The 54,457-nt window shown below is 65.0% G+C and carries 45 protein-coding genes and 1 pseudogene; 21 read left to right on the top strand and 25 right to left on the bottom strand.

Going from position 1 to position 54,457, the window contains the following annotated elements; translation table 11 throughout:
• Positions 1-6: 6 nt before the first annotated feature.
• Positions 7-927 (top strand): polyphosphate kinase 2, encoded by a 921-nt coding sequence (ppk2, locus tag XI09_RS35880; RefSeq protein WP_271571093.1) that lies wholly within the window; start codon positions 7-9, stop codon positions 925-927.
• Between the two features lie 159 nt (positions 928-1,086).
• On the opposite strand, the gene XI09_RS35885 is transcribed toward ppk2, so the two are convergent.
• From XI09_RS35885 to XI09_RS35935, 11 genes are all read right to left on the bottom strand, one after another.
• The gene (locus XI09_RS35885; protein WP_271571094.1) at positions 1,087-2,166 is read right to left on the bottom strand and encodes a zinc-binding dehydrogenase; all 1,080 of its coding nucleotides are present in this window, start codon (positions 2,164-2,166) and stop codon (positions 1,087-1,089) included.
• Between the two features lie 53 nt (positions 2,167-2,219).
• A complete protein-coding gene (locus XI09_RS35890; RefSeq protein ID WP_271571133.1) occupies positions 2,220-3,161 on the bottom strand; it encodes a DMT family transporter in 942 nt (313 codons plus the stop codon).
• A gap of 189 nt (positions 3,162-3,350) precedes the next feature.
• Complete coding sequence (locus XI09_RS35895; RefSeq protein WP_271571095.1) at positions 3,351-4,190, bottom strand: aldo/keto reductase; 840 nt, start codon at positions 4,188-4,190, stop codon at positions 3,351-3,353.
• Between the two features lie 45 nt (positions 4,191-4,235).
• A complete protein-coding gene (locus XI09_RS35900; RefSeq protein ID WP_271571134.1) occupies positions 4,236-5,138 on the bottom strand; it encodes an SMP-30/gluconolactonase/LRE family protein in 903 nt (300 codons plus the stop codon).
• 233 nt (positions 5,139-5,371) lie between these two features.
• Complete coding sequence (locus tag XI09_RS35905; protein WP_271571096.1) at positions 5,372-8,077, bottom strand: nitrate reductase; 2,706 nt, start codon at positions 8,075-8,077, stop codon at positions 5,372-5,374.
• Positions 8,078-8,105: 28 nt separating this feature from the next.
• The gene (locus XI09_RS35910; protein WP_271571097.1) at positions 8,106-9,323 is read right to left on the bottom strand and encodes an NAD(P)/FAD-dependent oxidoreductase; all 1,218 of its coding nucleotides are present in this window, start codon (positions 9,321-9,323) and stop codon (positions 8,106-8,108) included.
• A gap of 10 nt (positions 9,324-9,333) precedes the next feature.
• Complete coding sequence (locus tag XI09_RS35915) at positions 9,334-9,762, bottom strand: globin family protein (RefSeq protein WP_271571098.1); 429 nt, start codon at positions 9,760-9,762, stop codon at positions 9,334-9,336.
• Positions 9,763-9,882: 120 nt separating this feature from the next.
• On the bottom strand, positions 9,883-11,262 hold the full coding sequence (locus tag XI09_RS35920; protein WP_271571099.1) for an MFS transporter: 1,380 nt from the start codon (positions 11,260-11,262) through the stop codon (positions 9,883-9,885).
• A 339-nt stretch (positions 11,263-11,601) separates the two neighbouring features.
• The gene (locus tag XI09_RS35925; protein WP_271571100.1) at positions 11,602-12,396 is read right to left on the bottom strand and encodes an ABC transporter ATP-binding protein; all 795 of its coding nucleotides are present in this window, start codon (positions 12,394-12,396) and stop codon (positions 11,602-11,604) included.
• 12 nt (positions 12,397-12,408) lie between these two features.
• On the bottom strand, positions 12,409-13,305 hold the full coding sequence (gene ntrB, locus XI09_RS35930; protein WP_271571101.1) for a nitrate ABC transporter permease: 897 nt from the start codon (positions 13,303-13,305) through the stop codon (positions 12,409-12,411).
• 59 nt (positions 13,306-13,364) lie between these two features.
• The gene (locus XI09_RS35935; protein ID WP_271571102.1) at positions 13,365-14,684 is read right to left on the bottom strand and encodes a CmpA/NrtA family ABC transporter substrate-binding protein; all 1,320 of its coding nucleotides are present in this window, start codon (positions 14,682-14,684) and stop codon (positions 13,365-13,367) included.
• A gap of 689 nt (positions 14,685-15,373) precedes the next feature.
• Between XI09_RS35935 and XI09_RS35940 the strand changes: the two genes are divergently transcribed.
• Both XI09_RS35940 and XI09_RS35945 read left to right on the top strand, forming a co-directional pair.
• Positions 15,374-16,213, top strand: coding sequence for a formate/nitrite transporter family protein (locus tag XI09_RS35940; RefSeq protein ID WP_271571103.1), 840 nt, complete (start codon positions 15,374-15,376; stop codon positions 16,211-16,213).
• A gap of 61 nt (positions 16,214-16,274) precedes the next feature.
• Positions 16,275-18,011: a bifunctional protein-serine/threonine kinase/phosphatase gene (locus tag XI09_RS35945; RefSeq protein WP_271571135.1), complete on the top strand. Its 1,737-nt coding sequence runs from the start codon at positions 16,275-16,277 to the stop codon at positions 18,009-18,011.
• A gap of 154 nt (positions 18,012-18,165) precedes the next feature.
• On the opposite strand, the gene XI09_RS35950 is transcribed toward XI09_RS35945, so the two are convergent.
• A complete protein-coding gene (locus tag XI09_RS35950) occupies positions 18,166-21,567 on the bottom strand; it encodes an AAA family ATPase (protein ID WP_271571104.1) in 3,402 nt (1,133 codons plus the stop codon).
• Between the two features lie 128 nt (positions 21,568-21,695).
• Here XI09_RS35950 and XI09_RS35955 point away from each other — a divergent pair.
• Positions 21,696-22,142, top strand: a pseudogene (locus XI09_RS35955) (bifunctional protein-serine/threonine kinase/phosphatase); the annotation flags it as partial.
• Between the two features lie 230 nt (positions 22,143-22,372).
• Here XI09_RS35955 and XI09_RS35960 read toward each other — a convergent pair.
• Entirely contained in the window at positions 22,373-23,242 is an 870-nt protein-coding gene (locus tag XI09_RS35960) for an SDR family oxidoreductase (RefSeq protein ID WP_271571105.1), read from the bottom strand.
• A gap of 105 nt (positions 23,243-23,347) precedes the next feature.
• Here XI09_RS35960 and XI09_RS35965 point away from each other — a divergent pair, with 105 nt between their 5' ends.
• Positions 23,348-24,241, top strand: a complete 894-nt coding sequence (locus XI09_RS35965; protein ID WP_271571106.1) for a LysR family transcriptional regulator — start codon at positions 23,348-23,350, stop codon at positions 24,239-24,241.
• A 22-nt stretch (positions 24,242-24,263) separates the two neighbouring features.
• Here XI09_RS35965 and XI09_RS35970 read toward each other — a convergent pair whose 3' ends face one another.
• Positions 24,264-25,181 carry an intradiol ring-cleavage dioxygenase gene (locus XI09_RS35970; protein ID WP_271571107.1) on the bottom strand — a complete coding sequence of 306 codons (918 nt, stop codon included), beginning with the start codon at positions 25,179-25,181 and terminating at the stop codon, positions 24,264-24,266.
• Between the two features lie 173 nt (positions 25,182-25,354).
• On the opposite strand from XI09_RS35970, the gene XI09_RS35975 reads away from it, so the two are divergent.
• Positions 25,355-26,629, top strand: a complete 1,275-nt coding sequence (locus tag XI09_RS35975) for a serine hydrolase domain-containing protein (RefSeq protein WP_271571108.1) — start codon at positions 25,355-25,357, stop codon at positions 26,627-26,629.
• A gap of 52 nt (positions 26,630-26,681) precedes the next feature.
• Here XI09_RS35975 and XI09_RS35980 read toward each other — a convergent pair whose 3' ends face one another.
• The 3 genes from XI09_RS35980 to XI09_RS35990 all read right to left on the bottom strand — a co-directional run bounded on the left by XI09_RS35980 (position 26,682) and on the right by XI09_RS35990 (position 29,595).
• On the bottom strand, positions 26,682-28,001 hold the full coding sequence (locus XI09_RS35980) for a TRAP transporter large permease (RefSeq protein ID WP_271571109.1): 1,320 nt from the start codon (positions 27,999-28,001) through the stop codon (positions 26,682-26,684).
• A complete protein-coding gene (locus XI09_RS35985; protein ID WP_271571136.1) occupies positions 27,998-28,513 on the bottom strand; it encodes a TRAP transporter small permease in 516 nt (171 codons plus the stop codon). The genes XI09_RS35980 and XI09_RS35985 overlap by 4 nt, the downstream gene beginning before the upstream one ends.
• 83 nt (positions 28,514-28,596) lie before the next feature.
• On the bottom strand, positions 28,597-29,595 hold the full coding sequence (locus XI09_RS35990; RefSeq protein ID WP_271571110.1) for a TRAP transporter substrate-binding protein: 999 nt from the start codon (positions 29,593-29,595) through the stop codon (positions 28,597-28,599).
• A 382-nt stretch (positions 29,596-29,977) separates the two neighbouring features.
• Here XI09_RS35990 and XI09_RS35995 point away from each other — a divergent pair, with 382 nt between their 5' ends.
• The 6 genes from XI09_RS35995 (at position 29,978) to XI09_RS36020 (ending at position 36,234) form a co-directional block, all read left to right on the top strand.
• Positions 29,978-31,435, top strand: coding sequence for a sensor histidine kinase (locus tag XI09_RS35995; protein ID WP_271571137.1), 1,458 nt, complete (start codon positions 29,978-29,980; stop codon positions 31,433-31,435).
• Between the two features lie 295 nt (positions 31,436-31,730).
• On the top strand, positions 31,731-32,690 hold the full coding sequence (locus XI09_RS36000) for a helix-turn-helix transcriptional regulator (protein WP_442869644.1): 960 nt from the start codon (positions 31,731-31,733) through the stop codon (positions 32,688-32,690).
• A 100-nt stretch (positions 32,691-32,790) separates the two neighbouring features.
• Complete coding sequence (locus XI09_RS36005) at positions 32,791-33,081, top strand: hypothetical protein (protein WP_271571111.1); 291 nt, start codon at positions 32,791-32,793, stop codon at positions 33,079-33,081.
• Positions 33,082-33,203: 122 nt separating this feature from the next.
• Positions 33,204-34,409 carry an NAD(P)/FAD-dependent oxidoreductase gene (locus XI09_RS36010; protein WP_271571112.1) on the top strand — a complete coding sequence of 402 codons (1,206 nt, stop codon included), beginning with the start codon at positions 33,204-33,206 and terminating at the stop codon, positions 34,407-34,409.
• A 104-nt stretch (positions 34,410-34,513) separates the two neighbouring features.
• Positions 34,514-35,431, top strand: a complete 918-nt coding sequence (locus tag XI09_RS36015) for an MBL fold metallo-hydrolase (protein ID WP_271571113.1) — start codon at positions 34,514-34,516, stop codon at positions 35,429-35,431.
• Between the two features lie 146 nt (positions 35,432-35,577).
• Positions 35,578-36,234, top strand: coding sequence for an HAD family hydrolase (locus XI09_RS36020; RefSeq protein ID WP_271571114.1), 657 nt, complete (start codon positions 35,578-35,580; stop codon positions 36,232-36,234).
• A 25-nt stretch (positions 36,235-36,259) separates the two neighbouring features.
• On the opposite strand, the gene XI09_RS36025 is transcribed toward XI09_RS36020, so the two are convergent.
• Positions 36,260-36,991: a cytochrome c biogenesis CcdA family protein gene (locus XI09_RS36025; protein WP_271571115.1), complete on the bottom strand. Its 732-nt coding sequence runs from the start codon at positions 36,989-36,991 to the stop codon at positions 36,260-36,262.
• Between the two features lie 203 nt (positions 36,992-37,194).
• Positions 37,195-37,461 carry a hypothetical protein gene (locus tag XI09_RS36030; protein WP_011085572.1) on the bottom strand — a complete coding sequence of 89 codons (267 nt, stop codon included), beginning with the start codon at positions 37,459-37,461 and terminating at the stop codon, positions 37,195-37,197.
• 481 nt (positions 37,462-37,942) lie between these two features.
• Between XI09_RS36030 and XI09_RS36035 the strand changes: the two genes are divergently transcribed.
• The 5 genes from XI09_RS36035 to XI09_RS36055 all read left to right on the top strand — a co-directional run bounded on the left by XI09_RS36035 (position 37,943) and on the right by XI09_RS36055 (position 42,499).
• Positions 37,943-38,989 (top strand): LysR family transcriptional regulator, encoded by a 1,047-nt coding sequence (locus XI09_RS36035; protein WP_271571116.1) that lies wholly within the window; start codon positions 37,943-37,945, stop codon positions 38,987-38,989.
• A 29-nt stretch (positions 38,990-39,018) separates the two neighbouring features.
• Positions 39,019-39,390: a helix-turn-helix domain-containing protein gene (locus XI09_RS36040; protein ID WP_014497036.1), complete on the top strand. Its 372-nt coding sequence runs from the start codon at positions 39,019-39,021 to the stop codon at positions 39,388-39,390.
• 423 nt (positions 39,391-39,813) lie between these two features.
• On the top strand, positions 39,814-41,163 hold the full coding sequence (locus XI09_RS36045) for a L,D-transpeptidase family protein (protein WP_271571117.1): 1,350 nt from the start codon (positions 39,814-39,816) through the stop codon (positions 41,161-41,163).
• Between the two features lie 127 nt (positions 41,164-41,290).
• Positions 41,291-42,106, top strand: a complete 816-nt coding sequence (locus tag XI09_RS36050) for an enoyl-CoA hydratase (RefSeq protein ID WP_271571118.1) — start codon at positions 41,291-41,293, stop codon at positions 42,104-42,106.
• Positions 42,107-42,211: 105 nt separating this feature from the next.
• Positions 42,212-42,499 carry a hypothetical protein gene (locus tag XI09_RS36055; protein ID WP_271571119.1) on the top strand — a complete coding sequence of 96 codons (288 nt, stop codon included), beginning with the start codon at positions 42,212-42,214 and terminating at the stop codon, positions 42,497-42,499.
• Between the two features lie 120 nt (positions 42,500-42,619).
• Here the strand turns inward: XI09_RS36055 and XI09_RS36060 are convergent, their stop codons facing one another.
• The 3 genes from XI09_RS36060 to XI09_RS36070 form a co-directional block, all read right to left on the bottom strand.
• Positions 42,620-43,699 carry an isocitrate/isopropylmalate dehydrogenase family protein gene (locus tag XI09_RS36060; protein ID WP_271571120.1) on the bottom strand — a complete coding sequence of 360 codons (1,080 nt, stop codon included), beginning with the start codon at positions 43,697-43,699 and terminating at the stop codon, positions 42,620-42,622.
• A gap of 126 nt (positions 43,700-43,825) precedes the next feature.
• Positions 43,826-44,893 (bottom strand): alcohol dehydrogenase, encoded by a 1,068-nt coding sequence (locus XI09_RS36065; RefSeq protein WP_271571121.1) that lies wholly within the window; start codon positions 44,891-44,893, stop codon positions 43,826-43,828.
• Between the two features lie 148 nt (positions 44,894-45,041).
• Positions 45,042-46,238: a CaiB/BaiF CoA transferase family protein gene (locus tag XI09_RS36070; RefSeq protein ID WP_271571122.1), complete on the bottom strand. Its 1,197-nt coding sequence runs from the start codon at positions 46,236-46,238 to the stop codon at positions 45,042-45,044.
• 196 nt (positions 46,239-46,434) lie between these two features.
• On the opposite strand from XI09_RS36070, the gene glgA reads away from it, so the two are divergent.
• Entirely contained in the window at positions 46,435-47,850 is a 1,416-nt protein-coding gene (gene glgA / locus XI09_RS36075) for a glycogen synthase GlgA (RefSeq protein WP_271571123.1), read from the top strand.
• Between the two features lie 490 nt (positions 47,851-48,340).
• On the opposite strand, the gene XI09_RS36080 is transcribed toward glgA, so the two are convergent.
• Together XI09_RS36080 and XI09_RS36085 are read right to left on the bottom strand one after the other, a co-directional pair.
• A complete protein-coding gene (locus tag XI09_RS36080; RefSeq protein ID WP_271571124.1) occupies positions 48,341-49,285 on the bottom strand; it encodes an oxygenase MpaB family protein in 945 nt (314 codons plus the stop codon).
• 91 nt (positions 49,286-49,376) lie between these two features.
• Positions 49,377-50,525 (bottom strand): patatin-like phospholipase family protein, encoded by a 1,149-nt coding sequence (locus XI09_RS36085; protein WP_271571125.1) that lies wholly within the window; start codon positions 50,523-50,525, stop codon positions 49,377-49,379.
• A 198-nt stretch (positions 50,526-50,723) separates the two neighbouring features.
• Between XI09_RS36085 and XI09_RS36090 the strand changes: the two genes are divergently transcribed.
• A complete protein-coding gene (locus tag XI09_RS36090) occupies positions 50,724-51,611 on the top strand; it encodes a LysR family transcriptional regulator (protein WP_271571126.1) in 888 nt (295 codons plus the stop codon).
• A gap of 16 nt (positions 51,612-51,627) precedes the next feature.
• Here XI09_RS36090 and XI09_RS36095 read toward each other — a convergent pair whose 3' ends face one another.
• Positions 51,628-52,344, bottom strand: coding sequence for a peroxiredoxin-like family protein (locus XI09_RS36095; protein WP_271571127.1), 717 nt, complete (start codon positions 52,342-52,344; stop codon positions 51,628-51,630).
• Between the two features lie 275 nt (positions 52,345-52,619).
• Between XI09_RS36095 and XI09_RS36100 the strand changes: the two genes are divergently transcribed.
• On the top strand, positions 52,620-53,102 hold the full coding sequence (locus XI09_RS36100; protein ID WP_271571128.1) for a cupin domain-containing protein: 483 nt from the start codon (positions 52,620-52,622) through the stop codon (positions 53,100-53,102).
• 159 nt (positions 53,103-53,261) lie between these two features.
• Positions 53,262-54,457, top strand: a 1,196-nt coding sequence (locus tag XI09_RS36105; RefSeq protein WP_271571129.1) for an MFS transporter, incomplete at its 3' end; no start/stop codon positions are given.

A 54,457-nucleotide genomic window follows, 5' to 3' on the forward strand; every position in this document is an offset into this window, starting at 1 on the left:
GGACCCATGACCGCATCCGACCGCACCCCTGAAATGGCCAAACGCGAGCGCATCATCCGGGAAATGACCGACGATCTCGACGAAGAGCTGGAGATGGAGCTCGATGACAGCAGGCTCGACGAGCTGCTGGACGAGACCGATGCGCTCCGCCCGACGGTGGATCGCAGGCTCTATTTCCGGGAATTGCTCCGCCTCCAGGGCGAGCTGGTCAAGCTCCAGGACTGGGTGCAGAGCGAAAAGAAGAAGGTCGTGGTGCTGTTCGAAGGCCGCGACTCCGCCGGCAAGGGCGGCGTGATCAAGCGCATCACCCAGCGGCTCAATCCCCGCATCTGCCGCGTCGCCGCCCTTCCGGCGCCGAGCGAGCGCGAGCGCTCGCAATGGTATTTCCAGCGCTACGTGGCGCATCTTCCTGCCGGCGGCGAGATGGTGCTGTTCGATCGCAGCTGGTACAACCGCGCCGGCGTCGAGCGCGTGATGGGCTTCTGCTCAGAGCACGAGTACCAGGAGTTCTTCAAGACGGTGCCGGAGTTCGAGCGGATGCTGATCCGCTCCGGCATCATCCTGGTCAAATACTGGTTTTCGATCACCGATGACGAGCAGCAGTTCCGCTTCAGCATGCGCATCAGGGATCCGCTCAAGCAGTGGAAGCTGAGCCCGATGGACGTCGAGGCTCGCAGCCGCTGGGAGCAGTACACCAAGGCGAAGGAGACGATGCTGGAGCACACCCACCTTCCGGATTCGCCGTGGTGGATCGTCGATGCCGTGGACAAGAAGCGCGCGCGGCTCAACTGCATCGCGCATTTGCTCAGCCAGATCCCGTACCAGGAGGTCGCACGCGTGCCGGTGGTGCTGCCGCCGCGCGTGCGCAACCCGGACTATCACCGCGGGCCGGTTCCGCCGGAGATGTATGTGCCTGCGAAATACTGACGGAGGTCTTGTAGGGTGGGTTAGTCGAGCAGATGCGCGAAGCGCGTCTGATCGGCGTAACCCACCTCTTCTGTCACCGCGGCAAGAGAAGTGGCGGGTCACGCCGTGCGGACTGCGCTTCGCGCAGCCGCAGTGCTAACCCACCCTACGACGCGAAAACTACCGCCACGGCTGCACGATGATCTTGGTGTGCGCCTCGGGATTGGCGAGGTCCGCGAAGGCCTTTGCGACGCCGTCGAGGCCGACTTCGGCCGTCACCATTGCTGCGGCGTCCACCTGCCCTTCGGCGATCAGGCGCAAGGAAGCTGCGAACTCGTCCGGCGTGTAGCCGAGCACGTACTGGACGTTGAGTTCCTTCATGATGCCGAGCATGGGCTCGTTTCTGTCGCTCTCCATGCAGACGCCGACCACGACGATCCTGGCATCGCGCGGCGCGCCCTCGAACACCTGCTGCAACAGGCCGGGCACGCCGACGCATTCGAAGATCAGCGCGGGCTTCAGCGCAGGCCACATGGCCTGGAACGGCGGCCGCGCCGCCTTTTCCGCCTCCGACATCTGGGCGTGCTCGGCCCAGTTGGCGTAGGGCTGCGACACCTTGGGATCGACGACGATATCGGCACCGAGCCTGGCCGCGAGCGCGCGCCGCGCCGGCGAATAGTCGGCGGCGACGATCGGATGCAGACCCCTGAACTTCAGCGCGGCAATCACCGCGAGCCCGACCGGGCCGCAGCCGATCACGAGCGGCACCTCGCCGCCGCTTATGTTGGCTTTTGCCACGGCGTGGACGCCGACGGCGAGCGGCTCGGTCAGCGCGGCATGTTCGGGGGCCAGACCGTTTGGCACCTCGAGCAGCAGCGCTTCGCTGAGCAGCATCGCTTCGGCATAGCCGCCGATATTGTCGTTGGAATAGCCGATGCCCTCGATGCCCTGCGGCGTCACCAGGGCCGGCAGCGAGCAGACATGGGTGCCGGGCTTGAGCTTGCGCGCGGTGCCGGGACCGTAGTCGACGATCTCGCAGCAGAATTCATGACCGAACACGACGTCGCGGGCGAGGTCCATCGGCTTGCGCCCGACCTTCCGCGCCATCTCCACCATGCGGTGGGCGTGCTGGCGCGCATGCAGGTCGGAGCCGCAGATGCCGCAGGCGAGCGTCTTGACCAGCACCTGGCCGGGGCCCGGCTTCGGCTCGGCCATCTGACCAACGACAATCTCACCGTTCCTGAAGATCGCGGCGCGCATCCGGCTCCTCCCGTGTTGTTGGAGCCATTGTTAGCACGACGCGCGAACTTGCGTTAGGCGTTCGGAGAACGCTCTTCCAGCACCAGGAGCTGGGCGCGGCGGACGCGCTCGCGATGCGCGATGTAGAGACCGCTGGCGACGATAAAGGCCGCGCCGACGACGGTCCAGGCATCAGGCACTTCGCCGAAGATGAAGAAGCCGAGAATGCTGACCCAGAGCAGCTGCGTATAGGAGAACGGCGCCAGCACCGAGGCATCGCCGTAGCGATAGGCGAGCACGACGATCCACTGGCCCGCCGTGGAGGCGACGCCGATGAAGATGCCGAGCGCAATCGCGGTCCAGGACGGCGTGACCCAGACGAACGGCACCATCGCGGTCAGGATCGCAAGGCCGGTCAGCGAGGAATAGGCCATGGTGGTGATGACCGCCTCGCGGCCGCTCATCATGCGCGTCAGGATCAGCGTGCCGGCCCAGCAGGCCGCCGAGACCACGGGGAAGAACGCGGCCAGATGAAACGCGCTGGTGCCCGGGCGCAGGATGATGAGCACGCCGATGAGACCGAGCGCGGTCGCGAACCAGCGGCGCATGCCGACCTTCTCGCCGAGGAAGACGATCGAGAGCGCGGTGACGAACAGCGGCGCGACGAAGCCGGTGGCGGAAGCTTCCGCGATCGGCAGGAAGCGCAGGCCGGTGATGAAGAACAGCGAGGAGCCGAGCAGCGCCGCACCGCGCATCACGTGCAGGCCGAGGCGCTGGGTGCGCATCGCGTAGAGCGGCGAAGCCGGCAGCATCACCGGCGTGAACAGCAGCGCGAAGGTGAGGAAACGGATCCATGTGATCTGGATCGACGGCAGGCTGGTCGAAAGATATTTCGCGGTGATGTCGGAGCAGCCGAGAAAGACCGTCGACAGCAGGATCAGCGCGATGCCTTTGAAGGGATGATCGACGCGCGCAGGCGCGCGGCGGCCGACGTTCTTCTTCTCCGGCATAGGCATGGAAATACTGTCGAGCCTTGCGGCTGCGGCGGGCGGCGGAGTCACGGCAGAAACTCTGGAAATATGCGAATCGGGGACGGCTGTAAAAAACGACAAATGCGCCGCGTTCACAACTTCCGAAAACAGGATGCCGATATGCGCTGTGGGCCGCGCGCGTCAATACTCCATTAAGAATGCGCGCTTGCTGCACTACAGCATGGGCAGACCTCGCGGCTTCGGACCGCGCGGAAACGCCGCATCCAGCGCGGCAATCTCCTCTTTCGTCAACACGAGATCGCCGGCGGCCGCATTCTCGCCGGCGTGTTCCGCCGACGACGCCTTCGGGATCGCGAACACCGTAATTGCACGGGTGAGGAAGCTCAGCGCGACCTGACGCGGTGTCACGCGCCGCGCCTCTGCGATGCGCGCCAGCACGGCGCCGCCCTTGCTGTTGCTTGCCGGAAAATCGTCATGGCCGAACGGCGAATAGGCGACGACCGCGACGCCGTGCCGCTCGCACCACGGGATCACGGCATGCTCGATCGCACGTTCCTTGAGATGATAGAGCACCTGATTGCAGGCGATGCGGCCCTCACCCGCGACATCGAGCATCTCATCGAGATCATCGGCATCGAAATTGGAGACGCCCCAGGATTTGATCTTGCCGGCCTTCACCAGCTCCTCGAATGCCGCGACAGTGTCTTCGAGCGGATAGGAGCCGCGCCAATGCAACAGATAGCAATCGAGGCGATCGGTCTTGAGCCGCTTCAGCGAGCGCTCGCAGGCGGTAATCGTGCCGCGGCGCGACGCATTGCTCGGCAGCACTTTCGAGACGAGGAACACGTCCTCGCGCCGGCCCGCGATTGCGTCCGCAATGACGAGCTCGGCATCGCCATACATCTCGGCGGTATCGATATGGGTCATGCCGAGATCGAGCCCGCGCTGAAGCGCCGCGATCGCGCGCTTGCGATCGCCGTGGTCGAGATACCATGTGCCCTGCCCGATGACGGAGACGTTGGCGCCGGTCTTGCCGAAGGGGTTTGTGTTCATGTTCGCTCCGATACCACACTTTCGCCCAGGCAACCGCCATCAAGCTCAAGAGTTCAATCCGCCGATGTCCGCGACCAGCACGCTGCCGGTCGCGGACTCCGTGATATAGAGACGATCCTTGCTTTCGCCACCGATCGCGACATTGGTGCAATTCGGCCCCGCACAGGACTTGATCCGCGCGATCAATTCGCCGTTCGGCGCGAACACGAAGACATGGCCGAGCGAGGCGTGGCCGACGAACAGACGGCCACGCGCGTCCATCGTCATGCCGTCGGGACCGCTGGTGCCGAACAGCGAGCAGAAGCGACCGACCTTCGACACGCTGCCGTCCTTCATGAACGGCAGCCGCCACACCGCGTTGTCGCGTGTCATCGCGACGAACAGCACGGTCTCGGTTGGATCCAGCACCAGGCCGTTCGGGCTGATACCGGTGTCGATGAGGCAGTCGAGCCTGCCGCTCGGCGTCAGCCGGTACACGCGGCCGCTCGGATCGTGCAGGCCGGTCTGGCCCTGATCGGTGAAATAGATGTCGCCGTTGGAGGCCAGATGCAGGTCGTTGCAGCCGCGGAAGGATTCCGAATTGCGCGCGGTCAGGAGGGGCTTGATGCGGCCGGCCGTCGCATCGAGCTCCATGATGCCGTGCATGTAGTCGGCGACGAGGATGCGGCCGTCGGCCGCGATCTTCAGTCCGTTCGGCCAGCCTTCATATTCGGCGATTTGCGACCATTCGCCGTCAGGCGCGATGCGGAAGATGCGGCCGAAGGGAATGTCGACGATGTAGAGATTGCCGTCCTTGTCGAATGACGGCCCCTCGATGAAGCTATCGGTCGCAACACCCGGTCGGTTGGCATCGGCCCAATCCGTCCGCACGCCCTTGCGGCGGAACTTGTCGGGCATGGCGGAGAAGAGTGTCGTCTCGATGAGACGCGGCGGCGTTTCCAGGTACATCATGGTTGTTATGGGGGCTGAGGGGAAGAGCGCGGCAACATAGGGCACAATCGACGGCGCGTCGATTGGGGCGGAGGCATGGCGCCACGCCCTCACCCTCATTCCCCGCGAAAGCGGGGAATCCAGTACGCCGCGGCCTCACCGCATAATCACAGGTGTCTCGGCGTACTGGATCGCCCGGTCAAGCCGGGCGATGACAGCGGAGTGTACGGCAACGACCGAGAACGTCGCCCCTACCCCGCTGCGCCCGCGACCTTCGCCTGCTTCACTGGCGCCACCTCCGTCGTCGCGATCAGGCGCTTCAGCTCGGGGATGCAGGAGCCGCAATTGGTGCCGGCCTTGAGCCTGGCGCCGATCTCGGCCGTCGTGCGCGCCCCAGTCGCGATGGTGTCGCAGATGGTGCCGCGGCCGACGCCGAAGCAGGCGCAGACGATGGGGCCGGTCGATGCGGCGCCCTCGCTGGACTTGCCGGACAGCAGCATGCGGCGCTGGTCGTCGGTGACCTGATCGGCCACGAACAGGCTCTTCACCACCTCCCAGTCGCCGGCATCATGGGCGGGTCCGACGAACAGGCAGGTCTCGATGCGGTCGCCCGCGAACGAGGCCGCGCGATAGACGCCGCCGCCGAAATCGCGGTACTCGGCGACATCCTCGCCGGCGACACTCTCGAGCCAGGCGGGCCAGCGCGACAGATCGGCGTTGTCGGCGAAGAGATAGCCGAAGCCGCCGCTGACCGTGACGCGCGTCCACAGCAGATTGGGCGGCAGATCGAGCTGTTTGCGCGACAGCGCGAAGCCGCGGAAAACGTATTCATAGGGCGCGATCGCTGCCGGCGTCGCCTTCGATTCCGGCTGCCCCGAGAACGGGTCGGTGAAGGACTGCACCAGCGCGCCGACGCGGCCGTGCGAGGCGTTCATCGCGCTCCAGTGGATCGGCACGAACAGCGTGCCGCGCTGCTGCCGATCGCTGACGACCACCTTCAGGATGCACTGCCCGTAGTCGGTGGTGATGCGGGCATAGCCGTCGTGGGCGATGCCGAACTTGCCGGCGTCATCGGGATGGACCTCGACGAACGGCTCGGGCAGATGCGCGCCCAGCCGCTGGCTGAGGCCCGTGCGCGTCATGGTGTGCCACTGGTCGCGGATGCGCCCGGTGTTGAGCCGCAGCGGACGCGACGCGCCGGTCTCGCCGCGCAGCGACGGCATCTCCGGCGCGACGAAACGGCCTTTGCCGTCATTGGTGAAGAAGCCGCCCGTCGCAAAGAAGCGCTCGCCGGACGCCCCGCCTTCGCGCACCGGCCACTGCACGGGCTTCAAGGCGTCGAAGGCCTCGTTCGAGAGCGAGGTCAACGCGCCGATGTCGAAATCGCGGCTACCATCGTTCTCGAACGCCGAAAGCGCCGCGTGCTCGCGGAAAATATCGGCGGCGGATTTGTAGTCAAAACTGTCGCCGAAGCCGAGACGTTTTGCGGTCTCGCTGAGAATCCACCAGTCCGGCCGCGCCTCGCCCGGCGCCGGCAGGAACGAGCGCTGGCGCGAGATGCGCCGTTCGGAGTTGGTCACCGTGCCCGACTTCTCGCCCCAGGCGAGCGCCGGCAACAGCACATGCGGGCCGGCCTCGACCGTGTCGTTGGAGAGCACGTTCTCGGAGACCACGAACAGCTCGAGCTTCTTCACTGCCTCGCGCACGAAGTCCGCATCGGGCAGCGACACCGCAGGGTTGGTGCCCATCACCCACAGCGCCTTGACCTCGCCGCGGTTGATCGCCTCGAACAGCTGCACCGCCTTCAGCCCTTCATGGGTGGCGATGCGCGGCGCCTTCCAGAACCGCCTGACACGGTCGATGTCCGGCGGCGTGAAGTTCATGTGCGCGGCGAGCTGATTGGCGAGACCGCCGACCTCGCGGCCGCCCATCGCGTTGGGCTGGCCGGTGAGCGAGAACGGCGAGGCGCCCGGCTTGCCGATGCGGCCCGTGGCGAGATGACAATTGAGGATCGCGTTGACCTTGTCGGTGCCCTGCGCCGACTGGTTGACCCCTTGCGAATAGAGCGTGACGACGCGCTCGACGTCACGGAACATCTTGAAGAAGGTCGCGACGTCCTGCTCGGAGAGGCCTGTGGCCAGCGCGGTCGCGGTGACGCTGCCGGCGATGTTGCGCGCACGCGCCAGCGCGTCGTCGAAGCCCGACGTGTTGCCCGCGATGTAGTCCTGGTCCAGCGCGCCGCTGTCGGCGAGATGAACGAACAGGCCCGAGAACAAGGCGGTGTCGGTGCCGGGCTTCAGCCCCAGGAATAGATCGACATCGCTCGCGGTGTCGGTGCGGCGCGGATCGATCACGATCATGCGGGCGCCGCGCTCCTGCCTGTTCTTCAGCATGCGCTGGAACAGGACCGGGTGGCACCAGGCCGCGTTCGAGCCGACGAAGACCAGCAGGTCGGCCTGGTCGAGATCCTCGTAGCAGCCGGGCACGGTGTCGGCGCCGAAGGCGCGGCGATGGCCGGCGACCGAGGACGACATGCAGAGCCGCGAATTGGTGTCGACATTGGCGGTGCCGACAAAGCCCTTCATCAGCTTGTTGGCGACGTAGTAATCCTCGGTCAGGAGCTGGCCCGAGAGATAGAACGCGACCGCGTCGGCACCGTCGCGCGCCACGATGTGCTGCATGCGGTGGGCGACGTGGTCGAGCGCATCGCTCCAGGCGACGCGCTCCAGCACGCCCTTGCAGCGGATCATCGGGTAGAGCAGCCGGCCCTCCAGCCCGACGGTCTCGCCGAGCGCCGAGCCCTTGGAGCACAGCCGGCCGAAATTGGCGGGATGGTCCGGGTCGCCGGCGATCGCCGCTCCGCCCTTGCCGTCGGGCGTTGCCAGCACGCCGCAGCCGACGCCGCAATAGGGGCAGGTGGTCTTGGTGGTCCGGAGCTTCGGGTCGATCGCCGTCATATCGAGCTGCCTTATCAAGCCGCCTCTATCAAGCCGCTTTGGAAGGACGCGCGAGCGCGCGGCCGAACATCATGTCGGTGCGGATCGTCGCCACCTTGTCGCGGTTGCGGATCAGTTCGAGATACCAGAGCGCGTCGACGGTATCGCCGATCAGCACCGCGCCGGTGAGCCGGCCGTCGGCGATGACGAGCTTCTTGTAGGTCCCGCGCCTGCGGTCGGTCAGCACGAGGCTCTCGCTGCCCTCCCCGCCCATGAAGTCGCCGGCGGAGAACACGCTGACGCCCGAGACCTTGAGATTGGTCGAAACCACGCTGCCCTGATAGGCGGCGGGCCGGCCGGCGAGATGCCGGGCCAGCACGCGCGCCTGCTCATAGGCGGGCTCGACCAGGCCATAGCAGGTGCCGCGATGCTCGGCGCATTCACCGAGCGCGAAGATGTCGGGTGACGCCGTCTGCATGACGTCGTTGACCACGATACCGCGGTAGACCGCGATGCCGGCGTCCTTGGCCAGCGCGACGTTGGGCCTGATGCCGGCGGCAAAGATCACCGCATCGGCCTCGATACGGCTGCCGTCGGCGAGCTCGACGGCTTCGACGTGGCTGTCGCCATGGATGCACTTCGTGCTGGCATTGAGCAGGATGCGGATGCCCTTGCGCTCGACCAGCGTCTTGAGCAGGTCGGCGGCCGGCCCATCGAGCTGGCGCTCCATCAGCCGGTCCATCAGATGCAGCAGCGTCACCGGGGCGCCGGCCTTGGCAAGCCCATAGGCCGCCTCCAACCCGAGCAGACCGCCGCCGACCACGACGACGCGCTTCTTCGCCGCCGCAAGCGTCAGCAGCAGGTCGACGTCGCGCGTGTCGCGGAAGGTGTGCACACCGGCGAGATCGGCGCCCGGCACGTTGAGCCGCAGCGGCGTCGATCCCGTGGCGAGCACGAGCTTGGAATATTCCACGCTCTCCTCGCCCTCGATCTTGAGCTCGCGGCGGCCGGTGTCGATCTCGGTGACGCGGTAGCCGTAGCGCACCGTGACGCCGCGATGGCGCCACCAGTCGGCCGGCCGGAGCTCGATCTCGTGCGAGCCGGTCTCCCCGGCCAGCACGGAGGAGAGCAGCACGCGGTTGTAAGCGAGCCTGGGTTCATCGCCGATAACGGCAACCGCGTAGCGGCCAAGCGCAGTCTTGGCGAGCTCGTCGACCAGACGCGCGGCCGCCATACCGTTACCGACGATGACCAGCGGTTCACTCACAAGGCATCTCCTATTCGGCGGCCTGCGCCTGTGCGCCGTAGGCCTCGGAAATCATGTAGCCGGACAGCACGCCGTAGGCGTCGGTCCAGGCCGTGGCGAGTTCGGGCGTCCAGGCTTCGCCGAGACCCTTCTCCAGGGTCCACAGCAAGGTCGCGCCGACCACGGGATAGTGCTCGGCCTTGGCGCCGTACGCGACGTGGCGCTTGGCGAGCGCGGAGGCCGCGGGAAGAATCGAGTCCAGGTTCGACAGGCCGCCGACGACGGCGGCGAGCATGCCCATCAGCTTCTTGCGCTGCTCGGTCATGTCCTCGGGAAACATCGCGCGCACGGACGGCGCCACCTCGAACAGGCGATCGTAGAACAGCACCGCGGCGGTTTCCGAAATCGGCGCGACCTTGGCGAAGCTCTGCTGGATGAGGGCGATCTGTTCTGAAGTCATAATGTTCTCCTGCCTGTTGGGTTTGCCTTGGTGCGCGCCATTGCGAACCAGGTTCATGGTCAAACTGTCGGGCAATGCTTCTCCCCGCGTACGGGGAGAAGCGAGATTCATACCAAGCGGTCACACCCTTGCTTCGGCGAGGCTTGGCGCGCCTTCACGCTGCGGGCTGCGACGCAGGTAGAACCACCAGGTCAGGCCGAGGCAGGACGCGTAGAAGGCCAGATAGATCGCGAGCGCGAGCTGCGGACCGCCGGTCATGGCGATCGACTTGCCGAAACCGCTCGGGATCAGATAGCCGCCGACCGCGCCGATCGCGCCGATGAAGCCAACTGCCGCACCGCTCTCGATGCTCGCCGTCTTGAGCGCGAGTGCACGCGCCGCATCGCCCTTGCCGCGCACCTTGAACAGGTTCTGCTCGCGGAAGATCGAGGGGATCATGCGGTAGGTCGAGCCGTTGCCGATGCCCGTCGTCACGAACAGGATCAGGAACATCGACAGGAAGCCGATGAAGTCCTTCTGCCCGACGAAATAGAGCACGCCGACCGTGGCGCCCGCCATCAAGATGAAATTCCAGAAGGTGATGACCGAGCCGCCGATCTTGTCGGCAAGCCAGCCGCCGAACGGGCGCGACAGCGAACCGACGAGAGGCCCGAGGAACGCGATCGCGATCGTCACCGACGGGAACTGCGTCTTGATCAGCAGCGGAAACGCCGCGGAATAGCCGATGAAGGATCCGAACGTGCCGATATAGAGGTACGCCATGATCCAGGTGTGCTTGCGCTTGACCACCGCCAGCTGATTCCCGATCGACGACTTGGCCGTGGTCAGGTTGTTCATGAAGAACACCGCGCCGAACACCGCGATCGCGATCGGCAGCACCCACATCAGGCCGGCGTTCTGAAGGAACACGCCGTCGACGGGGGTTGCCTGGAACAGGTTGATGACGGCGAGCGTCATCAGGATCGGGGTCAGGAGCTGCACGCTGGAGACGCCGATATTGCCGCCGGCTGCGTTGAGGCCCAGCGCCCATCCCTTCATCCTGTCCGGGAAGAAGAAGGAGATGTTGGTCATGCTGGAGGCGAAGTTGCCGCCGCCGAGACCCGCGGTCGAGGCGATCAGCAGCATCAGCCAGAACGGCGTGTCGGGCAGGCTCACGAAATAGGCGAGCGACAGCGTCGGAATGAACAGGATCGCCGCGCTGAAGATGGTCCAGTTGCGACCGCCGAACGTCGTCACCGCGAATGTGTAGGGAAAGCGCATCAGGGCGCCGATCAGGCCCGGCACGGCAACGAGCTGGAACAGCTGGTCGGTGGTGTAATGGAAGCCTGCCTGCGGGAGCTTGGTGGTGACGATGCTCCAGATCAGCCAGACCGAGAAGCCGATATGCTCGGCCACGATCGACCAGATCAGGTTGCGTCGCGCGATAGTCTTGCCAGTCGCGTTCCAGAACGCCTCATCTTCGGGGCGCCAGTCTGAAATCCAAGTTGGATTCTTCGTCATTGAGTATCCCTTCTAGGCTCACCGCTGCGTCGTTGCAGGCTCTGCCTCCGGCCACGGAGGCGCGCTCCGAGGCTTCACCCCGGTGGCGAGTTCACGATGCTGATTGATGATGTTGAGGGACGTCGTCGTTGGCGTCGCGCAAATGCATTTCAATTTCCGTGCCAATTGCGCGCGTTCGGGAAATACAGGGAATTCAGGGGCTTGTTCGAATTGACCGAAATTTTTGCAGGGCTATTTCGCACGCAAATCTTGCGATTCGCTCAATCCTTGTGCGGCGCACAAGGATTGAGCGAGGTGTCGATTATTTAGGCGCGCATATCTTCCGCGTTAAACCTCCGTTTACGCGGCTTCTACGAAGCGATGACGCTCGTAGAGGAATTCGAGCACGCGCTGCCGGCACTTCAGGTAGGTGGTGTTGGTGGCGAGCTCGAGCCGCTTGCGGGGACGCGCCAGCGGCACCTCCAGCACCTCTCCGATGCGCGCGCTCGGCCCATTCGTCATCATCACGATACGGTCGGACAGGAGCACGGCCTCATCGACGTCGTGGGTGATCATCAGAATGGTGTTGCCGAGCTTCTGGTGCAGCGCCATCACCGAGTCCTGCAGATGCGCCCGGGTGAGCGCGTCGAGTGCGCCGAACGGCTCGTCGAGCAGCAGCACTTTCGGCTCCATCGCCAGCGCCCGCGCGATGCCGACGCGCTGCTTCATGCCGCCGGAGATTTCGGAAGGACGCTTGTCCCTGGCATGGGCCATCTGCACCAGGTTGAGATTGTGCATGACCCAGGCGTCGCGCTCGGCCCGCGTCTTGGTCTTGGCGAAGACCTTGTCGACGCCGAGCTTGACGTTCTCGTAGACCGTGAGCCACGGCAGCAGGCTGTGGTTCTGGAACACCACGGCGCGATCGGGCCCTGGCGAATTGACCTCGCGGTTCTCCAGCAGCACGCCGCCGGTCGAGGCGTTGGTCAGCCCTGCGATGATGTTGAGCAGGGTCGACTTGCCGCAGCCGGAATGGCCGATGATCGAGACGTATTGCCCCTTCTCGATGGTCAGGTTGATGTCCTTCAGGACTTCCGTGGTGACGGTGCCGCGGGAAAAGATCTTGTCGATGTGGTCAAGCTTCAGATAGGCGGTCATGTGTCCCTCCCCTCAGTTCGTCGCGGTGCCGCGGGTGACGATCTTGCCGAGGCCCGCGATCAGGCGATCGAGCACGAAGCCGACGATACCGACATAGATCAGCGCCAGGATGATCTCGCTGATGTGCGAGGAGTTCCAGGCGTCCCAGATGAAGAAGCCGATGCCGACGCCGCCGATCAGCATTTCGGCGGCGACGATGGCGAGCCACGACAGACCGATGCCGATGCGCAGGCCGGTGAAGATGTAGGGCGCGGCCGCCGGGATCATGACCTTGCCGAAGAACTCCAGCGGATTGAGCTGCACGACGGCCGCGACGTTGCGGTAGTCCTGCGGGATGTTGCGGATGCCGACCGCAGTGTTGATGATGATCGGCCAGATCGAGGTGATGAAGATGACGAAGATCGCCGAGGGCTGGCCGTCGCGGAACGCTGCGAGCGAGAGCGGCAGCCAGGCGAGCGGCGGGATGGTGCGCAAGACCTGGAACAACGGATCGAGCCCGCGCATCGCCCAGACCGACTGGCCGACCAGCACGCCGAGCGCGATGCCGGCGATCGCGGAGAGCGAATAGCCGAAGGCGACGCGCTGAAGGCTGGCGGAGAGATGCCAGAACAGGCCCTTGTCGATGCCGCCATGGTCGAAGAACGGATCGAGGATCAGCTCCTTGGTGTCCTTGAATACCCGCGACGGTGGCGGCAGCGCCGAGCCGGCGCGGCGGCAGACCAGCTCCCACACGAGCGTCAGCAGCGCGATCACGACGAGCGGCGGGATCACGCGCACGGCGAGCTCCCTTGCCATTCGCGCATAGGTCTCGCTCCGCGGCGGCCGCTTCGGCGTCATCGCGACGACGGGCGCGGCGCTTCCCGCGGGCGTCGCGGTCTCAACCTCAATCTTCGTGGCAGGCATGTTCATCGCTATCTCTCTCCGGCTCCGGGACGATGCGGCCGCCTCGCGGCGGCCGCAGGGCTCCATCAGACTTCGACGCGCTTGATCGCGAGCGACTTCAGATAGGCCGCCGGATTTTCGGGATCGAACACCTTGCCGTCGAAGAAGGTCTCCTTGCCGCGCGAGGTCGAGGCCGGAATGTCGGAGCTGGCGACGCCGAGCGTCTTGGCCGCGTCCTTCCAAAGGTCCTCGCGGTTGACCTTGGCGATGAGCGCCTTGCTGTCGAAGCCGGCTTCGTACTTGCCCCAGCGGATGTCCTCGGTCATGAACCAGAGATCGTGGCTCTGGAACGGATAGGAGGCATGATCACGCCAGTACTTCATGATGTGCGGCGAGTTCTCGACCACCTTGCCGGCGTTGCCGTAGTCGAACTTGCCCTTGGCGCGATCGGCGATGTCCTCGACCGGGCAGTTGATCCACTGCCGCTTGCCCATGATGGTGGCGAGCTCTTCCTTGTTCTCCATCTTGTCGGCCCATTGCTGGGCTTCCATCACCGCCATCAGGATCGCCTTGGCGGCCTTCGGGTTCTTGTCGACCCAGGCCGCGCGCATGCCGAGCGACTTCTCCGGATGCTTGCTCCAGATCTCGCCGGTGTTGACGGCGGTGTAGCCGATGCCCTGGTGGACCAGCTGCCCGGGCCAGGGCTCGCCGACGCAGAAGGCGTCCATGGTGCCGACCTTCATGTTGGCCACCATCTGCGGCGGCGGCACCGTGATGGTCTCGACGTCCTTGTCGGGGTCGATGCCGCCGGCGGCGAGCCAGTAGCGGACCCAGAGATCGTGCGTGCCGCCCGGGAAGGTCATCGCGACCTTGGCCGACTTGCCTTCGGCCTTCTTCTTCTCGAACGCGGCCTTCAGCACCGACGCATCGGCGCCGACCTTGAGGTCGGCATATTCCTTGGCAACCGAGATGCACTGCGCATCGAGATTGAGCCGCGCCAGGATGTACATCGGCGTCGGCTGGTTGTTCTGCGTCACCTTGCCGGCCGAGATCAGATACGGCATCGGGGTGAGGATGTGCGCGCCGTCAATGCCGTTGCCTTCCGAGCCGAGCACGAGATTGTCGCGCGTGGTGCCCCAGGAGGCCTGCTTCTGCACGTCGACATCGGGCATGCCGTGTTTGGCGAACAGGCCCTTGTCCTTGGCGACGAAAAGCGGACCGGCGTCGCTGAGTGCAATGAAGCCGAGCTTGGCGCCCTTGACCTCGGGGCCTGCGTCCTGCGCGAACGCGCCGGCGGGGAAATTGAGCTTGGCGGCGGCAAGAAGGGCAGCGGTGCTGCCGGTGGCCTTCAACAATTGACGGCGGCTGAGGCCAGTCTCGGAGGGCCGGCGGATGCGCTTGGTCATCGGTGGTGTCGTCCTTTTGCGTCGTTGCGGAATGATTGCGTCAGTGCGCACGAGCAGCCCGTCCGTCCGTGACGCCCGAAAAAGGCGCATGCGAACGCGCGACGGGGGGACCCCCGTCTGGTGGCGTCAGCAAAATCGGATGAGAAGTCTCGCGGGACGGCTTCAATGGCGTCGACTAGGAACTATTCAAGCTTCATGCCAAGCGCCACATCTCAGAAATAACTGAGTATTCAATGCGTTAGACACGCCGCGCCAGTCTGTCGCAGGCTTTCTGCGCACGCGAAATCTGCGGACTGCTCATTTCTTGTGCGTCGCACAAATCTTATGCAGCCGCCTAAGCAAAAGGCCGCAGAACCGGCAAAAGCCCGATCAAGGCATGTCCTATCTAGTTGAAATCGCTCACTTTTTCCATCGCGTTCAAGCGGCACGCGACTTGCATTTCCACTGGCGTCAACGAAGACTGCGGCTTGCCGCATTGTTGCAGCCTCTGGCGGCTGCAAACCGGAAGCTCAACTGCTTCGCGGCCCTTTTCGGCTCAGTCGTCGCGACGCGATTCCCAAGGCTTCCAGACCTCCATAGCCCCTCGTGCGCGGCAGAGCTGTCCGCACGGCCCAAGACGCTCAGCCACGTTCAGCCGCGCTCTCTTTGGGGGCGTGTCGATCTCATTTATGAAGCAAAAGGAACCATTGATGTCGTATCTCGCGCCTTCGGAATTCGTCACCAAGATGGTGGATGCGGGCGAGTCCAAGATCTTCATGTCCACCCGGGATACCATCATCCGGGCCTATATGGCCGGCGCCATCCTCGCGCTGGCGGCCTGGTTCGCCGTCACCATCAACGTGAACACCGGCCAGCCGCTGGTTGGCGCGCTGCTGTTCCCGGTCGGCTTCGTCATGCTGTACCTGCTCGGCTTCGACCTGCTGACCGGCGTGTTCGTGCTCTCGCCGCTCGCCCTCATCGACAAGCGCCCGGGCGTCACCTTTGGCGGCGTGCTGCGCAACTGGGGCCTCGTCTTCGTCGGCAACTTCGCCGGCGCCTTCACCGTCGCCTTCATGATGGCCTTCGTCACGACCTTCGGCTTCACCCAAGACCCTGACAAGGTCGGCGCGGCGATCGGCAATATCGGTGAGGGCCGAACGCTCGGCTATGCCGCGCATGGTGCCGCCGGCATGGCGACGCTGTTCATGCGCGGCATGCTCTGCAACTGGATGGTCTCGACCGGCGTCGTCGGCGCCATGATCTCGACCTCGGTCTCCGGCAAGGTCATCGCGATGTGGATGCCGATCCTGGTGTTCTTCTACATGGTGTTCGAGCACTCCGTGGTGAACATGTTCCTGTTCCCGTCGGGCCTGATGCTGCACGCGAAGTTCTCGATCATGGACTATCTGATCTGGAACGAGATCCCGACCGTGCTCGGCAACCTCGTGGGCGGCCTCGCCTTCACCGGCATGACCCTCTACGCCACGCACGTCATGACCCTGCCGAAGCGCCAGGCCGGCAAGACCACGCGGCCCCGCGTCGCGGCCTGATCAAACAACGTCTCGACAGGGGAGCCTCGCCCGAGCAGGGTGAGGCTCCCCTTTGCCGGTGATGACGATGACCCGCGGACTCCTGATTTCGATCGGCCAGCACTCCGACAGGGGTCGCAAGCCCGTCAACCAGGATTTTCACGGCGTCCTGATTCCGGAGGAGCCGCTGCTCAGCCTGAAGGGCATCGCGGCGGTTCTCGCCGACGGCATCTCCAGCAGCACGGTGAGCCAGATCGCAAGCGAGTCGGCGGTCAAGAGCTTCCTGATGGACTATTACTGCACGTCGGAATCCTGGACGGTGAAGACCTCCGCCCGCCGCGTGCTCGACGCGACCAATTCCTGGCTGCACGCGCAGACGCGCAAGAGCCAATATGCCTGTGACCGCGACAAGGGCTATGTCTGCACCCTCAGCGCCATGGTCATCAAGGCGACCACCGCGCACATCTTCCACGTCGGCGACTGCCGCATCTACCGCGTCGCCGGCAAGGCGCTCGAGCAGCTGACCGACGATCACCGCATTATCGTGTCGTCGGAGCAGACCTATCTCGGCCGCGCGCTCGGCATCAACCCGCAGCTCGAGATCGACTACCAGACGATCGAGATCGAGGCCGGCGACACCTTTATCCTCGCAACCGACGGCGCCTACGAGTTCGTCGACCATCGTTTCGTCACGAGCGCTCTCAACGAGCACGCAGCCGAGCTCGACGGCGCCGCGAAGGCGATCGTGGACGAAGCCTACCGGCGCGGCAGCGACGACAACATCACCGTCCAGATCCTCCGCATCGACGCAGTGCCGCGGCGCGACTCGGCCGGCATCTTCAATCAGACCTTCGAACTGCCGCTTCCCGCGCTGCCCGAGCCGCGGGCGATGTTCGACGGCTACAGGATCGTCCGAGAGATTCACGGCAGCAGCCGCAGCCACATCTACCTTGCCGTCGATGCGGAGACCGAGGAGCCGGTCGCGCTCAAGCTGCCGTCGATCGACCTGCGCGACAATGCCGCCTATCTCAAGCGCTTCCTGATGGAGGAGTGGATCGCACGCCGCATCGACAGCCCGCACGTGCTCAAACCGCTGTCACAGTCGAGACGGCGCAGCTACCTCTACGTCGCGACCGAGTTCATCGAGGGGCAGACCCTGAGGCAGTGGATGCTCGACAACCCGCGTCCCGATCTGGAGACGGTCCGCAGGATCGTCGAGCAGATCGCCACGGGGCTTCGCGCCTTCCACCGCATGGAGATGCTGCACCAGGACCTCAGGCCCGACAATGTCCTGATCGACAAGACCGGCACCGCGAAGATCATCGACTTCGGATCGGTCAGGGTGGCCGGCGTCGCAGAGGCGGCGCCGCTGGGTGAGACCGACGAAATTCTGGGAACGGTCCAATATACCGCACCGGAGTATTTTCTCGGCGAGAGCGGCTCGCCACGCTCCGACATGTTTTCGCTGGCCGTGATCTGCTACGAGATGCTGACGGGAAGGCTCCCCTATGGCACCCAAATTGCCAGGATCCAGCGCAAGTCGGACGTGCGGAGACTTCGGTATCGTCCCGCCGACGACGACCGCAACGTCCCGGCGTGGGTCGATGGAGCGCTCAAGCGTGCGCTCCATCCCGATCCCTACAAGCGGCATGAGGATCTGTCCGAATTCGTCTTCGAACTTCGCACGCCTAATCCGGCCTATCTCGACACGCGGATCACGCCGCTCCTGGAGCGTAGTCCGCTGATGTTCTGGAAGCTGACCTCGGCAGCGCTCGCCTGCGCCGTCGTGGTCCTGCTCGCGATGTTGCACGCGCGGTAGGGCGTGTGCTCATGAGACACAGACGTCAACTCCTGGCGGCCAAGCGGGCATAATGGCCGGTCAGAACATTATCGCTGGTGACCCAACTGAGACATTGGCGCGGGGCTTCCGTCCCGCGTTTTGCGTTTGCTTCGCTCGCCGCATCCTGGATCAACTACCGGTATTTGTTCTTCGGCTCGGAGCTGGCACCGATCTCTCGAAGCATTGCTCTGGCAGCCTGTAGATCCGGGGTCCCAAAGCCCTCAGTGAACTGGCTATAGAGCGGGCTGAGGAGGTCGTGAACCTCGCCACGCCGCCCCTGTTCTCTGCACAGTCCTGCAAGGCATGTTGTTGCACGCAACTCCCACAGCTTGGCGCTCTGCAGTCGTGCAACTGACGCCGCTTGCCGAAACCGCGCTTCCGCAGCGGTCGGATCGGCCTTCCGCAGCCGCAGCATCAGCTCGCCCTTCATCCGATGGAGCTCGGCCTCGAACCACCGCTCGCCGGTTTCTTCCACTCGGCCCAGCGCCTTTGCAATCAGATCCAAGCCTTCCTCCACTGCGCCGGAACGGCCGAGGGCCTCAGCCTGAAGGCCGAGGAAATACGGCTCATAGAGTCCGGCCCCCGTGGCTTGCCAGGCTGGGAGGCCCTGCCGAAGTTGCGCCAGCCCTGTGTCCGTCTCTCCCGACTGGAGCAGAGCCCATCCCCGGATGGTCGACGCCGCTGCGAGGAAATGCGGAAAATTCTGCTCGATCGCCAACTCAACCAGTGCCTCGGCTCGGTCCCGCGCCTCACGCCCGGCCCGGCGGAACTGCTCGAAGAATGACGCAAACAACAGGGCGTATCCCAGCGTGTTGAGGTGAGCGAGTTTGAGGGCGGCCTCGATCGCTTCGCGGCTCCGCGCCCGGGCCTGCTCCGGATAGCCCAGCGCAAACAACGTCCATGACAGCCCCGACAGCGCCGCGACCCGAGGATCCTGCACGTAGAGAAATGCGAGCGGGTGATGTCGCTCCGGATCATAGAGGGCGAGCGTCCGCTCCAGATCACCACGGGCAGCAGCTGCCTCGCCGCGCCAAAAGGCGCCAGTCCCGCGGACGCGGTGAGCCACCAAGGTGACGGAATCCTCCTGTTGGTCCTGCGCTCGGCGTACAAACTCGTCTGCCACTTCGCGCGCCGCGTTGTGCTCGGCGCGCACGCCGTGGAACACCCATTGACCGTAGAGCACGGGCCAGAGCTGGGTGGTGGCCCCAATCTGCTCGCAGAGCTCGCGGGCACGGGCGTTGGCCCGCCCGGCTTCCGGCGCCGCCCAGCCTTGCGTGGCCATTAGCGCCACGCCCAACGCCACCTGAAGGTCGAGTTCTCGCCGCCGTCGATCGGCCTCCGGCAGGCCGGCGAGCAGATCCAACCCGTTCCGCAACTGCGCGAGCGCTTCGACCATAGCCGAGCGGGAGATGGCTCGCCGTCCCGCCCTGAGCCAATAATCGATCGCCGGTTCGGCCAGCCCGGCCTTCATGTAATGGTGGGCCAGAAGCTCGGGTTGCACCTGCACTGTCTCTGGAAAATGCTGCTCGAGCGCGGCGGCGATCCGCCCGTGCAGGCGCTGCCGCTTCGCGCGCACCAGGGTCGCATAGGCGGCGTCCTGCACGAGCGCGTGCTTGAAGCTGTAGGTCGCCAGGGGCGGCGTCCCGCGCCGGAACACCAGGCCCGAGCCGACGAGGTCGTCCAACGCCGCCTGCAGTTCGCTCTCCGGTAGCGCCGCTGCAATAGCGAGCAGTTCGTGAGAGAACTCCCGGCCAATCGCGGCCGCGACCTGGGCGACCTCACGGGCCGGAGCCAGCCGGTCGAGGCGGGCCAGCAGCGACTCCTGGAGCGTGGCCGGAATCGCCATGGGCGGCAGCGGTCCGGCGAGCGCGTAGTGGTCACCCTCATCCCGGAGCAGATTTGTCTCCAGCACGGTCCGCGTCAGCTCCTCAACGAACAGCGGCACGCCGTCCGTCTTGGCCACGATCTGGTCGAGCACCGCAGGAGGCAGCGCCTTGCCGCTGCTCAACTCCGCGACCATGTTCGCGCCCTGCCGGCGGCTCAAGCGGCTAAGGGTCAGCGCGGTGGCATGGGCATGGCGTGTCCAGGGCGGATCGAACTCGGGCCGGAAGGTGATGAGGACGAGCACGGGGGCGCCTTGCACCCGGTCAACCAGGAGATCGAGCAGCTCGAGCGAGGTCGGATCTGCCCAGTGCACGTCCTCGAACAGGGCGAGGACGGGCCGGCGCGTCGCGAGGCCCAAGACCTGGTTGACCAGCTCCTCGAGCATTCGCTCCTTCTGCCGATGTGGGCTCAGATCGAGCGGCGGGTAGCGCCCATCCGTCTCGAGCGACAGCAATGCCGCGAGCAGCGGGGCCACCAGGGTGACATCATTGCTCGAGAGCGCAAGCAGCGCCTCGAGCTTGTCGAGCCTCGTTGCGGCGGGATCGTCTGCAGCGAAGCCCGCCGCCCGCTCCAAAAGCCCGATCACCGGATGCAGCGGGCTGGTCTGATGGTGCGGTGAGCAGTAGTGGCTCAGGACCGTATGCGCCTCATCTTCAAGTCGCCCGCGCAGCGCCCGCAGGAGGCGCGACTTGCCGATGCCGGGCTCGCCCGCCAGCAGCACCACCTGGCCCTCCCCATCCTTGGCGCGCTCCCACTGCTCGAGCAGCAGGCCGATCTCATGCTCGCGACCGACAAGCGGCGTCAGACCTGCCCCGTGAAGTGCCTCGAACCGGCTCTCGGCGGCGCCTTCTCCGACCACGCGCCACGCCCGCACCGGAACGGGAAACCCCTTTAAGATCTGCAGGCCGAACTCGGCGAGTTCGAACAGCCCACCAACGAGCTCGCGGGTGCGGGCGGAGATCATCACCGTGCCCGGCTGCGCGAGGGCTTGCAGCCGCGCCGCGAGATTCGGCGTATCGCCGACCACCGTCTCCTCGCGCGCCGCGCCTTCACCGATCAACTCGCCGACAACCACCGACCCGGTCGCGATGCCGACACGGGCCGCCAACGTCTCGCCGTGTCCCGATCCCAGGCTCTGCACCGCCACGACCGCGGCAAGGCCGGCCCGCACCGCGCGTTCGGCCTCATCCTCATGGGCGCGCGGGTAGCCGAAATAGGCCAGCACACCATCTCCCATGTACTTCGCCACATGCCCTTCGAACCGCGCGATCGCGCCCGCCACTGCACTCTGATAGGTCCGCAGCACTTCGGCCATTTCCTCCGGATCGAGCCGCGCCGCGAGCGCGGTCGAGTCGACCAGATCGACGAACATCACGGTGAGTTGGCGGCGCTCAGCCTCGGCTGCAAGTGAGACGCTGGCGGAGATGGCGGCGGGTGCGGCCGTAGCAGGGGCGGCCACCGAAATTGAGCCGACCCGCAGGGCGGCGATCGCCGCGAGCAGCTTGCGGCGATGACCGATCGAGGTGACACCGAGCCCAATCAGGTCGTCGGCCGTTAGGTCGGCGAGCACGTCGGCATCGATGTCGTTCTCGCGGAACGCCTGTGCGTACTGTCCCAGTCCCAGACCACACAGCCAGGCCGTGACGTCCATGGGCTCCTCCCGGCTTTCGTCCTCAGAGCACCAAGGTGGGTCAGCCTACCGCAAGACAGCTCGAGCGGGGGCGCGATAAAACGTCACGAGCTGACTGCGGGCGACGACAACTCCTGGCATCTTTGAGAGTCGCCGAGGCCGCGCCGCCGGACGCAGCCGACGAAATCCTGGGAACGGTCCAGGACACGGCGCCGGAGTATTTTCTCGAGCAAGGCGGCTCGCCGCGCTCCGACATGTTTTCGCTGGCCGTGATCTGCTATCAGATGCTGACGGGAAGTTGCCCTACGGCACCCAAATCGCCAGGATCCGCCGCAAGGCGGATGTGCGGAGGCTCAAATATCGTCCGGCCGGCATGGGTCGACGGCGCGCTTCGGCGCGCGCTGCAGCCCGATCCCTACAAGCGGCATGAGGATCTGTCCGAATTCGTCTTCGAACTTCGCACGCCTAATCCGGCCTATCTCGACACGCGGATCACGCCGCTCCTGGAGCGTAGTCCGCTGATGTTCTGGAAGCCGACCTCGGCAGCGCTCGCCTGCGCCGTCGTGGTCCTGCTCGCGATGTTGCACGCGCGCTAGGCGTATCAGGACGTCATCCAGGGGCGCGAAGCGAATCCCAATGCGCAATTGTGCATTGTGGGATCCATTGGATCGCAGTGGCTCTTGAGAAATAGATTCCGGGCTCGCGACATTGTCGTTGTCGCGCCCCGGAATGACCGAGCAAAACAGCAACAACGGAGACACGCCGTGAGCAGCGGTATGGTTGTCGCCATTCATCCGTTCCTGCTCGGCCTGCTCTTTCCGTGTCGTCAGGCAGAGGCCGCGATCTCGGAGACGAAGTCGCGATAGGAGCGCAGGGGACGTCCCAGAAGCGCGGTCAGACGCTCGACATCGCCGGCCTCCGGGACCATTCCCTCGGTGAGGAAACGCTCGCTCATCAGCCGCATGTCGAAGGCCATCCAGTTCGGCATGAACTGCCTGAGGTTCTTCTCGAAGCCGGCGGTATCGTCGCCGGGATAGGCGATCGTGCGACCCAGCACCTCCGACCAGACGGCGGCGGCATTCGCGCCGGTCAGCGTTTCGGGACCGACGAGATTGATGCGGTCGAGCGGGAGCCGTGTCGCGGCGCGCTCGCGACGGATGAGCTCTATCGCCGCGATCTCGCCGATGTCGCGTGCATCGATCATGGCGAGTCCCCTGCTCCCGATGGGCATCGGGTAGACGCCGTATCCGGTCACCACGTCCTTGATCGTAACATCGTTGTTCATGAAATAGGCGGGGCGCAGGATGGTGGCGTTGAAGCCCATCTGCTCGATCATCCGCTCGACGCCGAACTTGCCTGCAAAGTGCGGCACGTTGACGTAGCGATCGCTGTGGATCACCGAGAGGTAGACGACCCGCTCGACGCCCGCCTCGCGGGCCACGTTGAGCGCGATCAGCGCCTGCGTGAATTCGTCCGCGGCGACTGCGTTGAGCAGGAACAGGGTCGAGACACCGGTCAACGCGCCGCGGAGCGAGTCGACATCGAGCAGGTCGCCCTGCGCGACGGTGACGCCTGCCGGGAAGTTCGCCTTCGCGCGATCGCGCACGAGAGCGCGAACATCGGCGCCACGTTTGACGAGTTGTTCGACGACTTGGCGGCCGATGGTGCCGGTTGCGCCGGTAACGAGGATGGTCATGGGGATCACTCCGGGTTTGGGGTCAGAAGACACCTCGGAAATTAGTGATCCACATTTGGATCGATAGACGATATATTTAGACATACCGTCTCATTGGTGGAACAGATGGATTTGCCCGCCCTCGCCGATTTCAATCTTGTTGCCCGGCACGGAGGGTTCGGACGGGCCGCACGCGCCGCAGGACGCCCAAAAGCGACCCTGTCCCGCCGGGTCGCAGAACTGGAGAGCAACCTCGCCCTGCGCCTGTTCGAGCGCGGATCGCGCACATTGAAGCTCACCCAGGAGGGACGGGCGCTGTACGAGCGGACCGGCGCACTGCTCACCGAGCTCGACGAGACGGCGGCAGCAATCGCCTCGGGCGGGGACAGGCCGCGAGGCAGCTTGCGGATCAGCGCGCCCTTGCTCTTCTCGCAAACCGCGATGGGGAAGCTCGCGGCCGGATTCGCGCTCAGATATCCGGAGGTGCGGCTCGAGGTCACGACGGAAGATCGCTCCGTCGACATGGTGGAGGAAGGCTACGACCTGGTGATCCGGGTCAATCCCGATCCGGATGAAAACCTTGTCGGTCGAATCTTTCTGCGCGATCGGCTGGTGGTCGTGGCGAGTCCGAGCCTGAAACGGCCGAGAGACAATCTCGCTGTACCGGCTGTCATGCGCGGAGCAGGCGACCGGAAAACAACCTGGGAAGTAACGGTGCCAACCGGAAGATCGCGCATCGCGGTTGATCCGGTCCTTCGCCTGTCATCACTCGTCATGGTCCGCGATGCGGTCCGATCAGGCGTCGGCGCCGCACGGCTCCCGGTGTCACTGGTCAGCCACGACCTCGCTGCCGGCACGCTGGTGCATTGGGGTGACATCGACGGACCAGAGATCGCGTTGTGGACGCTCTATCCATCGCGCCGGCTCTTGAGCGCGCGCGTATCCGCTTTCCTCGAGTTTATGAAGGAAGCCTTTCCGATGGGGACGCCTGACGAGCTGGCGGCCTTTATCGGGCGCTGAAGTACACCCCGGCTGCTAGCCGTCACGCCGGCTCCGTCGCCTTCACCCCGAGCGGCTTCGGCGCCACGCCGCCGCCGGGCTTGAGGTGGAATTCGTAGGTCATCAGGTGCCACTGCCCGTTCGCCTTGGTGCCGTCGGGCATCGCCGGGTCGTTGCGCGGCTCGACCTTGGCGACGAGGTCGTCCTTGACCCCGAACACCACGTCGGAATCGAGATATTTGTCGCCGTCCATGAAGACATGCGTGATCAGCGGCTCATAGCCCTTCGCATTGACGAGGAAGTGCACATGCGCCGGGCGCATCGGATGGCGATTGGTCTGCACGATCATCTCGCCGACAGGACCATCGGTCGGGATCGGGTAGCTGCACGGCAGGATGGTGCGGAAGAAGAAGCGGCCGTCGCTGTCCGTGATGAAGCGCGCCCGCGCCGAGGCGCCGACCTCGTCATAGTTCGGCTTCTGTGAATCGTAGAAGCCGTCGTCATCGGCATGCCAGACGTCGACGGGAACGCCCGCAAGCGGCTTGCCCTGGAGGTCGGTGACGCGGCTCTGCACGAACATCCGCTCGCCGGTTTGATTGTTCGGCGAGATGTCGGTGCCGTGCGCGGTCACCTTGTGCTCGCCGACATAGAACGGGCCGAGCACCGTGGTCTGGGTGGCGCCCTCGCGATCCCTGTGGTTGACCGCGTCCACCAGCATGGAGACGCCGAGCACGTCGGAGAGCAGGATGAACTCCTGGCGGGTGTCGGTGCATTTATGACCGGTGCGGGTCAGGAAATCGATGGCGTATTCCCATTCCTCGAAGGTGAGGCCGGTCTTGCTCACGTAATCGTGCAGCGACTTCACCAGTTCCTGGAGCAGGAATTTTGCACGCGGGTTCGGCGTCTGGTCAAAGCTCCGGACGACGGCTTCGGTGAGTTCGGTCTCGTTGAACTGGGTCATGGTGCGTTTGCCTTGCGTTTTTCTCGTTGCCCCATGAGAGGTCCTTGGGGCTCCTTGGTGGCGTTCCAGGCCGGACACTACACCACTCGGCCGGCCCGCGTTAAGCGTGACCGGCTTGGAATGCGGCCGCCATTTGGCTATCAACTTTCCAACAAAACTGCCCGGAGGAACTGATGCTCGCCCCCACCCCCGCCTCGCCCGAATCCGTCGGCATGTCCAAGGCCGCGCTCGACCGCGTCGATGCGCACCTGAAGAACCGGTACATCGATGCCGGCCGCTTCCCGGGCACCCAGCTCCTGGTTTACCGCCGCGGCAAGATCGCGCACAGCTCGGTCCAGGGCTTTGCCGATGTCGAGCGCAAGGTGCCGGTCAAGGACGACACCATCTACCGCATCTATTCCATGACCAAGCCGCTCACCAGCGTCGCCTTCATGATGCTGGTCGAGGAAGGCCTCGTCGCGATCGACGAGCCCGTCGCCAAATACATTCCGGAATGGAAGGATCTCGGCGTGTTCGTCGCCGGCACCGCGCCGGCCTTCCTGACCCGGCCGCCGTCGCGGCCGATGCTGATCGTCGATCTGTTGCGCCACACCGCCGGGCTGACTTACGGCTTCCAGCAGCGTTCCAATGTCGATGCCGCCTATCGCACCGAGAAGATCGGCGAGGTCGAGAAGTCAGGCACGCTCCAGACCATGATCGAGGCGCTCGCGAAAATCCCGCTGGAGTTCTCGCCGGGCGACGCCTGGAACTACTCGGTCGCGACCGACGTGCTGGGCTACCTCGTCGGCAAGATTTCCGGCATGCCGTTCGAGCAGTTCCTCAAAGCACGCATCCTCGACCCGCTCGGCATGACCGACACCGATTTCCACGTGCCGGCGTCGAAAGCCCATCGCTTCGCCGCCTGCTATTCGGCGGACCCGGGCGGCGGCATGACCTTCCACGCCGGCCAGCGCCGCGAGGGCCTGACGCTTCAGGACGACCCGGCCACGAGCTCGTTCCTGTCACCGCCCTCGTTCATCTCGGGCGGCGGCGGCCTGTGCTCGACGGTTGCGGACTATCTCACCTTCTGCCGGGCGCTGCTCAACGGCGGCGAGCTCGGCGGCGTCAGGCTGATCGGGCCGAAGACGCTGGCGCTGATGACGAGCAACCACATTCCGGGCGGACGCACGCTGCCCGAGGTGTCACGCTCGCTGTTCTCGGAAGCCGCCTATAACGGCATCGGTTTCGGTCTCGGCTTTGCCGTGACGATGCGCCCGTCCGAAACGTTGATCGCCGGCAGCCCCGGCGAATACAATTGGGGCGGCGCGGCCACGACCTCGTTCTGGATCGACCCGGCCGAGGAGCTGATCACCATCTTCATGACGCAGGTGCTGCCCTCGAGCGCCTACCCGCTCCGGCGCGAGCTGCGCAGCATGGTCTACGCCGCGATCACCGAGAGCAATCTGTAACCGGTTGAACCGATTCCGCGGCCGCCGGCCGCGGGATCGCGATATCGGACGCTCATCTGAGCATCTCCGGCACGATCAGGCGCGGCAGGAACAGCGACACGCTTGGCCAAACGATGACCGCCGCCAGCACGAGCAGCATCGGGATCAGCATGATCACCGTGTCCTTCAGTGCAAAACGCAGCCGCACGCCGGCGATCGAACAGGCGATCATCAGACATAAGCCATAGGGTGGCGTCACCAGTCCGAAGGCCAGCGATACGATGGAAATGATCGCGAACTGGACCGGATGCAGATCTACGGACTTGGCCAGCGGCTCCAGCACGGTGCCGACGATGATGATCGCCGGGATGGCGTCGAGGAAGCAGCCCACCACCAGAAAGCAGAAGGCGATGAAGAAGCCGGCCGAGACGGCGCCCATGCCCCATGTCGAGACGTTGGCCAGCAGCGCTTGCGGAATCTTGTAGTAGGCGAGCAGCCAGCCAAACGCACTTGCGGTGCCGACACAAAACAGCGCTACACCGGCAAGACGCCCGGTGTCGAGCAAGGCCTTGTACAATTCGCGCGGACCTGTCTCGCGGTAGAAGAACGCCGAGAGCGCGACAGAATAGAGCACCGCTACGCAGGCGGACTCGGTCGCGGTGAACCACCCGAGCAGAATGCCGCCGACGATGATGAATGGCGTCATCAGCGCCGGCAGCGACTGCCAAATGGCGCATCGCATCTCGACCCAGCTCGACTTCGGGTAGGTCGGGTAACCACGGCGCACCGCATAGATGTGCACCGTCGCCATCTGCGCGCCCGCGATCAGCAGACCCGGCACGATGCCGGCCAGATACATCGCCGCAATCGAGGTCGAGATCAGCCCGCCCCACACGATCATGAGGATCGACGGCGGGATGATGACCGCCAGAACCGCCGACACCGCCGTGATGGCGATGGAAAATGACAGATCGTAGCCCTCCTTGGTCTGCGCATCGATGAAGATCTTGGACTGGCTCGCCGCATCAGCGGTGGAGGAGCCCGAGATGCCTGCAAAGAACACCGACAGCACCACGTTGATCTGCGCCAGGGATCCCGGCCAGTGCCCGACCATCGAGCGCGACAGCGCCACCAGCCGGTCGGTGATGCCGCCGATGCTCATCAGATTCGCCGTCAGCAGGAAGAACGGCACCGCGAGCAGGATGAATGAATTGTACGCATTGAAGGTCTCCTGCGCGAGCGTCATCAGCGACAGATGCGGCTCGATCAGCAGGATCGGCACGCAGGCAAGGCCGAGCGCGAAAGCGACCGGCACGCGCACGACGAGCAGGCCGATGAAGACCCCGAACAGCACCATCGCAGCCTGTCCGGCAGAGAGTACATTGCCGTTCATCGCCGTGCCCCAAACAGAACGCGCATTTCATCGATGATCTGTTCACCCGCAAAGACGATCCAGGTGGCGCCGGTCACAGGCCAGGCGACGTGAATCAGCCAAAGCGGCAGATCGGCCAATTCCGAAGTTCTGTTCCAGGCAAAGCGGGTGAACTCGATGCCGGCCCATACGAACACCAGCGCCAGCGCCAGCACGCCGAGCCGCGCGAGGACCCGCACCGCAGCCTCCGACCGCTGCGACAGATCAGGCCACACGTCGACCTCGAAATGCTGCGCCTCCCGCACACCGACCATGGCCCCGATCATGATCGTCCAGATAAACAGGAACCGCGCCATCTCCTCCGTCCAGATGTAGGACGGAATGAAAGGCGTGTAGCGCGAGATGATTTGCAGCGTAACCGGAACAACCAGGACGCCGACGCAGCCGGCCAGCAGGAATTCCAGCAATTTCGCATAGGCCGCCGTTACGCGACGCCACAGCGATGGTGTGGACCGGACGGGCATTTCAGACATTGGGGCTCCGTGGGGCAGCTCATCCGCCACGTCCGGGCAGGAAGCGGGGCCTGCCCGGAATGTTGTCGGCGAACGCAACGACCTCAGACGACGTTGATCTTCTCGAAAATGCCTTCCGCACCGATTTCCTTGGCGTAGGTGGCCATCACGGGGTCGGCGAGTTTCTTCATGGCGTCCCGCTCCTCGAAGGGAACGCGCTTGAGCTTGCCTGCCTTCTCGAGCGTGTCGAGCTTGACCACCTCTTCGCTCGACTCGAGCTGACGGCCGTAGTCGCCGGCCTCCTTGCCGGCCTTCATGATCGCGTCCTGCAAATCCTTCGGCAACGTCTTCAGCGTCTTCACCGAGAAGCAGATCGGCCGGATCGACACGGCGTGCTGGGTCAGGTTGAGATACGGCGCCACTTCGTAGAACTTCATCGCCTCGACGCCGGCGGCTTCGTTTTCGCCGGCCGATATCACACCGTTCTGGATCGCGTTGTAGATTTCGTTATAGGCGATCACGGTCGGGCTCATGCCGACGGCCGCAAAGGTCTTCGACCAGATCGGCGCGCCCTGCACGCGAACCTTGAGGCCTTTGAGATCGGCGAGGTTCTTGAGCGGCTTGTTGGCAAAGATGTTGCGGATGCCGCCGCCGGAATAACCGATCAGAACGACCTCGGCTTTCGCCGCGACCTCGTCGGCGATCGGGGCCAGGATATTGGCTTCGACGACCTTGTTCATGTGCTCGATGCCCTTGAACACGAAGGGCGCATCGATGAACGGCGCCGCCTTGGCAAAGGTCGACATGTGAGCCGGCGAGACGATGCCGTAATCGACCGCTTTGCCTTGCGACATGTACTCGAAATACTGCTTCTCGAGGCCGAGCGAGGAGTTCTTGTGCAGGGTGAAGTTGACGGGCTTGCCGTAGTACTTCTTGACCAGCTCTTCGAACCGGATCAGTGCCCGGTTGAAGGCGTGGTCGTCGTTGAACTGGACCGCGCCGTTCAGCGTGATCGGCGCTTGCGCCCTGAGGATCGACGGCATGCTAATCGTAGCCGCCGCAGTGGTTGCACCGATACCAGCGAGAAATGATCTTCGCTTCATCGTCTCCCCTCCCTTTGTTGCTCCGCCCCTGTAACCGGAGCGTGAGCGCGGCCGGCATACGGCCAGCGTTCGGGGAGGGTATGAAAAACTACGGCGGGACGGAAGCCAATTCAGATGCGTCATCTGGACAATGATGAGCCCTGCGCTGATACAGTTCGACGCAGGACCCGCACTCACACGATCTATTGCACTGCAACCTTCACCTCCTGGACGCTCCTTCAGCGGACTGGAACGGGTGCGGTACATGACCAATTGAGCGGTGGCGCAATGGCGGCCCTGCTTTATGCTTCGGCTGTCCGGCGCCGCCGCGCTGGAATCGGGACGTCCGCGTTTGTCAAAGTTCACCCTGCCGGTCCGGCTCGCTCTCCTGGTCGCGGGAACGATGTTGCCGCTGATCGTCTTCGCCGTTGGCATCGCCGTCTACAATTACAAGCAGGACCGCAGCGACGCGACCCGCCGCGTGCTCGAGAACGTGCGCAGCATGCGCCTGGTGCTGGATTCCGAGGTGCAGCGGATGACCGGCGGCTTGCAGGTGCTCGCGCTGACGAACTCGCTGCGCAACGACGACTTCCCGAACTTTCGCCGCATCGCGCTCGGCTTCCTCGACCAGTATGGCAAGGGCGGCCTGGTGCTGATCTCCGACCGCAAGGGCCGGCTGCTGTTCTCCTCGGCGATGGAGGACACCGCGAGCCTGCCGCCGCGCGGCAATCTGGAGATCGTCGAGAAGGTGTTTGCGACCAGGGCGCCGCAATATTCCGACCTGCTCACCGGCGCGCTCAACGGGCGACAGGTTCTCACTGTCGAAGTGCCGGTGTTTCGCAACGGCGAGGTGATCTACGACCTCTGCTTCAGCCCGCCGGTCAGCATCTTTCAGGATCTGGTGGAGAAGCAGCGCCCGGACCGGAAATGGACGGTAACCCTGCTCGATGCCAAGGGCATCGTGTTCGCGCGCGTGCCGAACCCCAGCGAGACGTTCGGCAAGCGTGCTTCGCCGTCGCTTTACGCCGAGATGTTCCGCAGCAACGAGGCGGCGCTTCCGACCGTGTCGCTCGACGGCGTCGCGTTCGCCGCCGCCTACACCCGTTCCCGGCTGACCGGCTGGACCGTGGCTGCCGGCGTCGCCGAGAGTTCGCTGATCGCCCCGCTCTGGCGCAACATCGCCATCACCAGCCTGATCGGCGGCATCCTGCTGCTGACCGGCCTCACCTTTGCGGTCCGCATGGCGACGACGATCGCACGCGGCGAGATGCTGCACGGTCTGCTGATCGAGGAGCTCAACCACCGCGTCAAGAACACGCTGGCCTTGATGCAGGCGATCGCGGTGCAGACCTTCCGCAGCGCGAGCCGCGAGGAGCAGGCCAAGTTCGAGGGCCGCCTCGGCGCGCTCGCCGAGGCGCACAATCTGCTCAGCCAGGAGAAATGGGCCGGCTCGGAACTGAAGGACGTGATCGCGCGCGCGATCCAGCCGTTCCTGCCCAACGCGCCCGAGCGCATCCGGATGAACGGTCCCGCGGTGCCGCTGTCGCCGCGGCTTGCCGTGGTGCTGTCGATGATCGTACACGAGATCGCCACCAACGCCGCGAAATACGGCGCGCTGTCCAACGAGACCGGCCGGGTGATCCTGGAGTGGGAGGTCATTGCCGACACACCGAAGCCGCGGCTGCGGCTGATCTGGACCGAGATCGGCGGACCGCCGGTGACGGCGCCGGTGCGGCGCGGCTTCGGCTCGCGCCTGATCGAGCGCAGTGCCCGCGACCAGCTCGGCGGCGAGGCAACCGTCGATTTCCTGCCGCGCGGCGTGGTCTGCACGGTGACCTGCACGCTGGACGAGGCGCGGTGAATCCAACCGGATGATCATCACCATTGCCGGATTTGCTCGTTAGAACGACAGCCATGTGACGGCCTGCCGTATCTTTTGTCATAAGACGTCTTTCGCAAGATCTCCGTTCAATACCTCGACAACTCGGCGCCGCCCGTCGTGCGTTTCCGAAAACGCGCGCCTGCCCGGAGCAGGATCGGACAAAGCATGGCCGCTTCAGGAAAGACGCCATGCCCTCGCGCACATAGAACACGCGCCGACCCGTACAAATACGGGCCCTGATTTGAAACCAGAGGCAATCAGGAGAAGCCACACAATGACCGGGAACACTGCACTCATGCGCAATCGCTCGCACAGGAGCCTGCCACCCGTACCTGGCGAACAGCCCGACGATGGCGCGGCGCACGAGCGGCGCGCTGCGGATGCGGAGATGGCGCGGGTGCTCAGGACCGAACCGACACGCATGGCATTGGACTCCTCCGGCGCCGGCATCGCCCACTGGAAACATGATCCATTGCACGACGTCGTGGAGCCCATGAGCCACCATGTGATCATGGCGTACAACGGCGTGATGCAGCGCATGGAGCGGCGGTCGGGAAAATCGGTTGCGATCGGCACGTTTCGTCCCGGCGTCGTGATCATCATTCCGGAGGGATCGAGCTCCCGATGGGATATTCCGAAGCCTGTCGATGTGGTCCAGCTCTATCTTCCGCATGCAACACTGAAGCGCGTTGCCGACGAAGCCGGGACCACCAAGCCGGCCGACCTGCTGGAGCGAACGGCGCATCCTGATCCCATTACGTCCCGACTGCTGTTGAGCGCGGCGGATGCGCTGGGGGGCAACGGAGCCCTGGATACGTTGTTCCGTCATCAGCTGACGGATCTTCTGGCCACGCGCCTGCTGGTCGCCCACACCGGTACGCCAACCACGTTCCAACCGACCATGGGTGGGCTGTCGCCGAAGGTCCTGCTCCGTGCGATCGAACGGTTGCGCTCGGACAGCGATGCGGACGTCTCGCTCGATGCGCTGGCTTCCGATGCCGGCCTCTCGCGCTTTCACTTCTGCCGTGCCTTCAAGGAAAGCACCGGGCTCTCGCCGCATGCCTGGCTGCGCCAGCACCGGCTCGAGCAGGCCATGAACATGCTGCGAGACAGCGACGAATCGGTGGTCTCGATCGCCGCGGCGCTCGGCTATTCCTCGCAGACCGCCTTCGCCGCGGCGTTCAAGAAGCTGATGGGAGAAACGCCGAGCGATTGGCGCAGGCGCATGCGTTAGCAGCAATCTCTCGACAGGGACGGCAATCGCTCTGGGGCAGTCGGATATCTGGTTCGCTAAACATCTCGGCATCGCACCACGACGCGGACGGAGACGAACGATGGACTGGAAACACCTTGCAATCGCACCGCGACGGAAAGCCATCGCGACGGCGCTGCTGTACGGACTCTCACTGACCGTGCGTTTCACCTCGCCAACAGCCGAAGAAGCGCCGGTACAGGCCGCGCAAAGCGCCAGTCCCGCGACGTCGATCCTGATCAATCAGACCTGGCTGAGGAAACCCATGGTGCCCGTGGCTCTGCGCGGCTGGCCATTGGGCGCGAGAAGCTGCCAGGCGGCCTGTGATGGCCCTGCGCTGCTGTCCTCACTGCCGAACTGCGCCGCGCCGTAACGGTCCTGCGGCCTCCGTTTCACCTCTTCGCGTCATCGCCGATCGCAACAGGCTCCGCCGACACCAGCGGCGGCGACGATGCACGCGCGTCCCGAACGAACCAAACCCAGGAGTTAAACCACATGCGACTGCTCATCATCGGCGCCGGCTTCGCCGGCATGTACGCCGCCCTCTCCTCCGCCCGCCTGCGCGACATCCACGGCGTTTCGCCTGACGATCTCGAAATCGCCCTGATCGCACCGGAGCCGACGCTGGTGGTCCGCCCGCGGCTCTACGAGCCGAAGCCGGAAACCCTGACGGCACCGCTGCTCGATGTCCTCAGGGCGATCGACGTCGACTACATCCAGGGCAGCGCCGAGACGATCGACACCAGGGCGCAGACGGTGCAGGTCACCACTCCCAAGGGCACGCCAAAGACCCTGTCCTACGACCGCCTGGTGGTCGCCACCGGCAGCCGGCTGTTCCGTCCCAACATTCCGGGCCTTGCCGAGCACGGCTTCAGCGTCGACTCGCTCGATGACGCCATCGCGCTCGACAGGCATCTGCACGGTCTCGCCGACCGGCCGGCCGTGAACGGACGCGACACGGTCGTCGTCGCCGGCGGCGGCTTCACCGGCATCGAGGCGGCAACCGAGCTGCCCGCGCGCCTGCGCGACATCTTCGGCAAGGATTCCAGGACGCGCGTGATCATCGTCGAGCGCAACGGCGCGATCGCGCCCGACATGGGCGAAGGCCCCCGCCCGCTCATCGAGGACGCGCTGCGCAAGCTCGGCGTGGAGACCCGGCTCGGGGCCGGCGTCGCCTCGCTCGACAAATCCGGCGTGACGCTGTCGACCGGCGAACACATCGAAACCGAGACGGTGGTCTGGGCGGCCGGCATCCGCGCCGCGCCATTGACCGCGCAGATTCCCGCCGAGCGCGACAATTTCGGCCGGCTGCTGGTGGATCGCGATCTGCGCGTGCCTGCCGTCGCCGGCGTCTTCGCCACCGGAGATGCCGCCCGCGCCGCATGCGATGACGAGGGCAATTACGCGCTGATGTCATGCCAGCACGCCACGCGCATGGGCGCCTTTGCCGGCAACAATGCCGCCGCCGAACTGCTGGGCGTTCCGACCAGGCCGTATCACCAGAAGGCCTACGTCACCTGCCTCGACCTCGGCGAAGCCGGCGCGCTGTTCACGCGCGGCTGGGAGCGCAAGGTCGAGATGGTCGGCGACGTCGCCAAGAAGACCAAGCAGGAGATCAACACGGTCTGGATCTATCCGCCGAAGGCCGAGCGCGCCGCGGCGCTCGCGTCGGCCGATCCGGAACGTGTGACCGACCTCTAGACGCACGAGGCGATGACGGCCGCGCTCTCCTGGCTACGCGGCACGCTCAACCAAGACCAGCCAGAACCAAGACCAACCACCTTTCCATGAAACAGGAGACAAACATGAACCTGCACAACACCTCATATCCCGTGTCATCGGGCCCCGAAGAGCTCGTTCCGTCGCGCTACGCGCTGAAGATCGGCGAGATCGACGTGCTGGTGGTCAGCGACGGCGTGCTGCCGCTGCCGACCACCATGCTGGCCCACAATGCCGCCCCGGCCGAACGTGCGGCCTGGCTGCACGACATGTTCCTGCCACAGGATGCTTTCGACTGGGCGCTGAACGCGGTCATGGTCCGCAGCGGCGGCAAGACCATCCTCATCGACGCTGGACTGGGGTCCGACCCGAACTTGCACCTGCCGCGAGCCGGACAGTTGATCAAGCGACTGGAGGCCGCCGGCATCGATCTGGCGTCCGTGACCGACCTGGTGCTGACCCATCTGCACATGGACCACATTGGCGGGCTGCTCATCGACGGCGTGAAGCAGCGGCTGCGCAAGGATCTGCGCATCCACGTGGCGGCCGCTGAGGTCAAGTTCTGGGAGGCGCCCGATTTCTCCCACACCAACATGCCGCAGGGCTTCCCGGACGCGCTTCGCGCGACCGCCAAGCGGTTCGTGAGCGAGTACGGCAGTCAGTTGCGGCAGTTCGATGAGACGCACGAGATTGCGCCCGGCGTCATCGCCCGTCGCACCGGCGGTCACACCCCCGGACACAGCGTGGTCCGCATAGCGTCCGGCGGCGAGGCGTTGACCTTCGCCGGCGACGCCGTGTTTGCCGTCGGGTTCGAGCAACCCGAATGGTACAACGGCTTCGAGCACGATCCCGAGGAGGCGGCGCGCGTTCGTATCCGCCTCCTGCGACAGCTTGCCGAAACCGGCGAGATGCTGGTCGCCACTCACCTGCCGTTCCCGTCGGTCGGCCGGGTGGCGGTCGACGGCGATGCCTTCCGTTGGGTGCCGGTGTTCTGGGACTACTGACCGCCTATTGAGTTAGGCCGAACCGGGGCGCGTGCTCATGCTGCTGATGAGCGCGCGCCCTGATTCAATCAGCCCAGTATGGCCTCCATCCACCGACCCGGATATAGCGAGAAGCCAATGAACCATGTGCTTGGAGCATCGCAAGGATGACCTGTGCAAGTCCCGCACTCATTATCTTCGATTCAGACGGCGTCCTGGTCGATAGTGAGATCATTGCGCTGACCGTCCTGGTCCGGACAGCATCTGAGGAAGGCGTAGCGATCAGCGTGGAAGACGCGATACGTTCGTTCCGAGGGCTGAAGATGACGGAATGCGTGCGCGAAATAGAGCGCCGGTTAGGCCGCAGCGTTCGAGACACTTTCGTCGCCGACGTTCGGCGGGAAACCGCGCTGGCTTTTGATGCCGAACTGAAGCCTGTCGAAGGAATCCATGCAGCGTTGGCTGAAATCACCGTTCCGGTTTGCGTGGCGTCCAACGGACCTATGTCGAAACTCACGCATGCACTCGGACTGACGAAACTGCTAGGGCACTTCGAAGGACGCATCTTTAGTGCGTATGAGGTTGGTTCGTGGAAGCCGGACCCCGGCCTGTTTCTGCATGCTGCGCAGACATTGGGAGCTCACCCCTCACGTTGCGTGGTTGTTGAGGACTCGCTGTCCGGGATTCACGCAGCAAAGGCCGCAGGAATGAGGGTCCTCGGTTTTACCGCAGGTGATCCGGAAATCGAGCGAGAGTTAGCAACTGTCTGCGACGACCTCTTTCATCGAATGAGCCACCTTCCGGCCTTGCTGCGTATGGAATGATTGCAGCACTCCCAATCCACACGCTCTACCCGAACGTCTGCAACGCCGGAAACGTCTCGAGCAGCCAGATGCTCACATTCGAAACGGCGCCGGTGAGAAAGCCGATGCCGGTGATCACCATCAACACGCCCATGGCGCGCTCGACATTGACGAGATGGCCCTTCATGCGCGCGAATAGCGCGGAGAACTGCTCGATCATCAGGGCGGCGATCAGGAAGGGAATGCCGAGGCCCGCGGAATAGACCGCGAGCAGCCCTGCGCCCTTGGTCACCGTGGCTTCGGCTGCGGCGATCGAGAGGATCGCAGCGAGGATCGGGCCGATGCAGGGCGTCCAGCCGAAGGCGAAGGCGAGGCCCATGATGTAGGCGCCCCACGGGCCGACGGGTTTCGGGATCGGCATCCGGCCCTCGCGCATCAACAGGCCGATGCGCGTCAGGCCGAGGAAATGCAGGCCCATTACGATGATGACGAGGCCGGCGAGGATCGACAGCTCCGCCGACCAGGCCCGGATCAGCCCACCGATCAGCGAGGCGCTGGCGCCGAGCGCCACGAACACGGTGGAGAAGCCGAGCACGAACAGAAGCGCCGACATCATGATCGCGCGCTTGGAGGCCGATGCCGGCTCGTCGCTCTCGACATGCTCGATCGTCGCGCCCGTGAGATAGATCAGGTAGGGCGGGACCAGCGGCAGGACGCAAGGGGAGAGGAAGCTGACGAGGCCGGCAATCAGGGCCGCCGGGATCGAAACATTTTGCATGATGCAGTCGGAGCCATCTCAGGCGCCGGCGCGGCGCGCGGGAAATGCGCGCGGCCCGGAGCACCGGCTCTGGTGTAGCCGATGCCGGAAAATGCGCAACAGAGGCGCACAAAACCAGGGCTCCTCCCGATGCCGTCCGCAATCACAGATGCGGCATCGGGACGCGCACAAACCTCGCCAAAAAGCGAGACTCGGCGGCGCGGCTACTTCACCACGCGGAGCAGCGGACGCCGGGGCTGGTCCTGCGTCTGCTTGGAGGGGGGTGGCGGTTCGCTTGCAGCGCTCCGCAGCATTTCGTCGCACAATGCCTTGAGATCGGCACTGTCAATTCCCTTGAGTTTCATCCGCACGTCCAGGATGACGATGGACAGCAGCTCGGCCGACTCACGGCTGTTGATCTCGTTGAGAACCCTGCGGCACTCCTCGAGCGTTTCGAGCACCGACTGCAACTGTTCGTCTGAATGCGACACCGGCGTTCTTTCCGTTAATTCGGCCTGTGAGACGTGTTTGTGACGACCCCTTTGGCCCCCATGGAGAACCAAGGATAGCACGAGGCCGTTGCGCCTCTGAACATGATTTCAGTGTGTTTCTGCGTTGAAACTGCGGTTCCGGCGAACATCGCCCCGCTACGCCATCGGCCATCGTCGAAACGACGAAGGGTAGAACGCACGATGCGCCGTGATTGATCCGTCCCGAAGGGCGGCAACGCCGCTCTCGCAAGGAAATCCATTGCGGACAGCGCCGACAATCCCGCAGCCATTTCGCGGCTCGCAACGGAACTCACGCCACACCCCTCATTCGGGCGAAAGTTTGCCCGATTCCCAGCTCTTGGCCGCACTCGGATACCACCCACGGGTAGTAAGGATGACGTTCAAAACTCGTCACTCCGCAACCCGCCGTGGTTGTGGTTTCCGCCAGATTCTGCCAGTTTAACGACCTGAAGGGAATTGTATGCACTCCTTGGCGGAAAGGGGCGTTCCATTGGAAGAACGCCCAAAGACAAATCTCAGCGGCCTCTCGGATTGGGATGCCGCCCGCATTTTCCTTGAAGTCGTCCGGTGCGGAAGTTTCCGCTCGGCGGCCGAACGCCTGTCGCTGTCGATCAACGCCGTCCGCCGGCGGATCGACGATTTCGAGCGCCAGACCGGCACCACCCTTTTCACCCGCGACGTCCACGGCACCCACCTGACTGACGAGGGCACGGTGGTGGTCGCCGCCGTCGAACGAATGGAGGCCGCAGCATTCGACGTGCTGCGCACCAGCGATTCGACGGCCAACGTCCTGTCCGGCGAGGTCCGCGTCGCCGTGACCGAGGGCCTCGGGACGTTCTGGCTCGCCCCGCGCCTGGTCGAATTCCAGCAGGCCTATCCGAAGATTCTGGTCGACCTGCATTGCGCGATGCGTTCCGCAGACGTCTCCCGCCACGAGGCTGACGTCGCGATCCACCTGTCGCGTCCCTCCGCGCTCGACGTCAAGCTGGTGCGGCTCGGCCGCATGCATCTGATGTTCTGGGCCTCCGAGAAATACATCGCAAGACATGGCGCGCCGCGCACGGCAATGGAATTGATCAAGCACCGCCTGGTGCTGCAATTCGCCGACCAGCTCGCCGCCAAGGAAACTTTCGAGAGCTTCTTCCCAGGCGTTCCGGAACGTGACCTTCTGGTCATGAAGACCAACGTCTCAAGCGCCAACTACTGGGCTGTCGCGAATGGCGCCGGAATCGGCGTATTCCCGAGCTACGCCGTTGCGCTTGGCGGGAAGTTGATTCCACTGGAGGTCGAGCTGAACAAACCGCTGGATATCTGGTTGTCCTACCATCCCGGTAGCGGCCGGATTCCGCGTGTACGGCACATGATTGACTGGCTGATCGAAGCCTTCAATCCGGCTCGCTTCCCGTGGTTTAAGGAAGAGTTCGTGCACCCGCATGAATTCAAGGACTCGTATATGGGCGAACCCCTGACCCAGCTCTTCGGGGGATTTTCAACCGAAGAACGGTGAGAACGAACATGAAAACAGCGGCGAAGAGAATGAAGCAGCGCAGTGCCGGCAAGCCGGACATCGAGCTTGGCAAGCGGATCCGTCTGCGGCGCGTCGAGATGAAGATCTCGCAGGCCGAGCTGGGCGAGAAGCTCGGCGTCAGCTTCCAGCAGGTTCAGAAGTACGAGAAGGGCGTCAATCGCGTCGGCGCGGCTCGGCTTCAGCAGATCGCCACCGCCCTCGACGTGCCCGTGACCTTCTTCTACGACGGCGACAACAAGGCGCGCGAAGTCGAGAGCCTGCTGTTCCTCGATTCGGCCTTCAGCCTCCGCCTGCTGCGCGCCTACAGCAAGATCAAGGACCAGACGGTGCAGCGTCAGCTCGTCTCGCTGATGGAATCGATCGCGGCGAACGAAGCCTGATCCATCTCGGCGGTCTGGCCTTCAAGGCCGACGTTCAATCCACCGCGTCACGGGGGCGCGGCCGGATTGAACGAGGCCTGCTGGATCAGATTCCTGGATCAGATTTGGCTTGCGCGCCGTCCGCGCGCGGCATTCGGGGCGGCCTGACCGCCCTTTTTTTTGGCCTTTTTCTTGATCTTTTTCTTCATCTTTTCCCCGCCCTCGCCTGCGGTTTTCGCGAACCCATCCCCACCCTGCCGCGACCCAATCGAGAGACTCCGCACTGGACGCACGGAGTTTTCGATTGCCGTGCTTAATGGGACCTCAACGTTGGTGCCCTAGCTTCCCGCCGATTTTGCCAATCGGCGCCCGCGGCGCGGCGACCGGGAAATTGCCAATGCGAGCGCCCGTCCGGGCCTCGTCCTCAGGGGAAGAACAAGACAGATGTCGAAGCGCCATGCCGTGATCATTGCCATGGGCCTCCTCGCCAGCGCTTCCGCGCTTGCGCAGACCGAGACCACGGGCCAGGCCGGACCCAAGCCGGCGACGTCGGGCGGCACCGTGCCGGCCGCCGCCAATCCGGCCCACGCGGCCGCGCCGAAAACCGCCGCGTCGACGTCGGCGTCAACGCCGGAAAGCCGCTCGGCCGCGGCGCTCGCGATGACGCACGAGCCGACCTATGACGAGGGCTCAGCCCAGCGCATCAAGGACGCGGCGCTCAGCTATTCCGATCTCGCGGTGCGCGGCGGCTGGCCGACCATCCCCGCGGACGCCAAATTCGCGCTCGGCGTCCAGGGTGCCAGCGACGAGCTGCTGCGCAAGCGGCTGATCATCTCCGGCGACCTTTCCGCCGACAAGGCGAGCGGCGCCTTCGACCAGGATCTCGCGGACGCGGTGAAGCGTTTCCAGGCCCGCCACGGGCTGGCGCCGACCGGCATGGTGACGCCGCGCACGCTCGCGGCGATGAACGTCTCCGTGCAGAAGCGCATCCAGCAACTGGAGGCTTCGCTCCAGCGGCTCGAGAACATGAATTTCGGCTTCGGCCAGCGCTATGTCGTGGTCAACATCCCCGCGGCCTTCGCCGAAGCGGTCGAGAACGACGTCGTGGTGCGGCGCTATCGCGTCATCGTCGGCAAGACCGAAAAGCCCTCGCCGACCCTGACGGCCCAGATCACCAGCGTCGTCCTCAATCCGACCTGGACGGTGCCGTCCTCGATCGCCAGGACCGAAATCTCCGCGCATATGCGCAAGGACCCGACCTACCTGTCGCGCATGCACATGGAGGTGCTCGACGCCCACGACAATCCGATCGATCCGCATTCGGTCGACTGGTCGGGCACGCACACGCCGAACTTCACCGTGCGCCAGCACAACGGCACCTTCAACGCGCTCGGCGCGGTGAAGATCGACATGCCGAACGCCTATTCGGTCTACATGCACGACACCAACCAGCGCAATCTGTTCAGCGACGACTACCGCTTCGATTCACACGGCTGCTCGCGCGTCGACAATGTGCGCGATCTCGCCGCCTGGCTGCTCAAGGACCAGCCGAAGTGGAGCCGCGCCGCGATCGACGCGGAGATCGCCAGCGGTCAGCACCTCGACGTCGCCATGGCCAGGAAGGTGCCGGTGGCCTGGATCTATCTCACGGGGTGGATGACCAAGGACCAGACCGTCCAGTTCCGCAACGACGTCTATCATCAGGACGAGCAGTTGCTGGAGGCGACCGCCGAAGAGGCGGCGTTTTTCAGCAATGCCGGCAGCCATGCGCTGACCGCGCACATGACGCGCTAGAATTGGCGCTGTAGCCGCGCCATGCAATCGCGGCACAGGCGGATGCAGAGCCCCTCGCCTCGCCGCGGTTGACCCGGACCTCGGCCCGGCCGCACATTGCGCCTCGCAAATGACAAGCGAGCGCGCGATGCCCGACATTTCCAATGAAACTCCTTTCGCCGACGGCAAGATCCTCAAGCACGCCGCTGACGGCGTCGGCGTGATCACCTTCAACAATCCCGACAAGCGCAATGCGATGTCGCTGGAGATGTGGGAGGGATTTGGCGAGGCACTGACGGCCTTGCGCGACGACGACGCGGCGCGCGTCGTGATCCTGCGCGGCGCCGGCGGCAAGGCGTTCGTATCCGGCGCCGACATCAGCCAGTTCGAGAAGACGCGCCACAACGCCGCGGCGTCCGAGGAATATGCCAGGCGCAGCGCCGCCCAGCGCGCGCTGCTCGCCGACTATCCCAAGCCGACGATCGCCTGCATCCAGGGCTTCTGTCTCGGCGGCGGCATGCAGGTCGCGATGCTCGCCGACATCCGCATCGCCGCGCATGACAGCCAGTTCGGCATTCCCGCAGCAAGGCTCGGCATCGCCTATGGCTATGACGGATTGCGGCACCTGGTGTCGCTGGTCGGCCCGTCCTGGGCGCGGCTGCTGATGTACACCGGCATGCGCATCGATTCCGCGGAAGCGCTGCGCATTGGCCTCGTCGAGCGCGTGATCCCGGATGATCAGCTCTGGGGCGAGACCATGGCGATCGCCGAGACGATCTCGCACAACGCCCCGCTCGCGATCAAGGCCGCCAAGATCACCATCGCGCAGGTCCTGAAGGACGAAAGCGGGCGCGACATGGACGCGATCAAGGCGATCGGCCATGCCTGCATGGACTCTGCGGATTTTCGCGAGGGCCGGCAGGCCTTCATGGAGAAGCGCAAGCCACAGTTTCAGGGGCGCTGAAGCTGAACCGGCATTCAGGAAGATTAAATTCCTCTGGCCCCCGCACCGCGATAGCAACCAATTGATCCGTCGCAAGTTCTTCCGCCACCAACGAGGGAGATTGCGATGAAACTCAAGTTTGCTGTTCTTGGTCTGGCTGCCCTGGGCAGCGCCGCGCTCGCGTCAGGGCCAGCGCTCGCGGCGATGCCGAACGGCATTCCGCAGGCCGATCGCGTCGCAAGCGGCCTGGCCGCTGACGTCGATCAGGTGCGTATGGTCTGTAATCAGTGGGGCCGCTGCTGGTGGCGCCCGAACTACTATGGCGCCTACGGCTATTACGGCGGCCCGCGCCGGTACTATGGCGGCCCGCGCCCATGGGGCTGGGGTCATCACCACCATTGGCGCCGCTGGTGAATCACGAAGGGGCCGAGAGGCCCCTTTTTCTTTGCGCGTTGTGTTGTCGCCCGGCGCACAATGCGCTCCCTCTTCCCGCAAGCGGGGTGAGGTGAGGTGACCCCGCCCTTCGATGGCTTGTCAGAGCGCCCCCAGCACCGCCTTCGTGATATCAGCCGTGCCGTTGCTGCCGCCGAACTCCATCGGCTTGATGCCGCCGGCATAGACCTGGTCCACCGCGCGCTCGATCGTCTCGCCGGCTTCTGCCGCGCTCTCGACGCCGTGCTTGTCGGCGAGCCAGTCCAGCATCATCGCGGCCGACAGGATCATGCCGGTCGGATTGGCCTTGCCCTGTCCCATGATGTCGGGCGCGGTGCCGTGGCAGGGCTGGAACACGGCGTATTTGTCGCCGATGTCAGCCGACGGCGCCATGCCGAGGCCGCCGATCAGGCTCGCGGTGATGTCGGAGACGATGTCGCCGAACATGTTCTCCATCACCATCACATCGAAATCCCAGGGCCGCTTCACCAGCATCGCCGAGCAGGCATCGACATAGAGCCGGTCGGTCTTCACCTCCGGATGCTTCTTCTCGATCTCGTCGAAGATGCCGCGGAAGAAAGCAAAGGCCTTGAACACGTTCGCCTTGTCGACGCAGGTGAGCATCCCCGGCTTGCCGCGCGCCTTGCGGCGTTCGGCGAGGCGAAACGAGAACTCGAACAGGCGCTCGGAGGTCCGGCGCGTGATCACCATGGTCTCGCGCGCGTCCTCATGGGTGACGACGCCCTTGCCCATCGAGGCGAACAGGCCCTCGGTGGATTCGCGGATCACGACGAGATCGATGCCGCGCTTGTCGGCGCCGACGATCGGGCTCGGCACGCCCGGAATGAGCCGCGCCGGCCGCACGCCGGCATAGAGATCGAAGATGAAGCGCAGTTCGATCTGCGGCGCGATCTCGGTATTATCGGGGTAGCGCACCGACGGCAGGCCGCAGGCCCCGAGCAGGATCGCATCCGCCTCCTCGCACAGCTTGATCGTGCTCTCCGGCATCGACTTGCCGGTGGCGAGATAATTGGTGGCGCCGGCCGGCGCCTCGGTGAAGCGGAAGCGCAAATCCGATTTCTGTTCGATCTTGCGCAGCACTTCGATCGCCGGCGCCATGACTTCAGGACCGATGCCGTCACCGGCGAGCACGGCAATGTGGAAGGCGTTGTTTGCGGACATTTGTTCCTACTCTCTCCACCGTCATGCCCGGGCTTGTCCCGGGCATCCACGTCTCGATACCAACTCCGAGGCCAGACGTGGATGGCCGGGTCAAGCCCGGCCATGACGACCAACAAGCTATAGATACTACGGCGTCAGCACGGTGCGCCCGACCACCGCGCCCTGCTGCAACTGCACCAGCGCGTCGTTGGCCTTGGCGAGCGGCTGACGCGTCACCGGGATCGGCGGCACGTTCTTCGTTCGCACGAGGTCGAGCAGCTCCTGCGTCTCGCGCAAATTGCCGACATAGCTGCCCTGGATCGTCACCGCCTTGATCGGAATCAGCGGCAGCGCCCAGGTCGCGCCGCCGCCGAACAGGCCGACGATGACGAGCTTGCCGCCCTTGGTCAGGCAATCGAAGCCGAGCTGCGTCGTCGCGGCGTTGCCGACGAGGTCGATCACGGCGCGGATCGGGCCGCCCGCCTTCTTCGCAAGTTGCTCCAGCGCGTCCGGCGCCTTGGGATCGACGGTCGCGAGCGCCCCGGCCTTTTCCGCGGCCTCGCGCTTCCGGGCGTCGATGTCGACCATGATCGCGCCCTTGCCGCCCATGGCTTTCAACAGCGACAGCGCCATCAGGCCGAGGCCGCCGGCGCCGAACATCACGATCGGCGTGTCGAAATGCTGCTCGACCTTCTTCAGCGCGCTGTAGGTGGTGACGCCCGAGCAGGCATAGGGCGCGGTGGTCGCCGGATCGAGCCCCTTGAGGTTCAGCAGATAGCGCGGATGCGGCACCAGCATGTGATCGGCATAACCACCGTCGCAATAGACGCCGAGCGAGCGCGGCGTCAGGCACATGTTCTCGTCGCCGCCAAGGCAGGTCGCACACTTGCCGCAACCGATCCAGGGATAGACCAGGCCGACATCGCCGAGCCTGAGATCGCCCTGGTCGGTCGGCTTCACGTCAGGACCGAAAGCCAGGATTTCACCGACCGTCTCGTGGCCCATGGTCAGCGGCAGATTGATGCCGCGGTCCTTCAGCGACAGCGGCTTGCGGCCATGGCCGAGATCGTAACCGCCTTCCCAGATGTGGAGGTCGCTGTGGCAGACGCCGGCGGCCTTCACCTTGATCAGCACCTGCGTGCCCGACGGCTGCGGCGTGGCCTCGTCGAACTCCTGCAACGGCGCCTTGAAATCGGCGACCTTGAAACTCTTCATCGGCGTCCTCCCGCATGCTTCTTGTTGTCGCGCCACCATGCCATGGCCGGCGAGGCGAGACAAACGCGCACCTGTCTAGTTTACGCCGGCCGATGGTGGCAAGCCGGCCGCGCGCAAGGCCGCATTGCTCGCCGCACCGAGCCCTCCGTCACCCTTGCACGGCCGTTTTGCCTGACGGAATTGACGCAACATCGGCGAGGCCAATCTCGTCGCGCAGCGCGTCCGTGTGCTCGCCGAGCGCGGCCATCGTCTTGGCCGGCGTCGTGTCGGCACCCGACATCCGGAACGGCAGGTTGAGAACCTGGAACGAACCGCCCTCATCTTCCACCGACGAGAGCGCCTGCCGGTGCGCGAGCTGCGGATCGGCCAGTGCCTCGGATACGGTGCGATAGGCCGAGGCCGGCACGCCGGCCGCGCCGAGCGCGACGAGGCATGCCTCCGTCGGGAGCTGCCGCGACCAGGCCTCGACGCCGTCCATCATGTCGGCCCAGTTCTCGCGGCGCGCGGCGTAGGCGGAGAAGCGCGGATCGGGGATCCAGTCGGGGCGGCCGATCACGCCCATCAATCCCTGAAACGTCTTTTCGCTTGCGACCGTGATCATGACATAGCCATTGGCCGTCTCGGTCGGCCCGAACATCGGGCGCGGCGGCGGCTTCACCGCAAATTGCGAGCTCTGCAATTCGATTACCGTCAGCGTCAGCATCGACTCCAGCATGGAGACGTCGATGTGCTGGCCGAGGCCGGTCACCGTGCGCTGATACAGCGCGGAGGCTATCGCACCAAAACCGTAGGTGCCGGTGACGACGTCGGCGTGGTAGATGCCGCAATAATCAGGACGGTTGCGGCCGGGCTGGTAGGCAAGATGCGCCATGTCGTAGCCGGAGGCCGCGTGGATCACCGGCGCATAGGCCGGCAGCTCGGCCGAGGGGCCGGTCTGGCCGTAGCCAGAGATCGAGCAGTAGATCAGCTTCGGATTGACCGGACGCATTCTGTCGTAGTCGAGCCGCAGCCGGTGCATCACGCCGGGGCGGAAGTTCTCGACCAGGATGTCGGCGGTTGCGGCCAGCCGGCGGACCGCCTCCCTGCCGTCCTCGGACTTGAGGTCGAGCACGACGCTCTTCTTGCCGACATTGAGCTGGCCGAATACGGTGCTGTACCCCTTGCGCAGCGGCGGCCGGGTCCGCATCGTCTCGCCGCCGTCGGTCTCGATCTTGATGACCTCGGCGCCCATGTCGGCGAGCATCCGCGTGCAGTGGGGACCGGCGATGGTGGTCGAAAAATCCAGCACCCTGAGTCCGGCGAAGGCCTTTGTCGTCGTCCTCTCATGCTTATCTGCTAGCTGCATGCGTGCTGCGTCTCCTTGGCGTATCCTGGGAACAATCAATGTTCTCTGTTGTTGGTGCGCTCGACCGTAGAGGGCGGCGGCTGAGTAGGAAAGTGTTTACCGGACGGAGGCGCTCCGCAGGCGTGCTTGGGAATTCCGGGGCAATTGGACCCGTTCTTGCATAGCAGCAAACTGGATCGGCAAGGGGCAACTGTTCTTGAGGGTCTTGTTCGTTACGACAGAGATGGACGACTTCGTCCGCGTCGGCGGACTTGGAGCCGTTTCCGCTGCCCTCCCCAGAGCCCTTCGCCCCTTTGCCGATATCCGGATCATGTTGCCCGGCTATCGCGACATCATCGAGCAACTCACGCACATTCAGATCGTTGGCCGCTGCCCGTCGTTTGCGGATATGCCGGCCTGCTCGCTCGGCCGGGCCGCGACCAAGGACGGCCTGCCGGTCTACGTGCTGCTGTGCTCGCAACTCTACGACCGGCCCGGCAATCCCTATGGCGACGAGTCCGGGCGTGACTGGCCGGACAACGACATCCGCTTCGCGCGCTTTGCCTCGGCAGCCGCTGAGCTGGCCATGGGCAAGCTGGACAAGAATTGGGCAGCAGACCTGATCCATGCCAATGACTGGCAGGCCTCGCTCGTGCCGGCCTATCTCGCCTGGCGCGGCGCCAAGCTGCCGTCGATCCTGACCATTCACAACCTCGCCTATCAGGGTCTCTTTCCGAAGGACTCGCTGCGGCGGATCGGCGCACCGGAGAGCGCCTTCCACATCGACGGCCTCGAATTCTACGACCAGGTCTCCTTCCTCAAGGCCGGGCTGGTCTACGCCTCGCATCTCACCACCGTCAGCGGCACCTATGCGCGCGAGATCACCACCGCCGAGTTCGGCTGCGGCCTGGAGGGTCTGCTCCGCCTGCGCTCGGACGCCGCCGAGCTGACCGGCATCCTCAACGGCATCGACGAGAGCTGGGACCCGCGCTCCTGCGCGCAGCTCGCCCAGCAATTCGGCGCCGGCGACTGGATCGGCAAGAAGGCCAATGCGGACTACGTGCGCAAGCAGTTCGGGCTTGCGGTGTCGCGCGGCCCGATGTTCGGCATCGTCGCGCGGCTCGTGCACCAGAAGGGCATCGACCTCGTGCTGTCCGCGGCCGACGAGATCATCGATGCCGGCGGGCAGATCGTGGTCACCGGCTCCGGCGAGCCGGCGCTCGAGCAGGCGCTGATCGACGCGCATCGCCGCCGCCCCGACGCCATCGGCGTTACGATCGGCTTCAACGACGCCCAGGCGCGGCGCATCTTCGCCGGCAGCGACTTCACCCTGATGCCGTCGCGCTTCGAGCCATGCGGCCTCAGCCAGATGTACGCGCAGCGCTTCGGCTCGCTGCCGATCGGGCACCAGACCGGCGGCCTGGCCGAGACCATCACCGACGGCGAGACCGGCTTCTTGTTCTCAAGACCCTCGCACGAATCCTTCCTCGGCGGCGTCCGCCGGGCCTTCGAGGCCTTCATGGCGCAGGACCAGCTCGACTCCATGCGCCGCAGCGCCATGGGACGGTCGTTCTCCTGGAGCATCTCCGCCGGCAGCTACAGCGCGCTGTACCGGAAGCTGGCAGCGGTGTGAGGCGCGACGGCGCTTCCACATCCTCCGTCATTGCGAGCGCCTCGTCCGCCGAAGCTCAAAGAGCGAAGGCGGAAGTGAAGCAATGACAGTGCGGAGGGTCGTACCGGACTCTATCTCCCGTCACCCCCGCGCAACGGCGGAGCCGTTGTCGCTGGAGGAGGCCGCTTCTTCAGCGGCCCTCGAAGGGCGACGGCCCGGCTGCAGCAGCGGGGCCGTGCATCCTTCGAGGCTCGCCGCACAGTGCAAAGGCACTGCGCAACTCGCACCTCAGGATGACGGGGCTAGAGCTTCGCTATGTTTGCAATGACGGCGCAGAAGGTGTGGCCTCACTCGTCTCTCGTGCCCCGGACGCAGCGCAGCGCGTCGCCCTTGCGACGTGGTGCGCTGCAGAGCCGGGGCCCATGCCGCACAGGAAACCCGGCGCTTCTGGGTCCCGGCTCTGCGCTACAACGCTCGCGCGTTGCAGCTTGTCCGGGACACGTGGGAGCATTTAGCGACGCTGGTCCATCTGCGGCCGTCCGATCCAGGCCCTGTTGAGACACCGCGTCATCCAGTCGGGCCGCGGCTGGCCACGCAGCCGGGCCTGCGCTTCCTGGTACGGACCGACATCGCGCAGCCGGTCGGGCAATCTCGGATAGACCCGCCGAATCCATTTCAAAGCGTTGTCGGCAGCTCTGACATCCCGCGCATCGAGCTCAAAACCGAAGCCTGCGCGCAATCGCTCCGGCAGCAGGCTTGCCGTGAGCGCACGATACCATCCCGGCGGACGCAACCACGGACGCGCGCCGTTGAAGATTTGTGTCGCGATCTCGCGCGCGGCCGGACTGACAGTCAATGTCTCCGACTGCGCCATCGCTGCGGTGTAAGCGGCAAAGCCGGACCAGTCCGCCGGCAAATCGCCCCCGGTCAATCCGAACAAGGCGCCGAACATCCGGCTCTCGGCCCAGTAGCGCTCGCGCTCCTCCGCCGAGAGCTGCGGCAGAACGAGGTCATGCGCCATCAGCGCAGTCTCGACCAGCGTCGCATGCACCCAGCGCAACGACGGAATGTCGTTGGCACAGTAGCGCGAGCCGGCCGCGAAGGGGCCGACGGTCTCGGGCATCTCGCCGACGATCATGCTGTGGCGCCGGTGCAACTGCCGGGACGACAGCAAGGCTCGGTCGAGCGATCCGAACACCATGGCAAAGACGATGTCGAAGGTGCGATGGAAGCGGCCGATCGGATCGGCCAACGTCCGCGAGTGCTCGGCGATGGCGGCAGCGACCCAGGGATGCGCCAGTTGCAGCAGCAGCGCGCGGCCGGCGCCGAGGAAGATGACGGCTTCCCGGTCGATCTGCCAGGTCACCGAGGCCGGACCGAACACGCCGGGGACCGGCCCCGCAGCGTCAGCGCGGACCTGATCGAGCGCCGCCTCCAGATCTTTCTCAACGACCAATTGCGAGCCTCGCGAAGAAGACGCCGCGACAATAGCCCAGACAGCGCGCTCGTGATATCGTCACGGCCCAAACAAATGACGGACAAGGCAGCTACTCCGCCGCGATCGGCATCTCGTCCATATGCTCGTGCAGCACCACGCCGGCGAGCGGATCGAATTCGCCGATCCACGGCTTTCGTGCGAGCACGGACCTCGTGTGGGCGTAGCCCGCATGCCAGCGCCGCGTAATGCCTGATGGGCTGAAGTCGATGTCCTTGGTATGGGTCTCGCGGTCGAGCTGCGGCGCCAGCAGCCGCACGACGTGCATGCGGGTCGGACAGCCGTAGCTCACTAGCTCCCTCACCGCGGGATCGCTGCGCTCGCTCTCGGGCAGACGCGCGGCGAGCTGGTTGATGACGTGGCGCAGGCGATGGGCCTGCTGCTGGCGGACGATCTGGCTCGCGATCCGACTGGAATACATCACGTCCTTGTGCCGGTTCAGCACCTCCGCCATCGTGGTTGGCTCGGCGCCGACCGGATTCCACAGATGCACGGAGAAAATCAGCGAATCCCTGCGTGGATTGTCGTCGAACACCGCTTCCGTCGGCGTGTTCGAGAGGATGCCGCCGTCCCAATAGAGCTCGCCGTCGATGCGCACCGCCGGGAAGGCCGGCGGCAATGCGCCCGAGGCCATGACATGTTTCACCGTCAGTTCGCCGTCGCGGCTGTCGAAATAGCGCATTTCGCTGGTGCCGACATGGGCCGCACCGACCGTCAGGCGCGGCGCGCAGCGATTGGCGAGGTCGAAATCGACCAGCTCGCTCAGCGTCTTCTCGAGCGGCGCGGTCGAATAGAAACCGGCGTGATCGGCGCCCAGCGGATAGGAATCCCCGGCATGCGCCAGCGGGTTGGGCCGGAAGAAACCGGCAATGCCGTGGGTCACGGTCGACCAATAGGCGAGCTTCTCGTTGAAGTCGGGAAACGCAGCGCGCCAATTCCAGACCGGGTTCTGCTCCATCCGCTTCCAGAACTCCTTCAGGCGCGCGAGCCGATGCTCCGGCGCGTTGCCCGCAATGAGGCTCGCATTGATGGCGCCGATCGAGGTGCCGATGATCCAGTCCGGCTCGATGCCGACCTCGTGCAGCGCCTGGTAGACGCCGGCCTGGTAGGAGCCAAGCGCGCCGCCGCCCTGAAGCACGAGGACGACTTGACCCGGCAGGTCCATACTCTTTCGTTGCCCGTTGTCCTGCATGCCGTTCATGTCTCGCTCCTGTCGAGCCTATGGTTATCATTCGTCAGGCGTAAGGCTATTGTTACGTCTTGCCATTCTCCGCGATTGTGGGGTCTTTTGGAAATGCCGCTTGGCTTCCGAAACCATACGCACGCGCTATCGCGGCCAGGATATCATTCCCTGTTCCGATCGGTTAGATTTCCGGCCGATCCTGCCGGGAGCCGATCCATGGAAATGCACCAGGTCCGCTATTTCCTCGCGGTGGCGCAGCTCTTGAATTTCACGCGCGCCGCCGAGGAATGCAACGTGACACAGCCCTCGCTGACACGCGCGATCAAGCAGCTCGAGGCCGAGCTCGGCGGCGACCTGTTCCGCCGCGAACGGCCGGCGGCGCAACTGACCGAGCTCGGCCAGCGCATGCATCCGCTGCTGAAGCAGTGCTATGACGCCGCCGCCGGTGCGCGCTCGCTCGCCTCCTCGTTCAGGAGCGGTGAGGTCGGCGCGCTCCGCGTTGCGCTGACGCATTCGATCGACCTCGCGCTGCTCATCCCCCATCTCAACGAGGTCAGGCGGCAGTTCAACCGGCTCGAATTCCGCTTCCTGCGCGGGACGAACCGCGAGGTCGGCGACTTCCTGAAGAAGGGCGAAGCCGAGCTGGGCATCGCCGCCGAGATCGACGAGGCCTGGGATCGGCTCGACGTCTGGCCGCTGTTCACCGAGGCGTTCGATCTCATTGTCAACAGGGAGCACCGGCTTGCCGAGCACGACACGATCGAGCCGGACGACCTGCGCGCGGAACAATTGCTCGGCCGCAGCTATTGCGAGCATTCCAAGCGCATCGCCGCGAGCCTGCGCGAGCACGGCATCGATGTCGATCACGGCCACGAGATTTCGAGCGAACGCGACCTGATCGAACTGGTGGAGGCCGATATCGGCATCGCCATGATGCCCCACACCTCGCCCGTGCCGGAGAGCCTGAAACGCGCTGCGGTCGCCGGCCTCGATGCCCGCCGCACCGTCAACCTCTATGGCGTCGCCGGCCGCCAGCGCACGGCGGTGGCCAATGCCGTGATGCGCATGTTGCGCGGTGCGGACTGGCGGGCGATTGCGGGGTAGCTCCGCGAGGCGAGTTTCAGCGCTCGCGGCTTGCGTCTTCGAGGGCTTTGAGCAGATCGTCGATTTCCATGCGCTTGCGGAAATCGGGATCGACGAAGCGGGCCTTGACGATGCCGTCGCGGCCGACCACGAACACCGCCGGGATCGGCAGCATCCAGCCGTCATTGCCGTGGAATTTTGCCATGTCCTGATAGGACAACAGGCCCTGGATCTCGGCGCCGAGCCAGATCGCAAGATTGAGCGACAGCGCATAGCCATTGTCGAGATCGGTCAGAATCGGAAATGGCGCACCGGAATCAGCCTTGAGCTGCCGGGTGTATTCCTGCGTCTCCGGCATGATCGCAACGATCTGCGCGCCCATCGCCTCGACGCGGTCCTGCGCCTGGACCACGGCGCGGACATTGAGCCGGCAATAGGGACACCAGTGTCCGCGGAAGAACATCACCGCGACGGGGCCTTGCGCCAAAAGCGCGGGCAGCGTCACGAGATGCCCGCCCTCGTCAGGCAGCATGAATGGCGGCATCGTATCGCCCGGACGCGGTGCGCTCTCGCCGCCGCCGTTCCCGTTCAATCGCGCCACCAGGCGATCGACCGCCTCACCATAGGCCGGAAACACCCGGCGGCTTGCGTCGGCATACGCCCGGAGCTGCTCGTTCAGCGTTCCCTCCATCTCGCGGCAGCGCTGGAAGGCAAGCCTGAGCTGCTCGGCGTCAGCTGGTGAGAGAGACGTCATCTTCCGCTCCGGCGTTCAAAGGACGAATATTAGGTTCCTGGTCCGGCCGCCCGCAAGGGGCGGCCGTCGCCAATCGGGCGCCCCACCATCGGACGCCGGATATCCCGAAAGCGGAAATGCCGATGCCCAATCGGTTCGATAGCCGCCGCGCATCAACATAGCGCGGGGCTATCGCACCGAAAGCGAAACGGCATTTCAGGACGGGTTCGCTCTCGACGAAGCTCCAGCCATAGCCGGCGACCAGCGAGGTTGCGGCCAACAGAGGAGACTTCCCCATGTCTAGGCATCACATATTGTCGCGCGTGGTCTGGCCCGGCCTTGCCGTTCTCGGCATGCTGACCTTTGCGGCGCAGCCGACCCTCGCGGGCGAATGCCCCGCCGACAAGATGAAGCCCAATGCGCACCAGATGGTCGATTACAAGCCGGTCGGCGTCACCGACGTCACTCTCGGCGCCATCGACCTCGGCAAGCAGCCGGCGCATATCGAGGGCCGCGAGCTGCGCTTCCGCAAGCTCACCATCGAGCCTGGCGGCATCGTGCCCTGGCACAGCCACGACGATCGCCCTGCCCTGATCTTCGTGCAGCAGGGCGAGATCGTCGAATACGCCTCCAACTGCGTCGACCCGATCGTGCACAAGGCCGGCGACATCCGCCCCGAGGTGTTCGGCACCTCGCACTGGTGGAAGAACCTCGGCAAGGAGACGGTCATTCTCTATGTCGGCGACGTCCGCAGGGACCCCAACGACCATCACATGTAACGGGCGCCCTGAGTGAGCCGTCATTCCGGGGCGCGAAGCGAACTATGGTGCGCGGTTGCGCACCCGAGAATCTCGAGATTCCGGGTCTGGTGCTCCGGGCCGCGCTTTGCGCGTCCCATCCGCACCAGCCCGGAATGACCAGTCAGAGGGAGGCATGCCATGACCGGTCTTTCCGCGTCGATCAAACCGGCCGTGACGACGATGGATGAGCATTCCCCGGGCCTTGCGCTTCGTTCGCTCGTCATCGGCCTCACCGCCTTCCTGACCGTCGTCGATCTCTTCGCGACGCAGGCGATCCTACCCTCGCTGACGCGCCATTACGGCGTCACGCCGGCGGCGATGGGCTTTGCCGTCAACGCCAGCACCTTCGGCATGGCGACGGCTAGCCTTGTCGTCGGCTTCTTCAGCCCGCACATCAACCGGCGGACCGGCATCCTGCTCAGCCTCACGCTGCTGGCGGTCCCCACGAGCCTGCTGGCGACCGCGCCGAACCTTGCGGTCTTCACCGCCTTGCGGATCGCGCAAGGTCTGTGCATGGCATCGGCCTTCGCGCTCACCCTCGCCTATCTCGGCGAACAATGCAGCGCGATGGACGCCGGCGGCGCGTTTGCCGCCTACATCACCGGCAACGTCGCCAGCAATCTCGTCGGCCGGCTGATCTCGGCGGCGGTCGCCGACGGCCTTGGCCTCGCCTGGAATTTCTATTTCTTCGCGGCCCTCAACCTGGCCGGCGCGGCGCTGGTCTATTTCACCGTCAGGCGCGTGCAGCCGATGCATGCCATGACGCCGGCGGGCCCGCCGCTTGTCGCCGTGATCGCGCATTGGCGCAATCCGCGGCTGCGTGCAGCCTACGGCATCGGCTTCTGCATCCTGTTCGCCTTCATCGGCACCTTCACATTCGTCAATTTCGTGCTGGTCCGGCCGCCGCTGTCGCTCGGCATGATGGATCTGGGCCTCGTCTATTTCGTCTTCCTGCCGTCGGTCGTCACGACGTTGCTCGCCGGCAGGGTGGCCTCGCGGCTCGGGACGCGGCCGACGATATGGGGCTCGCTCGCGGTCGCCGGACTGGGCCTGCCGCTGATGCTGGCGCCGCATCTGGGCGAAGTGCTCATCGGCATGGTCCTGGTTGGTGTCGGCACATTCTTCGCGCAGGCGGCCGCGACCGGTTTCGTCGGGCAGGCCGCCACCGACAACCGCGGCGTCGCCAGCGGGACCTATCTTGCCTGTTACTTCTGTGGCGGGCTCGTCGGCACGGCCGTGCTCGGGCGGCTGTTCGACAGCTTCGGCTGGCCCGCCTGCGTCGCCGGTGTCGGCGTGGCCCTCGCGGCCGCAGCCATGCTCACATTCGCCCTGAA

It is taken from the genome of Bradyrhizobium sp. CCBAU 11386, assembly GCF_028128955.1.
In the GTDB taxonomy this organism is placed as follows: Bacteria; Pseudomonadota; Alphaproteobacteria; order Rhizobiales; family Xanthobacteraceae; genus Bradyrhizobium.

Excerpts from the sequence above, each read along its gene's own strand:
- XI09_RS35940 (WP_271571103.1), top strand. The coding sequence starts at position 15,374 with ATGTCGTATCTCGCGCCTTCGGAATTCGTCACCAAGATGGTGGATGCG.
- XI09_RS36065 (WP_271571121.1), bottom strand. The coding sequence starts at position 44,893 with ATGAAGAGTTTCAAGGTCGCCGATTTCAAGGCGCCGTTGCAGGAGTTC.
- XI09_RS36005 (WP_271571111.1), top strand. The coding sequence starts at position 32,791 with ATGGACTGGAAACACCTTGCAATCGCACCGCGACGGAAAGCCATCGCG.
- XI09_RS35985 (WP_271571136.1), bottom strand. The coding sequence starts at position 28,513 with ATGTCTGAAATGCCCGTCCGGTCCACACCATCGCTGTGGCGTCGCGTA.
- XI09_RS36060 (WP_271571120.1), bottom strand. The coding sequence starts at position 43,699 with ATGTCCGCAAACAACGCCTTCCACATTGCCGTGCTCGCCGGTGACGGC.
- XI09_RS36025 (WP_271571115.1), bottom strand. The coding sequence starts at position 36,991 with ATGCAAAATGTTTCGATCCCGGCGGCCCTGATTGCCGGCCTCGTCAGC.
- XI09_RS35895 (WP_271571095.1), bottom strand. The coding sequence starts at position 4,190 with ATGAACACAAACCCCTTCGGCAAGACCGGCGCCAACGTCTCCGTCATC.
- XI09_RS36000 (WP_442869644.1), top strand. The coding sequence starts at position 31,731 with ATGACCGGGAACACTGCACTCATGCGCAATCGCTCGCACAGGAGCCTG.
- XI09_RS36070 (WP_271571122.1), bottom strand. The coding sequence starts at position 46,238 with ATGCAGCTAGCAGATAAGCATGAGAGGACGACGACAAAGGCCTTCGCC.
- XI09_RS36055 (WP_271571119.1), top strand. The coding sequence starts at position 42,212 with ATGAAACTCAAGTTTGCTGTTCTTGGTCTGGCTGCCCTGGGCAGCGCC.
- XI09_RS36090 (WP_271571126.1), top strand. The coding sequence starts at position 50,724 with ATGGAAATGCACCAGGTCCGCTATTTCCTCGCGGTGGCGCAGCTCTTG.
- XI09_RS35885 (WP_271571094.1), bottom strand. The coding sequence starts at position 2,166 with ATGCGCGCCGCGATCTTCAGGAACGGTGAGATTGTCGTTGGTCAGATG.
- XI09_RS36045 (WP_271571117.1), top strand. The coding sequence starts at position 39,814 with ATGTCGAAGCGCCATGCCGTGATCATTGCCATGGGCCTCCTCGCCAGC.
- XI09_RS35965 (WP_271571106.1), top strand. The coding sequence starts at position 23,348 with ATGGATTTGCCCGCCCTCGCCGATTTCAATCTTGTTGCCCGGCACGGA.
- XI09_RS36020 (WP_271571114.1), top strand. The coding sequence starts at position 35,578 with ATGACCTGTGCAAGTCCCGCACTCATTATCTTCGATTCAGACGGCGTC.
- XI09_RS36015 (WP_271571113.1), top strand. The coding sequence starts at position 34,514 with ATGAACCTGCACAACACCTCATATCCCGTGTCATCGGGCCCCGAAGAG.
- XI09_RS35890 (WP_271571133.1), bottom strand. The coding sequence starts at position 3,161 with ATGCCTATGCCGGAGAAGAAGAACGTCGGCCGCCGCGCGCCTGCGCGC.
- XI09_RS36050 (WP_271571118.1), top strand. The coding sequence starts at position 41,291 with ATGCCCGACATTTCCAATGAAACTCCTTTCGCCGACGGCAAGATCCTC.
- XI09_RS36085 (WP_271571125.1), bottom strand. The coding sequence starts at position 50,525 with ATGAACGGCATGCAGGACAACGGGCAACGAAAGAGTATGGACCTGCCG.
- XI09_RS35990 (WP_271571110.1), bottom strand. The coding sequence starts at position 29,595 with ATGAAGCGAAGATCATTTCTCGCTGGTATCGGTGCAACCACTGCGGCG.
- XI09_RS35900 (WP_271571134.1), bottom strand. The coding sequence starts at position 5,138 with ATGTACCTGGAAACGCCGCCGCGTCTCATCGAGACGACACTCTTCTCC.
- XI09_RS35925 (WP_271571100.1), bottom strand. The coding sequence starts at position 12,396 with ATGACCGCCTATCTGAAGCTTGACCACATCGACAAGATCTTTTCCCGC.
- XI09_RS36035 (WP_271571116.1), top strand. The coding sequence starts at position 37,943 with ATGCACTCCTTGGCGGAAAGGGGCGTTCCATTGGAAGAACGCCCAAAG.
- XI09_RS36100 (WP_271571128.1), top strand. The coding sequence starts at position 52,620 with ATGTCTAGGCATCACATATTGTCGCGCGTGGTCTGGCCCGGCCTTGCC.
- XI09_RS36040 (WP_014497036.1), top strand. The coding sequence starts at position 39,019 with ATGAAGCAGCGCAGTGCCGGCAAGCCGGACATCGAGCTTGGCAAGCGG.
- XI09_RS35905 (WP_271571096.1), bottom strand. The coding sequence starts at position 8,077 with ATGACGGCGATCGACCCGAAGCTCCGGACCACCAAGACCACCTGCCCC.
- XI09_RS36010 (WP_271571112.1), top strand. The coding sequence starts at position 33,204 with ATGCGACTGCTCATCATCGGCGCCGGCTTCGCCGGCATGTACGCCGCC.
- XI09_RS35935 (WP_271571102.1), bottom strand. The coding sequence starts at position 14,684 with ATGACCAAGCGCATCCGCCGGCCCTCCGAGACTGGCCTCAGCCGCCGT.
- XI09_RS35915 (WP_271571098.1), bottom strand. The coding sequence starts at position 9,762 with ATGACTTCAGAACAGATCGCCCTCATCCAGCAGAGCTTCGCCAAGGTC.
- ntrB (WP_271571101.1), bottom strand. The coding sequence starts at position 13,305 with ATGAACATGCCTGCCACGAAGATTGAGGTTGAGACCGCGACGCCCGCG.
- XI09_RS35945 (WP_271571135.1), top strand. The coding sequence starts at position 16,275 with ATGACGATGACCCGCGGACTCCTGATTTCGATCGGCCAGCACTCCGAC.
- XI09_RS35995 (WP_271571137.1), top strand. The coding sequence starts at position 29,978 with ATGTTGCCGCTGATCGTCTTCGCCGTTGGCATCGCCGTCTACAATTAC.
- XI09_RS35920 (WP_271571099.1), bottom strand. The coding sequence starts at position 11,262 with ATGACGAAGAATCCAACTTGGATTTCAGACTGGCGCCCCGAAGATGAG.
- ppk2 (WP_271571093.1), top strand. The coding sequence starts at position 7 with ATGACCGCATCCGACCGCACCCCTGAAATGGCCAAACGCGAGCGCATC.
- XI09_RS35960 (WP_271571105.1), bottom strand. The coding sequence starts at position 23,242 with ATGACCATCCTCGTTACCGGCGCAACCGGCACCATCGGCCGCCAAGTC.
- XI09_RS36095 (WP_271571127.1), bottom strand. The coding sequence starts at position 52,344 with ATGACGTCTCTCTCACCAGCTGACGCCGAGCAGCTCAGGCTTGCCTTC.
- XI09_RS35980 (WP_271571109.1), bottom strand. The coding sequence starts at position 28,001 with ATGAACGGCAATGTACTCTCTGCCGGACAGGCTGCGATGGTGCTGTTC.
- XI09_RS35970 (WP_271571107.1), bottom strand. The coding sequence starts at position 25,181 with ATGACCCAGTTCAACGAGACCGAACTCACCGAAGCCGTCGTCCGGAGC.
- XI09_RS35975 (WP_271571108.1), top strand. The coding sequence starts at position 25,355 with ATGCTCGCCCCCACCCCCGCCTCGCCCGAATCCGTCGGCATGTCCAAG.
- XI09_RS35950 (WP_271571104.1), bottom strand. The coding sequence starts at position 21,567 with ATGGACGTCACGGCCTGGCTGTGTGGTCTGGGACTGGGACAGTACGCA.